Origin of the sequence: Desulfuromonas thiophila (assembly GCF_900101955.1) — a bacterium.
GTDB classification, from domain to species: Bacteria; Desulfobacterota; Desulfuromonadia; order Desulfuromonadales; family Desulfuromonadaceae; genus Pseudodesulfuromonas; species Pseudodesulfuromonas thiophila.
In genome coordinates, this window is the sequence record NZ_FNAQ01000014.1 from 1 (window position 1) to 57,368 (window position 57,368).

General features: G+C 62.3%; 47 protein-coding genes and 1 tRNA gene (1 of these 48 running past the window's edge). 35 read left to right on the forward strand and 13 right to left on the reverse strand.

Annotation, left to right across the window (positions count from 1 at the left end):
- Positions 1-205 precede the first annotated feature (205 nt).
- Positions 206-2,155: a sigma-54-dependent Fis family transcriptional regulator gene (locus BLR80_RS10075; RefSeq protein WP_092079523.1), complete on the forward strand. Its 1,950-nt coding sequence runs from the start codon at positions 206-208 to the stop codon at positions 2,153-2,155.
- A 705-nt stretch (positions 2,156-2,860) separates the two neighbouring features.
- On the opposite strand, the gene BLR80_RS10080 is transcribed toward BLR80_RS10075, so the two are convergent.
- Positions 2,861-2,946: transfer RNA gene (locus tag BLR80_RS10080), tRNA-Leu, on the reverse strand.
- 160 nt (positions 2,947-3,106) lie between these two features.
- Here BLR80_RS10080 and amrS point away from each other — a divergent pair.
- A complete protein-coding gene (gene amrS / locus BLR80_RS10085) occupies positions 3,107-4,129 on the forward strand; it encodes an AmmeMemoRadiSam system radical SAM enzyme (RefSeq protein WP_092079526.1) in 1,023 nt (340 codons plus the stop codon).
- Complete coding sequence (locus BLR80_RS10090; RefSeq protein ID WP_092079529.1) at positions 4,126-4,533, forward strand: hypothetical protein; 408 nt, start codon at positions 4,126-4,128, stop codon at positions 4,531-4,533. Before amrS ends, BLR80_RS10090 begins: the two co-directional genes overlap by 4 nt.
- Here the strand turns inward: BLR80_RS10090 and yidD are convergent.
- Entirely contained in the window at positions 4,430-4,945 is a 516-nt protein-coding gene (gene yidD / locus BLR80_RS10095) for a membrane protein insertion efficiency factor YidD (protein ID WP_092079532.1), read from the reverse strand. The two genes, BLR80_RS10090 and yidD, sit on opposite strands and share 104 nt — an antisense overlap.
- A complete protein-coding gene (locus BLR80_RS10100) occupies positions 4,942-6,261 on the reverse strand; it encodes a replication-associated recombination protein A (RefSeq protein ID WP_092079535.1) in 1,320 nt (439 codons plus the stop codon). Before BLR80_RS10100 ends, yidD begins: the two co-directional genes overlap by 4 nt.
- A 224-nt stretch (positions 6,262-6,485) precedes the next feature.
- Between BLR80_RS10100 and BLR80_RS10105 the strand changes: the two genes are divergently transcribed.
- Genes BLR80_RS10105 through BLR80_RS10115 form a run of 3 tightly spaced genes read left to right on the forward strand, consistent with a single transcriptional unit; the run spans position 6,486 to position 9,490 of the window.
- Positions 6,486-7,358, forward strand: a complete 873-nt coding sequence (locus tag BLR80_RS10105; protein ID WP_092079650.1) for an NAD(+)/NADH kinase — start codon at positions 6,486-6,488, stop codon at positions 7,356-7,358.
- A 6-nt stretch (positions 7,359-7,364) separates the two neighbouring features.
- Positions 7,365-9,044 (forward strand): DNA repair protein RecN, encoded by a 1,680-nt coding sequence (gene recN, locus BLR80_RS10110; RefSeq protein WP_092079538.1) that lies wholly within the window; start codon positions 7,365-7,367, stop codon positions 9,042-9,044.
- A complete protein-coding gene (locus BLR80_RS10115; RefSeq protein WP_092079541.1) occupies positions 9,041-9,490 on the forward strand; it encodes an N-acetyltransferase in 450 nt (149 codons plus the stop codon). Before recN ends, BLR80_RS10115 begins: the two co-directional genes overlap by 4 nt.
- A 131-nt stretch (positions 9,491-9,621) precedes the next feature.
- Here the strand turns inward: BLR80_RS10115 and BLR80_RS10120 are convergent, their stop codons facing one another.
- Positions 9,622-12,555, reverse strand: coding sequence for an insulinase family protein (locus BLR80_RS10120; protein ID WP_092079544.1), 2,934 nt, complete (start codon positions 12,553-12,555; stop codon positions 9,622-9,624).
- Between the two features lie 178 nt (positions 12,556-12,733).
- On the opposite strand from BLR80_RS10120, the gene BLR80_RS10125 reads away from it, so the two are divergent.
- The 7 genes from BLR80_RS10125 to BLR80_RS10155 all read left to right on the forward strand — a co-directional run bounded on the left by BLR80_RS10125 (position 12,734) and on the right by BLR80_RS10155 (position 20,832).
- On the forward strand, positions 12,734-13,504 hold the full coding sequence (locus tag BLR80_RS10125; protein ID WP_092079547.1) for a thioredoxin fold domain-containing protein: 771 nt from the start codon (positions 12,734-12,736) through the stop codon (positions 13,502-13,504).
- A 187-nt stretch (positions 13,505-13,691) separates the two neighbouring features.
- Positions 13,692-14,462, forward strand: coding sequence for an enoyl-ACP reductase FabI (locus BLR80_RS10130; protein ID WP_092079550.1), 771 nt, complete (start codon positions 13,692-13,694; stop codon positions 14,460-14,462).
- Between the two features lie 15 nt (positions 14,463-14,477).
- Positions 14,478-16,109, forward strand: a complete 1,632-nt coding sequence (gene hflX, locus BLR80_RS10135) for a GTPase HflX (protein ID WP_092079553.1) — start codon at positions 14,478-14,480, stop codon at positions 16,107-16,109.
- Between the two features lie 175 nt (positions 16,110-16,284).
- A complete protein-coding gene (locus BLR80_RS10140) occupies positions 16,285-17,973 on the forward strand; it encodes a LysM peptidoglycan-binding domain-containing protein (protein ID WP_245691477.1) in 1,689 nt (562 codons plus the stop codon).
- Between the two features lie 119 nt (positions 17,974-18,092).
- Positions 18,093-18,818 (forward strand): tetratricopeptide repeat protein, encoded by a 726-nt coding sequence (locus BLR80_RS10145; protein ID WP_092079555.1) that lies wholly within the window; start codon positions 18,093-18,095, stop codon positions 18,816-18,818.
- A gap of 6 nt (positions 18,819-18,824) precedes the next feature.
- Positions 18,825-19,577: a Smr/MutS family protein gene (locus BLR80_RS10150; RefSeq protein ID WP_092079558.1), complete on the forward strand. Its 753-nt coding sequence runs from the start codon at positions 18,825-18,827 to the stop codon at positions 19,575-19,577.
- A 76-nt stretch (positions 19,578-19,653) separates the two neighbouring features.
- Positions 19,654-20,832, forward strand: a complete 1,179-nt coding sequence (locus tag BLR80_RS10155; protein WP_245691479.1) for a multidrug effflux MFS transporter — start codon at positions 19,654-19,656, stop codon at positions 20,830-20,832.
- Positions 20,833-20,995: 163 nt separating this feature from the next.
- Here the strand turns inward: BLR80_RS10155 and BLR80_RS10160 are convergent, their stop codons facing one another.
- The 3 genes from BLR80_RS10160 to BLR80_RS10170 form a co-directional block, all read right to left on the reverse strand.
- On the reverse strand, positions 20,996-22,318 hold the full coding sequence (locus BLR80_RS10160) for an OmpP1/FadL family transporter (protein ID WP_171906413.1): 1,323 nt from the start codon (positions 22,316-22,318) through the stop codon (positions 20,996-20,998).
- A 401-nt stretch (positions 22,319-22,719) separates the two neighbouring features.
- Entirely contained in the window at positions 22,720-23,106 is a 387-nt protein-coding gene (locus tag BLR80_RS10165) for a DUF559 domain-containing protein (RefSeq protein ID WP_092079659.1), read from the reverse strand.
- A gap of 188 nt (positions 23,107-23,294) precedes the next feature.
- Positions 23,295-23,876: an acyl carrier protein phosphodiesterase gene (locus BLR80_RS10170; protein WP_092079564.1), complete on the reverse strand. Its 582-nt coding sequence runs from the start codon at positions 23,874-23,876 to the stop codon at positions 23,295-23,297.
- A 189-nt stretch (positions 23,877-24,065) separates the two neighbouring features.
- Here BLR80_RS10170 and BLR80_RS10175 point away from each other — a divergent pair, with 189 nt between their 5' ends.
- The 6 genes from BLR80_RS10175 (at position 24,066) to BLR80_RS10200 (ending at position 30,631) form a co-directional block, all read left to right on the forward strand.
- The gene (locus tag BLR80_RS10175) at positions 24,066-25,223 is read left to right on the forward strand and encodes a M20/M25/M40 family metallo-hydrolase (RefSeq protein ID WP_092079567.1); all 1,158 of its coding nucleotides are present in this window, start codon (positions 24,066-24,068) and stop codon (positions 25,221-25,223) included.
- Positions 25,213-26,379 (forward strand): aminotransferase, encoded by a 1,167-nt coding sequence (locus tag BLR80_RS10180; RefSeq protein ID WP_092079570.1) that lies wholly within the window; start codon positions 25,213-25,215, stop codon positions 26,377-26,379. The genes BLR80_RS10175 and BLR80_RS10180 overlap by 11 nt, the downstream gene beginning before the upstream one ends.
- 202 nt (positions 26,380-26,581) lie before the next feature.
- Positions 26,582-26,803, forward strand: a complete 222-nt coding sequence (locus BLR80_RS10185) for a DUF4492 domain-containing protein (protein ID WP_245691480.1) — start codon at positions 26,582-26,584, stop codon at positions 26,801-26,803.
- 21 nt (positions 26,804-26,824) lie between these two features.
- Positions 26,825-28,360, forward strand: coding sequence for a cytochrome ubiquinol oxidase subunit I (locus BLR80_RS10190; protein ID WP_092079576.1), 1,536 nt, complete (start codon positions 26,825-26,827; stop codon positions 28,358-28,360).
- A gap of 2 nt (positions 28,361-28,362) precedes the next feature.
- Positions 28,363-29,493: a cytochrome d ubiquinol oxidase subunit II gene (gene cydB / locus BLR80_RS10195; RefSeq protein ID WP_092079578.1), complete on the forward strand. Its 1,131-nt coding sequence runs from the start codon at positions 28,363-28,365 to the stop codon at positions 29,491-29,493.
- 337 nt (positions 29,494-29,830) lie between these two features.
- On the forward strand, positions 29,831-30,631 hold the full coding sequence (locus tag BLR80_RS10200) for an FRG domain-containing protein (RefSeq protein ID WP_245691482.1): 801 nt from the start codon (positions 29,831-29,833) through the stop codon (positions 30,629-30,631).
- A gap of 75 nt (positions 30,632-30,706) precedes the next feature.
- Here BLR80_RS10200 and BLR80_RS10205 read toward each other — a convergent pair whose 3' ends face one another.
- Both BLR80_RS10205 and BLR80_RS10210 read right to left on the reverse strand, forming a co-directional pair.
- Positions 30,707-31,546: a mechanosensitive ion channel family protein gene (locus BLR80_RS10205; RefSeq protein WP_092079662.1), complete on the reverse strand. Its 840-nt coding sequence runs from the start codon at positions 31,544-31,546 to the stop codon at positions 30,707-30,709.
- A 157-nt stretch (positions 31,547-31,703) separates the two neighbouring features.
- On the reverse strand, positions 31,704-32,108 hold the full coding sequence (locus tag BLR80_RS10210) for a hypothetical protein (RefSeq protein WP_092079584.1): 405 nt from the start codon (positions 32,106-32,108) through the stop codon (positions 31,704-31,706).
- Positions 32,109-32,580: 472 nt separating this feature from the next.
- On the opposite strand from BLR80_RS10210, the gene BLR80_RS10215 reads away from it, so the two are divergent.
- Complete coding sequence (locus BLR80_RS10215) at positions 32,581-34,524, forward strand: ABC-F family ATP-binding cassette domain-containing protein (RefSeq protein WP_092079587.1); 1,944 nt, start codon at positions 32,581-32,583, stop codon at positions 34,522-34,524.
- Entirely contained in the window at positions 34,521-35,174 is a 654-nt protein-coding gene (locus BLR80_RS10220) for a DUF4388 domain-containing protein (RefSeq protein ID WP_092079590.1), read from the forward strand. The genes BLR80_RS10215 and BLR80_RS10220 overlap by 4 nt, the downstream gene beginning before the upstream one ends.
- On the opposite strand, the gene BLR80_RS10225 is transcribed toward BLR80_RS10220, so the two are convergent.
- On the reverse strand, positions 35,164-36,060 hold the full coding sequence (locus BLR80_RS10225; RefSeq protein ID WP_092079593.1) for an OmpA/MotB family protein: 897 nt from the start codon (positions 36,058-36,060) through the stop codon (positions 35,164-35,166). The genes BLR80_RS10220 and BLR80_RS10225 overlap by 11 nt on opposite strands.
- A gap of 165 nt (positions 36,061-36,225) precedes the next feature.
- On the opposite strand from BLR80_RS10225, the gene nadC reads away from it, so the two are divergent.
- The 10 genes from nadC to BLR80_RS10275 all read left to right on the forward strand — a co-directional run bounded on the left by nadC (position 36,226) and on the right by BLR80_RS10275 (position 49,944).
- Positions 36,226-37,050, forward strand: a complete 825-nt coding sequence (gene nadC, locus BLR80_RS10230; protein WP_092079665.1) for a carboxylating nicotinate-nucleotide diphosphorylase — start codon at positions 36,226-36,228, stop codon at positions 37,048-37,050.
- A 9-nt stretch (positions 37,051-37,059) separates the two neighbouring features.
- Positions 37,060-38,064, forward strand: coding sequence for a biotin--[acetyl-CoA-carboxylase] ligase (locus tag BLR80_RS10235; RefSeq protein WP_092079596.1), 1,005 nt, complete (start codon positions 37,060-37,062; stop codon positions 38,062-38,064).
- Positions 38,065-38,118: 54 nt separating this feature from the next.
- On the forward strand, positions 38,119-38,883 hold the full coding sequence (locus tag BLR80_RS10240) for a type III pantothenate kinase (RefSeq protein WP_092079599.1): 765 nt from the start codon (positions 38,119-38,121) through the stop codon (positions 38,881-38,883).
- 90 nt (positions 38,884-38,973) lie between these two features.
- Complete coding sequence (gene fusA / locus BLR80_RS10245; protein WP_092079602.1) at positions 38,974-41,052, forward strand: elongation factor G; 2,079 nt, start codon at positions 38,974-38,976, stop codon at positions 41,050-41,052.
- On the forward strand, positions 41,053-42,099 hold the full coding sequence (locus tag BLR80_RS10250) for a hypothetical protein (RefSeq protein WP_092079605.1): 1,047 nt from the start codon (positions 41,053-41,055) through the stop codon (positions 42,097-42,099).
- A gap of 131 nt (positions 42,100-42,230) precedes the next feature.
- Positions 42,231-43,895 carry an AMP-binding protein gene (locus BLR80_RS10255; RefSeq protein WP_092079608.1) on the forward strand — a complete coding sequence of 555 codons (1,665 nt, stop codon included), beginning with the start codon at positions 42,231-42,233 and terminating at the stop codon, positions 43,893-43,895.
- A 205-nt stretch (positions 43,896-44,100) separates the two neighbouring features.
- Positions 44,101-46,800 carry a preprotein translocase subunit SecA gene (secA, locus tag BLR80_RS10260; RefSeq protein ID WP_092079611.1) on the forward strand — a complete coding sequence of 900 codons (2,700 nt, stop codon included), beginning with the start codon at positions 44,101-44,103 and terminating at the stop codon, positions 46,798-46,800.
- 40 nt (positions 46,801-46,840) lie between these two features.
- Positions 46,841-48,040, forward strand: coding sequence for a bifunctional glutamate N-acetyltransferase/amino-acid acetyltransferase ArgJ (argJ, locus tag BLR80_RS10265; RefSeq protein ID WP_092079614.1), 1,200 nt, complete (start codon positions 46,841-46,843; stop codon positions 48,038-48,040).
- Positions 48,021-48,746, forward strand: a complete 726-nt coding sequence (deoC, locus tag BLR80_RS10270; RefSeq protein ID WP_092079617.1) for a deoxyribose-phosphate aldolase — start codon at positions 48,021-48,023, stop codon at positions 48,744-48,746. The genes argJ and deoC overlap by 20 nt, the downstream gene beginning before the upstream one ends.
- Positions 48,739-49,944, forward strand: a complete 1,206-nt coding sequence (locus BLR80_RS10275; RefSeq protein ID WP_092079620.1) for a phosphopentomutase — start codon at positions 48,739-48,741, stop codon at positions 49,942-49,944. Before deoC ends, BLR80_RS10275 begins: the two co-directional genes overlap by 8 nt.
- A 125-nt stretch (positions 49,945-50,069) precedes the next feature.
- On the opposite strand, the gene BLR80_RS10280 is transcribed toward BLR80_RS10275, so the two are convergent.
- A complete protein-coding gene (locus BLR80_RS10280) occupies positions 50,070-50,507 on the reverse strand; it encodes a Ros/MucR family transcriptional regulator (protein ID WP_092079623.1) in 438 nt (145 codons plus the stop codon).
- Between the two features lie 334 nt (positions 50,508-50,841).
- Between BLR80_RS10280 and BLR80_RS10285 the strand changes: the two genes are divergently transcribed.
- The 4 genes from BLR80_RS10285 to BLR80_RS10300 all read left to right on the forward strand — a co-directional run bounded on the left by BLR80_RS10285 (position 50,842) and on the right by BLR80_RS10300 (position 55,491).
- Entirely contained in the window at positions 50,842-52,008 is a 1,167-nt protein-coding gene (locus BLR80_RS10285; protein WP_092079626.1) for a response regulator, read from the forward strand.
- A gap of 143 nt (positions 52,009-52,151) precedes the next feature.
- Complete coding sequence (locus tag BLR80_RS10290; protein ID WP_092079629.1) at positions 52,152-54,812, forward strand: valine--tRNA ligase; 2,661 nt, start codon at positions 52,152-52,154, stop codon at positions 54,810-54,812.
- Positions 54,813-55,220, forward strand: a complete 408-nt coding sequence (locus BLR80_RS10295) for a (deoxy)nucleoside triphosphate pyrophosphohydrolase (RefSeq protein ID WP_092079632.1) — start codon at positions 54,813-54,815, stop codon at positions 55,218-55,220.
- A 94-nt stretch (positions 55,221-55,314) separates the two neighbouring features.
- Positions 55,315-55,491 (forward strand): MarR family transcriptional regulator, encoded by a 177-nt coding sequence (locus BLR80_RS10300; protein ID WP_092079635.1) that lies wholly within the window; start codon positions 55,315-55,317, stop codon positions 55,489-55,491.
- An 86-nt stretch (positions 55,492-55,577) separates the two neighbouring features.
- Here the strand turns inward: BLR80_RS10300 and BLR80_RS10305 are convergent, their stop codons facing one another.
- Positions 55,578-56,330 (reverse strand): class I SAM-dependent methyltransferase, encoded by a 753-nt coding sequence (locus BLR80_RS10305; protein WP_092079638.1) that lies wholly within the window; start codon positions 56,328-56,330, stop codon positions 55,578-55,580.
- 35 nt (positions 56,331-56,365) lie between these two features.
- Positions 56,366-57,368: the 3' portion of a DUF3089 domain-containing protein gene (locus BLR80_RS10310; protein WP_171906414.1), read on the reverse strand. The gene runs 32 nt beyond the window's last position; 1,003 of the gene's 1,035 nt are visible here — the last part of the coding sequence; its start codon lies beyond the right edge, outside the window; the stop codon is at positions 56,366-56,368.

A 57,368-nucleotide genomic window follows, 5' to 3' on the forward strand; every position in this document is an offset into this window, starting at 1 on the left:
CAGCATGACGCAGATGGCGCCGTAAACGAACGACTTGTATCGCTCGACCTTGTTCAGTAGAGTCTTGATCAGCATTGTCTTCTTTCGGTTTGGATTGGTTAGTTTCTGCAAAAACCATCCTATCCACCCGGGGGAGACAATGCTCTAATTTTTACCGCCCTCTACCCACAGATTCTGCGGAGGAGGCAAAATTCAGGAGAGAGCAATGACTCGGTTAAGGCGGGACAGGAAAGAGATACTAGAAATCAAGAGCCGCTTTCTTGCTGGCCAACCCCTTCCTAAGGGTATTCTTCCCGACCCCATTCGGCGTTCATGGCAGAGGTGCCGGGAAAAGAATCTGGATATCGCACGCCATCCGAATGAGATATCCAGAGTGTCCCAGGGGGCGGTTGACAGATTCCTGGAACGCAGCAAGGAGCTTTTCATTTATGCCGAGCCTGTCATGTCAGAGCTTCAGGAACAGATTTCGGCAACGCACAGCGCTGTGGTTCTTTGTGATGCCAACGGGGTGGTTCTGCATGCCAGCGGAGATCCTGCCTTTATCGACAAAACCCACCATTTAAACCTGCAACCCGGGGGCATCTGGACCGAGGAAGCCATCGGCACCAACGCCATCGGGACGGCTCTGGTAGAGCGGGTTCCGGTCTCGGTTCACAGTAGTGAGCATTTTCTTATTGCCAACCAGCAGATTAGCTGTTCAGCGGCACCGATCTTCGATGCTTACGAAAAAATTGTCGGCGTGCTGGATGTTTCCAGCGACTGTGGAGTCGACCATCGCCATACCCTGGCCCTGGTCTGTATGTCGGCACAGATCATCGAGAACCAGATTTTTGCTAGCAGCTGTAAGGGCTCAATTCTCCTTCATTTCCATCTGAGACCTGAATTTATCGGTACTCTTTATGGGGGAATTGTTGCCATCTCACCAAGCGGAAAACTGCTGGCCTGTAACCGCTTTGCACGTGCAATTCTGGGTTTGGAAAGCTCTTCCTTGATTGGCCAGGATATCCATGCGCTGTTCACTTTTTCTCCGGCGCAGTTCGCTTCACACCTGAATGATCTCACGGCGCAAGCAATTAGAATTCAGCTACATAATGGCTCAACGCTTTTCGGCCGTTTCCAGTTTGCTGCGGAATCTGCGTGGTCCACCATCTCGTCGGCAGACAAGCAGCAGAAGGTCAAGTCTGTGTCTGACGCCAGCCGTGAAACGAAGCATCTTGATGCCCTCAACCACGGTGATCCGGTGCTTGAAATGGCTATAAAAAAGGCCAAGAAAATCATCAATTATGATATCCCGTTGATTATTCAAGGCGAATCTGGTAGCGGCAAGGAGATGTTTGCCAAAGCGTTCCACGAGGAAAGCCTGCGCCGTAACAAGCCTTTTGTTGCACTCAATTGTGCCGCCATTCCGGAGAATCTGATTGAATCAGAGTTGTTCGGCTATTGTGACGGTGCTTTCACCGGAGCGCGTAAAACGGGCTATGCCGGCAAAATCAAACAAGCTGACGGCGGTACCCTGTTTTTGGATGAAATCGGCGACATGCCCTTGAATCTGCAGGTTCGGCTGCTGCGCGTGCTGCAGGAACGCAGCGTTACGCCCCTTGGTGGGACAAAATCTTTAGTCGTCGATTTGAGAATTGTCTGCGCCACAAATAAGCGCCTTTTTGACGAAGTGAAGGCAGGTCGCTTTAGAGAAGATCTTTATTACCGCCTCAATGGTTTGGTCATTGAGTTACCTCCACTCAGAAAACGGCAGGACAAACTAAGGCTAGCCCAAAAAATTCTGGAACAGGACAGAAAGCATGTGCCGGTTGAATTCTCGAATCAAGTCCTGAATCTGTTTGTTCAGCACAACTGGCCAGGAAACATCCGTCAAATGGTAAATGTTATTAGAACGGCACTTGCTCTCAGTGATGGGAATAACCAAATCCGACTGGAACATCTGCCCGATGACTTTCTGCAGCAGTCAGAGAATAAAACTGAGCTCGCCAATTCTGAAAAAAGTGCGACTTGCTGTCTGAAAACTCAGGGGGACTTCCTCATCCATCAGACACTTCGCCAGGAAAATGGCAACATGTCGGCAGCCGCCAGCAAACTGGGGATCTCCCGTTCGACTCTCTATCGTAAAATGAAGGCACTGGGGAATGTCATCAATTGACGGGCTGGGTGGTACGCTGGCATAGCAGTGTGGAGATATTCGTCATGAGCACCACAAGCTGTAGCGGCGAGCCACATTTCGGCAGAACGAAATTGCAGAAGAATGATTCTTTTTATTGAATAACCAGTATGTTAAGCGGGAAAAAGGGACTGTTTGAGGATTGGCACTGGTAATGCAAAAGAAGGATGACATAGAGCGTCACTGAGACGTTTTAAGAAGTACCCTGAAGATGTGGAAGGCGTGGATAACTGTCCCCGCAACAGTTCCCACAATAACCCCGAAACATTTTCAACCTCCACCTTGCCGGGTGCGCATTTTTATACCTCCTTGGCGCACCCGGTTTTTTTATCCATCCCGGCCGATAGCTGCACGGGATCTTCCCGGCCGGCCGGCTCTGGCTTATGCTCCGTGGCATCGTCGCAGACGACCACAAGGAGAAGGGGCGGACTTCCCAGTTGTGTCTCTGTGATCATCTGCATTCAATATCTTGCCCTGGCTGCTGTTACATGCCGTGTGTTCGCTGTGGCGGTGCATTAACGGATGACCTCCACCTGAAAAATAAACGCAGAAAGGCCGGAACCCTCAGTCTTGCTTGGGGTTCCGGCCTCTTTTTGTGCATCCGGTCGTTATTGCTTGTGCTCTATTCTGCGATGTATCTAATGACACATCGCGGGGCCTGCAGCTAACTTGCCAGATTTATTCAGTTGGTGCCGAAGGCCGGGATCGAACCGGCACGCCCGGAAGGCATCGGTTTTTGAGACCGACGTGTCTACCAATTCCACCACTTCGGCGTAGGTAAGGCGGGATTATAGAGACTTGGCCGGCAGGGGTCAAGTTTTTATCTGTGGTCACAGATGCTGCCGGGGCAGATTTTATAGCGTCACTTCCTGTTGCCGGGTGGATTTTTTGCTAGACTTCCTGTCTGCGGGAAATTACGGGGGGGAGGCGATTATGGACGTGGCGCTGTATTGGCAGGCGCAAGCCGACGGGCGGGTACGTTGTCTTTTGTGCCCGCACCGGTGTCTGATCGGGCCGGGCCAGCGGGGGTTGTGTCAGGTGCGGCAGAACCGGGATGGCATGCTGCTGAGTTTGAATTGCCAGCGGATTGTGGCTCTGCATGTCGATCCGGTGGAAAAAAAGCCCCTGTTTCACTATGCCCCCGGCAGCCGTACCCTGTCGCTGGCGGCAGCCGGCTGTAACCTGCGTTGCCGTCATTGCCAGAATGCGGCCATTTCCCAGGTGCGCGGGCCCGTGCCGGGTGAGCGGCTGGAACCGGCCCAACTGGTGGCGCAGGCACGGGCCAGTGGCTGTCGCAGTCTGGCCTATACCTATACCGAACCGACGGTTTTCTTTGAAACGGTGTTGAAGACGGCGCGGGCCGCCCGCGATGCCGGGTTGGACAACCTGCTGGTCAGCAACGGCTATATCGCACCGGAACCCTTGCTCCAATTGGCACCGTTGCTGGCTGCGGCCAACATCGACCTGAAGGCGTTTTCAGACCCGGTTTATCGTCAGCTGTGCGGTGCCCGGCTGGAACCGGTGTTGGCCAGTTTGCGGCTGCTGCGCAGGCTGGGGGTCTGGCTGGAGGTGACGACCCTGGTGATTCCTGGCTACAACGACGATACGCAACAGTTGCGCCAGATCGCCGGTTTTATTGCCACGGAACTGGGAGAGCAAACGCCCTGGCATCTCAGTGCTTTTTTCCCGGCTTACCAGCTGCTGGATGTGCCACCAACGCCGGCCGCAACCCTGGAACAGGCCTGGCAGATTGGCCGTGACCAGGGCCTGCGCCATGTCTACACCGGCAATCTGGCGGCGGGGCAGGAAGAAACCTTCTGCAGCGGTTGCGGTCGGCTGTTGATCAGCCGACGGGGCTATCGTCTGATCCAGGTTGAGCTGCAGCAGGGATGTTGCCGTTTTTGCCGAACGCCTCTGGCTGGGGTGGCGCTCGCGGATTGCGGGGCGGTTGCATGAGTCAGCTGCCGGATCGCCGACGTCTTGATGATGGCCGTTATGCCAATGATCGTCGTATGGGCCGAGAACGCCGCCAGGGACCGGATCTGGCGCAGCAGCTGTTGCGTATGCTGGCCGCGCTGAGCTGGCTGCTGGTGTTGGCCGCCTTTTTTCTGATCAGTCTGGCCAAGCCGCAGACGGAAACCTTTTTCGAGCGCTATAACAATTTGCCGGTGCAGACGCAATGGAACGCCGAACTGCTGGTTTATGTGTTCTGGCTGCTGCTGGCGGCTATCCTCTGTGGCGGGCTGGGGCTGGGGTTTAATCTGCTGCGTTTGCGTCGGCGCGATGATTCCGTGCGGTTGTCGCTGGTGCTGGCCGGTCTGCTGTCGCTGCTGGGCTTGTTGTGGTTTCTGCGCCTGTGAGGGGGGCGGGCTGGCGACAGGCCAGCCAGAAGTCGTTGTTCTCCAGCGGATCGGCATAGCGCACCGGATTGAAGCTGGGCAGGGGGTGGGTTTTTTCCGCCGGACTGGTTTCATGCAGCAGCCGGTCAACGGTGAGACAGGTGCCGAGCACGGGGCCATGGCGTTGCAGGGCCTGCAGGGCATAGGCGCTGCAACTGGGATACATGGGGCAGCGCGGGCTGTCCACCGGGCTGATGTAGCGTTGGAAGAAGCGGATGCCCTGTATCAGCGGGTTCAGGCTCTCATCCGGGTGTGGCGCGGCCGTGGTGGGTGTTGATGGCGGTTGCCAGCAATCGGCCGAAGCCTGGGCGAGGGGCATAACCCGGCTGACACACAGCAGAATCACTGCCACCGACAGGGCCTGCTTCATCATGGCTGAGGCGGATTTTGCTGCCGCAACTGCTGCAGATAGCGCAACCGTTCGGCCATGGTTTTTTCGTAGCCGCGGTCAACGGGTTGATAGAACTGCTGTCCGACCAGAGCTTCGGGCAGGTAGTCCTGCGCCAGATAGCCTTCGGCGCTGTCGTGGGCGTAGCGGTAACCGGCGCCGTAGCCCTGCGCCTTCATCAGGCGGGTCGGAGCATTGCGCAGATGCAGCGGCACGGGCAGGCTGCCGCTGCGACGCACCTCGGCCTGGGCGGCATTGATGGCGGCATAGGCGGCGTTGCTTTTGGGTGCGCAGGCCAGATAGCTGGTGGCCTGGGCCAGCACAATGCGGCCCTCCGGCATGCCGATGAACTGCAGGGCTTGCTGGGCCGCCACGGCCAGCTGTAAGCCGCGTGGATCAGCATTGCCGATATCCTCGGCGGCCAGAATTACCAGCCGGCGGACGATAAACAGCGGATCTTCTCCCGCTTCGATCAGGCGTGCCAGCCAGTAGAGGGCACCATCGGGATCGCTGCCGCGTACACTTTTGATCAGGGCGGAGATGACATTGTAGTGCTCCTCGGCGCCCTTGTCGTAACGCAGGCTGCGTTGTTGCAGCAGTTCGGCCAATTCCGGGGCGCGCACAGGACGGCCTTGAGCCATGCTGGCGACCAGCTCCAGATTGCCCAAGGCGATGCGGGCATCGCCGTCGGCCTGTGCGGCCAGCCAGTCGAGGCTTTCGTCGTCGATGGCCAGAGTCTGATCGGCCAGCCCTGCCGGGCTGGTCAGGGCACGCTGGAGCAGCTGGCGGATGTCGGCCACCTCCAGCGGATGAAGCACGAACACGCGGGTGCGCGACAGAAGTGCGGCATTGACCTCGAAGGACGGATTCTCCGTGGTGGCACCGATCAGCACGATGTCGCCCTGTTCCACGGCGGGCAGAAAGGCGTCCTGCTGTGCCTTGTTCAGGCGGTGGATTTCGTCGACAAACAGCAGGGTGCGGCGGCTGTAGAGCTGGCGCTGCTGCCGCGCCTCGGCGATAAGTGCCCGGAAATCCTTGACACCGTGGGCAATGGCGGAATAGGAGACGAAACGACAACGGGTGGTGCGGGCGATCACCTGGGCCAGGCTGGTTTTGCCGCAACCGGGCGGCCCCCAGAAAATGGCCGAACTGAGCCGGTCCTGCTCGATCAACTGGCGCAGAGGACGGCCGGGGGCCAGCAGATGGGCCTGGCCGGCTACGTCGTCGAGCTGTTGCGGCCGCAGCCGCTCGGCTAGCGGTGTCTGTCCATCCAGGCGGGTTTCAGAAAAAAGGTCTGTCATTTCGATTGGTTTTCCTCGTGTTCGGGCAGTCGGCGATGGCGCTACTGTAGCATGGCCGGCCGCCGTGCTCAACGGCCGTGACCCTGCCCTGGCGGTCGTGGACATTGAAAAAACCCTGTGCTAGAGTGCCGCATCTTTGCCTGCCGGCGGGATGACGCTGCTGGTGGCGTTCCCGCTCAGGTGGCATCCTCGTGGAGGTTCGCGGGCGAAACATGAAGACTGCGATACGCGTAATCGGAATCTATGCCAAGCGGACCAATCCCGATGCCATCACCGTGGCCGGGCAGCTGTGCCGCTATCTGACCGGACGCGGTGTGGCTGTGCTGGTCGAGACGCGTCTGGCCGAGGATTTGCGGGGCCGGGATGCCGCGGAGAACCTTCCTGCCGCCGATGCCGCCAGCCTGCCAGGCCAGGTTGATGCCATTGTGGTGCTTGGCGGCGATGGCACCCTGATTTCGGTGGCGCGCGATGTCGGTGCGCTGGCGGTTCCCATTCTGGGGGTGAACCTCGGCAGCCTGGGTTTTCTCACTGAAATCACTCTGGAGGAGCTTTATCCCCAGCTGGAACGGGTGCTGGCCGGTGATTTCACCGTTTCCGAGCGCATCATGCTGCAGGCCCAGATCGTGCGCGACCGCTTGCCTCTGGCCCAGTACCATGTGCTCAATGATGTGGTTATCAACAAAGGGGCCCTGGCCCGCATCATCGACATGGAGGTCTGGGTCAACGACGACTATCTGACCACCTTCAAGGCCGATGGCCTGATCGTGTCCTCGCCCACCGGCTCGACGGCCTACAATCTGGCGGCCGGCGGCCCGATTGTCTATCCCGGTCTGCACTGTCTGCTCATCACTCCCATCTGTCCCCATACCCTCACCAATCGCCCCATCATTGTATCGGACAACGCCGTTATCCAGATTCGCATGGCCTTCGACAGTGAGCGGGTGTTCTGCACCGCCGATGGCCAGGTGGGCATGGCGTTGCAGGGGCGTGACGTGGTGGAAATCCGCAAGGCCGAGATGTGCACCCATCTGATCAAGAGCGCCAGCAAGAATTATTTTGAGGTGCTGCGGGCCAAACTGCGCTGGGGGGAGCGCTAGCCTCCCATGTTGTGTGAGCTGATGATCCGCAATCTGGCGGTAATCGAACAGGTGCGCTTGCGCTTCGCGCCGGGGTTCAGTGTGTTGAGCGGTGAAACCGGTGCCGGCAAATCCATCATCATTGATGCCGTCGGTCTGCTGCTGGGCCAGCGTATGCGTGCTGACATGGTGCGCGCCGGCGCTGAACAGGGGCAGGTCGAGGCCCTGTTCGATCTTCAGCAGCAGCCACAGCTGGGCCAATGGCTGCACGACAACGGCCTGGCCGATCCCGATGACGGCGCCAGTCTGCTGCTTAAACGGGTGCTGCTGCCCCAGGGCAAAAGCCGGGTGTACATCAATGGCACCCTGGCCACGGTGGGACAGCTGCAGCAGGTGACGGCCCCCCTGCTGGCGATTTTCGGTCAGCACGAACAGCAGCAGCTGCAGCAGGTGGACAGTCATCTGGCCCTGCTTGAAGCCTATGGTGACTGTGTCGCCGCACGGCAGGGGTATGCCGAATGCTATGCCCGGCTGCGCACGCTGGATGGCGCGATTGCTGAGCTGCAGCAGCAGTGCCAGCAGCGTCAGCAGCGCCAGGAATTGCTGGACTTTCAGTGTCGCGAGCTGGAACAGGCGCGGCTGCAGCACGGCGAATATGCCGCCCTGCAGCAGGAACGGCTGCGGCTGCAGCATGGCGAACGGCTGAGTGCCTTGTGCCTGGGCGGCTTTGCCCGCCTTTATGGCGATCCGGGAGCGCTGTGCGAAACCCTTGGCACCCTCGCCGGCCAGCTCGAGGCCTTGCAGACGATCGAGCCCGGACTGGTCAGCCCCCTACAGGCTGTGCGCGATGCCCTTTATGGCTTGGAGGACGCGGCCGCCCAGCTGCGTCAACTGGGTGAGCAGATCAGCTTCGATGCCGAGCAGCAGGAGCGGGTCGAGGAACGGGTGGCGCTGCTGCAACAGCTGCAGCGCAAGTATCAGTGTGACGAGGACGGTCTGCTGGCCCGCCAGCAGCAGCTGCAGCAGGAACACCAGCAGCTGCACGACAGCGACAGCCGGCTGGAGCAGCTGCGTCAGCAACGCCAGCAGGCTGCGGCCGAACTGGGTCGCAGCGGTGAGGAACTGTCGCAGCGGCGCCGTCAGGCGGCCCGGCGCTTGTGTCAGGCGGTTGAAACTGAGCTGGCAGCCCTGGCCATGCCCCAGGCCCGGTTTGACGTCTGTTTTGAAACGCTGACCGAACCTCAGGCCAGCGGACTGGAGCGGGCGGAATTTTATTTCAGCGCCAATCCGGGGCAGCCTCTCAAGCCGCTGGCGGCAACCGCCTCGGGTGGCGAACTGTCGCGCGTGATGCTGGCGTTGCGCAAGGCGGCACCTGGGGTCGACCAGCTGCCGACGCTGATCTTTGACGAGGTCGATGCCGGCATCGGCGGCCGGGCCGCCACGGCGGTGGGGCGCTGTCTGAAGGCTGTGGCCCGTGATCGTCAGGTGCTCTGTGTCACTCATCTGCCGCAGGTGGCGGCCTTTGCCGACCAGCAGTACCGTATTGAGAAACAGGTGGAGCAGGGCCAGACCCGCACGGCTGTCGACCAGCTTGATCGCCAGGGCCGGATCGCCGAACTCTCCCGCATGCTTGGCGGCGCCCAGCAGGACCGTCACAGCAGCGAACATGCCCGCACCCTGCTGGATCGCAGTCAGGAGGAGTCATGATCCGCAAGGCCCGAATCGCCGATGCCGCCGCCATTCACCGGTTGCTGAGCAACTATGCCGGCGAGGGCAAGATGCTCTCGCGTTCGCTGGCGGAAATCTACCAAGTGATCCGCTCGTTTTATGTCTACGAAGAGCTGGGCGAGGTGGTGGGGATTGTCAGCCTGCAGATCTGGTGGGAGGATTTGGCCGAGGTGCGCTCGCTGGCCGTCGATGCCAGCCAGGCGGGCAAGGGCTGTGGTCGTCAGCTGGTGCAGGCCTGTCTCGATGAGGCGCGCGAACTCGGCATCGGCCGCGTTTTCGCGCTCACCTATCAGCAGGACTTTTTCGCCCGCCTCGGTTTTGGCGTTATCGATAAAAGCGCCCTGCCACAGAAGATCTGGGGCGACTGTGTCAAATGCCCGAAATTTCCCAATTGCGATGAGATTGCCATGTTGCGTACCCCTTAGCCGGCAGCAGGTAGACCAAAAAACGACCTGTCTTTGGCGTAACGCCATGCGCAGCATCAAACGACCTACCAGGGGCGGGAGGCCAGCGGCTTCCCGCCCCTGATGCGTGAAGGCCTGCAGGGGTGAACGGGTTACAACCGTTCGAGTTGCAGCTCGGTCAGCTGGGGCAGAACCTGCTGAAGTTGCTGCTCCCCGGCGAGAATGCCAATGGCGCTGGAGCCGTTGGCGAGATAACGCTGGGCAGCCTGCTGCAGGGCGTTGCGGTCAACCTGCCGCAGCTGATCGCGGAACAGCTGGCGCTGGGCCCAACTCAGCCCCTGCAGTTGGCAGGCAAACTCGGTGGCGGCGCGGCCGGCGGGGGACTGGGGCCGGTCGTGGGCACTGAAAACCGACAGGATCGCTTCCTTGATGTCCTGTTCGCCGAAGCGGCCTTGGCAGGCCCAGGCGATTGCGTCGTCGTAGACCTGCAGGGTGCGCTGAATGTGCGGGTCGCGGTAGGACAGCAGCGCAAACAGGCCGGCTTCGCTGTTGCTGCTGGCCATGCCGCCATAGGCGCCGCCTTTTTCACGGATTTCGCGGTGCAGGAAACCGGCTCGCAGCAGCGCCGCCAGCACCTTGAGGGCGGCGGCGTCCGGATGACAGAAGGGCACGGTGCGGAAGTTGCGGGTGACATAGGCCACTGGCACCGAGGTGGCAAAGGCCAGGGGCACCGTGTGGCTGCTGAAAGGTGCGGGTGTTTGCGGCGTGACCGGCCCGGCCGGCAGGGTCTGAAACAGATCGGCCAGGGCCTGCCTGCCGGCTGCCATACGGTCGGCACCGCAGCACAGCGCGGCCTTAAGGGTGCCGCGCTGCAGCAGACCGCGGGCCATGCGACCGAGTTTGTCGGCCAGATCGGTCAGATCGTCGGGTTTTCTGGCGGCCAGCAGGCGGACAAAACGCAGCTGGTGCAGGCCGCTCCAGTGCTCGCGTTGCCAGCCTGCCGGGGTCAGACCGGCTGCGGCGGCCCGTGCGGCAAAGCTGTGGCCGGCTCCCGGAATGGCATTTTCCCAGCTGCTTTTGATCTGGCCAATGACCGTCGCAAGGCGTTTGAGATCGCTGAAATCGGCGCTGGTGGCCAAGTCGCCGAGCAGTTGGCACAGGGGTACGATGTTGCGGTCAAGAGCCTTGCCGCGCAGGCGAATCCAGCTGTCAAAGCGGTCGAGATTGGCGATGTCGTCCAGAATCTCGGCACTGCAGCGAATGCCGCCGGTAACGGCTTCCATGCGCTCGGCCAGGGTGATATAGCTCTGGCCGGCGGCACCCACCTGGGTCAGCAGGCTGCAGAACAACGGCACATAGGGGCGCAGTTCCGCGTCCAGGGCGGCGGCGTTGAAGTAAAGGCTGACATAGCTCAGGCCGTTGGTGGGCTGTTCAAAACAGGTCAGGGCAACGGCGCTATTCTGGACGGGCTGCCCTTCGGTGCGCGGTTCCTCGGCGGCGATATCGCTCAGTTCCAGGTCGGGCAGGCAGCTGACATCCTCCTGCTGTTCCTGTTGCTGTTGCAGCTGGCGGGCCTGATCGATCAGCTGCTGCCGGCCGCTGCTGTCGAGCCTGGCGGCCAGTTCGGCCAGCCGTGCCTGCTCCAGCTGATTCTGCTGGTTTTGCAACGCGGTGTCCGGCGCCAGGCACAGGGTCAGGCGATGGGGATTGTCGAGCAGCCAGCGGCGAATGCGCGCGCCGAAGACATCTCCCTCGGCCAGCTCGTGCCGCAGGCGCTTCAGCTGGCTGTCGAATTGCAGGGGCGAGAGCGGATCGTCGCAGTGCAGCCAGGGGCCCAGAAGGCGCATCAGCAGGCTGATGGGGTAGGGGTAACCGTCGCCGCTGACTTCGCGGTTGGCCAGTTCCAGCCGGTGGATGGCGGCCTCGATACGTTCGGTGCTGAAGCCCTCATGGGCCAGCTGTGCCAGGCAGTTGAGCACGCAGTCCTCAATGGCTTGCTGGTGCTGGGGTTCGCTGCCCTGCAGGCCAACGGCGAAGCAGGTGGTGCGGTAATCGTCGTGGTAGCCGCTGCCGGGGGTCAGGTGGCTGCCCAGCCCCGTATCCAGCAGGGCCTTGTAGAGCGGTGCCGCCGGGTTGCCAAGCAGCAACTGGCCCAGCAGGGTCAGCAACAGACGCTCGTAGCTGTCATCGATGGGGCAGGCTAGCCAGGCCAGATGGATCAGGCTTTTGCCGGCCGGATCGTCGCCGGTATCAAGGGGATAGGTTTCCCGCACCCGCAGGGGTGCCGACAGTGGTGGCTGCGGCGCCACGCTGAAATCGGCCGCGTTGCGTTCGAAATGACAAAGCACCTGGGCGTCGATCTGACGCAGATGATCGGCCAGCGGGAAGGTACCGTAGGTAAAGAAGCAGGCGTTGGACGGATGGTAACAGCGGGTGTGAAAATCCTTCAGCTGCTGGTGGGTCAGATCGGGAATGGCAGAGGGTTCACCGCCGCTGTTGTGGCGGTAGCAGCTGTCGGGATACAGATGCCGGGTGGTGCGGCGCGCCAGCAGGGAGGCCGGATCGGCCATGGCCCCTTTCATTTCGTTGTAGACCACGCCTTTAAAGCACAGCGGGCTGGCAGGATTGTCGCTTTCGCTGAACTCCAGCCGGTGGCCCTCCTGGGCAAAATCAAGGGGCCGCAGCAGCGGGAAAAAGGCGGCGTCCAGATAGACGTTGAGCAGATTGTCGAAATCCTTGCGGTTCTGGCTGGAGAAGGGATAACAGGTCCAGTCGCTGGCGGTAAAGGCGTTCATGAAGCTGTTGAGGCTGCGCTTGAGCATGGTAAAAAAAGGATCGCGCACCGGGAACCGCTGCGAACCGCATAACACCGTATGCTCCAGAATGTGGGCGACACCGGTGGAATCCTCCGGCGGGGTACGGAAGGCGACAGCAAACAGGTTGTTGCTGTCGTTGCAGGCGATATGCACAAAGCGGGCGCCGGTGCGCTCGTGGCGCAGTTGCAGCAGGCAGGCATTCAGCTCCGTCAGCTCAGAGGAGTGTTGCAGGGAAAAACCGGCGGGCAGGTCGGCGGGCAGTGCGGTCATGAAGGCTCCGAATCAGAACAGGGGTGAAGTCTGGCAGGAAATGCAGGATATGTTAAGGTAGCGGCCGAGTTGACCGGCAAGATGCGACAGCCTACACCAAAAGTGTCGCAGGGGAAAGGCCGAGTCGGCCGTTACCACGGTCGTCTTTTATTCACGAACACCACGAGGAGGGTTTCAAATGCCCATTGCGAAGCGAAACTGTTGGCGTTTAGCACTGATTGCCGCCCTGCTGACCCTGGCCACCCCGGCCGTTCTGCTGGGCTTTGGTGATCAGGGTTGTGGCGCCGGTGCCTGTACCGATTGCCACAGTCTCACACCCCAGCAGGCCAAGGCACTGTTGCCGTCCGGGGTGGACCAGATTCACCGGGTGGTGCCGGCCGAGGTTGGCGGGTTGTGGCAAGTTGAAGGCGAAAGCCAGGGCCAGCGTTTTACCGTCTGGGTCGATTTTTCCGGCCGCTACCTGATAGCCGGCAACATCATCCGCCTGAAGGATGGTGCCGATATCAGCAAGCGGGTGGAACTGGCGGAACTGCAGGCCCTGCCTGCCGTGCGGCTGGGGGCGGCCGAGGCACCGGTGGTGGTCGAGGTGCTCACCGATGTGCACTGCCAGCATTGCCGGACGCTGCACCAGCAGATGCAGCAGGTGGTGCAGCAGCGTCCCGAGGTGGCGTTCCGTATCCATCTGCTGCCGCTGATGATGACCAGCGCCGAAGCGGCCGCGTTGCAGCAGGCCAATTCGCTGGAGGCGCTGGAGCGGGCCTATCGGCAGGAGGAAATGGAGCTGCCGTCGGCCGATACCGCCGCGGTTGAGGCCCTGAAGGATTACGCCCGGCGCTGGCAGTTGCGCGGCACGCCGGTGCTGGTGCTGCCCGACGGACTGGTGCTGAGCGGCGCACGGCCGGCCGCGCGGCTTATCGAAGCGCTGCAGCCGTTTCTGCCGGCACCCTGAGCGGCTTCAGTGGCAGGGGCGGGACAACAGCCCGGTTGCTTTTGTCGTGCCGATCTGCTAGAACAGCCCGTCACGGTCAGGTTCGCCTGATCGGCGCGGATGGATGGAAACGCAGAAATCAGCGGGCGGCCAGCGCCGCCCGCTTGTGTGTTGTGCGCTGCATAACCGAACGAGGAGAACAGAATCTATGGGGCTGATGACAGGAAAGCGGGGAATCATTTTCGGTGTTGCCAACGAGATGAGCATTGCCTGGGGGATCGCCCAGCAGTTGCGGGCCCAGGGTGCGACCCTGGCCTTCACCTATCTTAACGAGGCGCTGGAAAAACGCGTGCGGCCGCTGGCCGAAAGCCTCGATGCCGAACTGATCCTGCCCTGTGATGTGGCCAACGATGCCGATATCGAAGCGGTGTTCAATACCCTGGCCGAAGAGTGGGATGGCCTTGATTTCGTTGTCCATGCCGTTGCTTTCGCCAACCGTGAGGATCTGCACAAGCCCTTCAGCCAGACCAGCCGTGAAGGTTTTGCCCTGGCTATGGACATCAGCGCCTATTCCCTGGTGGCCGTCACGCGCTGCGCTGCGCCCCTGATGAACGAGGGCGGCAGTATCCTGACACTGACGTATCTGGGATCGACCCGCGCCGTGCCCAACTATAATGTGATGGGCGTGGCCAAGGCGGCGCTGGAGGCTTCGGTACGTTATCTGGCGGCGGAACTGGGCGAGAAGGGCATCCGGGTCAACGCCATTTCCGCCGGCCCGATCCGCACCCTGGCGGCGTCGGGCATCGCCAATTTTCGCGCCAAGATCAAGCTGATGGACGATTTCGCGCCGTTGCGGCGCACCGTCACCCAGGAAGAGGTGGGCAAGAGCGCGGTCTATTTCCTGTCCGATCTGGCCAGCGGCGTGACCGGCGAGGTCCATCTGGTCGATGGCGGCTTCAACATCGTTGTCAGTGCCTAAACGGGTGACACGGCCATGATCCATGGCCAGACCGGTGGACTGAAGTCGAGCCAGATCAAGGCACTGGAGCGACTTTACCAGCGTCGGTGCAGTCCGCAGCAGCTGCTGTCATCGGATTTGGCCCACAGTCTGTGTGGCCTGTCGCGTGAACTGAATCGCCAGCTGGGCCTGATCATCGATCGCGGCGGTGCGGTGCGTCATGTCATCGTTGGCGACGATCGCCAGATTCTCATCCCGGATCTGAGCGGCTTTGCCACGGGGCGCAGTGGCCTGCGCGGCCTACGCTGCATCCATACCCACCTGCGCGATGAACCCCTCTCCGATGACGATCTGACCGACCTGGCGTTGCTGCGGCTCGACCTGATGGTTGCCATTGGCGTGGCCGCAGATGGCGCGCCGGCCGGCTGTCATTATGCGCATCTGTTGCCGCCCAACCCTCAGGGTCGCCAGGTGGAGCAGCAGCAGGTGCGGCATTTCTTTCAGCTGCAGCTTGATCTGCGAGCCTTTTTGCAGGCCCTCGAAGATGAACTTGAACGCACCCTGCAGCAGAGCATCGACCTGTCCGATCCGCGCGAGCGTGCCATCCTGTTGTCGGTTGGCAAGGGCTCACTCAAGGCGCTGGAGGACTCCCTCAGCGAACTGCGAGAACTGGCCCGCAGTGCCGACGTGCTGGTACTTGATCAGGTGATCCAGCGGCCGCAACGGCTCAATCCGCGCTTTCTGATGGGTGAGGGCAAGCTCAAGGAGGTGGTGATCCGCGCCCTGCAGCAGCGCGCCACCCTGCTGATCTTCGACCAGGATCTCAGCCCCAATCAGGTGCGCAGCATAACCGCCCTGACCGATCTGAAGGTGCTCGACCGCAGCCAGCTGATCCTCGACATCTTTGCCCGGCGCGCCCATACCCTCGATGGCAAGGTGCAGGTTGAGCTGGCGCAGCTCAAATACATACTGCCGCGCCTGACCGGCAAGGGCACGGCTTTTTCCCGGCTGATGGGTGGCATTGGTGGCCGCGGGCCGGGTGAAACCAAGCTGGAAATCGACCGCCGGCGCATTCGTGAGCGGATTGCCCGGCTGGAGCAGCGGCTGCAGCAACTGGCCCGCCAGCGACTGCAGCGGCGGCAGAAACGTCAGCGCGCTGATCTGCCCATCGTGTCCATTGTCGGTTATACCAACGCCGGCAAATCGACACTGCTCAATGCCCTGACCCGCAGTGCCGTGCGGGCCGAGGATCTGCTGTTCGCCACACTGGATACCGCCACCCGGCGGCTGCGCTTTCCCAGCGAACGTGAACTGATTGTCACCGACACCGTCGGCTTCATCCGCCAACTGCCCGAGGGCCTGATGGGCGCCTTCCGCGCCACGCTGGAGGAGATGGAGGATGCCGATCTGCTGCTGCATGTGGTTGACCTGGCCAACCCCTGTTTTGAGGAGCAGATTCTGGCGGTGGAACAGATCCTGGCTGAACTGGACCTGGCACGCATTCCACGGCTGCTGGTGTTCAACAAGATTGATCTGGTGGCGCCGGTCGAGGTAGCCGCCTGTTGCCGTCGCTATGGCGCCGTGCCGGTCAGTGCCTGCGAGCCGGACAGTTTCGCGCCTTTGCTGCAGCAGCTACAACAGCGTTTCTGGCCGACGGCGGCCAGTTGACAGTTTCGTCGATTTTCTATAGCTTCGGCGGAATCTCCGTGTTCCTCAACTGGCGACAGTCGTCGCCAAATCTGTGGCACCGTGGCGACCGGCGTTAAATTCTCTGTCGATTGGCCACTGCCCCCTGCTCGTGTCGGTGCCTGTGCCGGGCCGATACGCGGGAGATCCCAGACTCGTGAAAAATCGCTATTTTGTTCTGTTGCTGGTGCTGCTGCTGTGTGGCTGCGCCGGCCCGGCGTCGCTGTCCTGGCGTCCGGCAGAGCGGCCCGCGTCCGGCCTGGACGAAGAAATGGACGCGAGCGGCTTTCTGGCCTTTGATGGGTCAGCCGAAGTGCTGCTGCAGCGGGAGGTGGCGCTGGCTGACAGTGCCGCTGACATCGTGGCGGATGACGCCGAAACTCAAGAGGATAACGTTGTTCTGACGGTACAGCTGCCCGATGCGCCGGAACCGGAAGCGCCGGAAACGTTGGCGGCTGTTGCCGAGCCCGTTGTCGCCGCGCCGGTGGCGCCGCGGTATGATTTTCCGGTGGTTGAGAATGCCCGGGTGCAGGCCTTCATCGATTACTACACCGGTCCGGGCCGACGGACCTTCAGCCGCTGGCTGGAGCGTTCCGGCCGTTATCTGCCGTTGATGAGCGAGATCTTTGCCGAGGAGGGCCTGCCGCGCGACCTGGCCCTGCTGGCCATGATCGAATCCGGTTTCAACAGCAATGCGCGTAGTTGGGCCAACGCTGTCGGCTATTGGCAGTTTCTTGATTCCACGGGTCGACTGTACGGTCTGCGCAACGACTGGTGGCGCGATGAACGGCGCGATCTGGAGAAGTCAACCCGCGCCGCCGGTCGTTACCTGAAGGATCTGTACAGCAAGTTCGATGACTGGTATCTGGCGGTGGCGGCCTACAACGCCGGGCCGGGAACCATCGGCCGGGCTATTCGCCGCAGTGACAGCCGCGACTTCTGGCAGCTGGCGCGCGGCAAGGATCTGCAGTTGGAAACGCGCAATTACCTGCCCAAGCTGCTGGCGGCGCTGATTATCAGCAAGCAGCCGGAGGAGTACGGTTTCGACGCGATCCGCTATGAGCAGCCCTTCCGTTTCGAGCGGGTGGAGCTGCCCCAGGCGACGGATCTGGAGCTGGTCGCCCGCCTGCTCGACAGCGATTATGAAACCCTCAAGGAGCTTAATCCCGAACTCAAGCGCTGGTGTACGCCGCCGGGCGAGCGGGGTTATCGTCTGCGTGTACCGCCGGGCAGTGCCTCTGATTTCGCTGAAAAATATGCCGCCATCCCGCCGCAGGAGCGGGCCCGCTACCACCGTTACCAGGTTCGCCCCGGCGATACCCTTGGACGACTGGCCCAGCGTCACGGCGTGGCGGTCAACGACCTGATCGCCCTCAACCGTATCCGCAACCCGCGGGCGCTCAAGGTTGGTCAGGATCTGATCCTGCCACTGCAGGCTGGCGTGGCCACTCCGCTTTTGGCTGAACAGTCAAGCGAAGGGGATCGCGGCAGCCGGCAAAGTTATCGTGTGCAAAGTGGCGACAGCCTGTGGAAGATTGCCCGTGCCCATCAGGTGAGCGAAAAGGACCTGCGCCTGTGGAACCGCCTGGGCTGGAGCAGCCTGCTGCAGCCGGGCCAGACCCTGCTGGTCTCGGCGCCGCCGCAACGTGCGCAACTGGCCCAGGTCGCGACGCCGGCGCAGCAGCGGGTGGCCTACCGGGTCAAGACTGGCGACACCCTTTGGGGTATCAGCCGGCGCTTTGGTGTGGCGGCCGGTTCCATCCGCCAGTGGAACAATCTGGCGGAAAACCATGTGTTGCAGCCGGGCGAGACCCTGACTCTGCTGGTAACCGGCGGCCGTTCCTGATCGGCGGCGTTCATCCGGCAGCCACTGGCCTGTTGCCCGATTTGTTCTGTTCATGTGCCGGCGGGCATCAGCCCGCCGGAGCTTCGTTCTGCGGTGTTTTTGGAAAGGTCTGACCGACAATGTTCAACTTTCTTCTTGCCTTTGTCGTTTCCACTCTGGCCGTGGTGCCACTGCATCTGGCCTATGGTCTGCAACTGCTCTACTGCGGCCTGATCTCCATGGTGCTGTTTGCCTTGCTGTATTTCTGGCTGTCGCGTCGGACCATGAAGCAGGTGGTGGCCCTGATGGAGAGCGCCCAGCGCGATCTGCAGGCCAACCGGCCGGAAAAGGCCGTTGCCACCCTGCACCAGGCGTTCCGTTACGCCCCCTGGCAGTTTTATGTCAAGGGCCAGGTCAATGCCCAGATTGGTACCGTCTACTACCTGCGGCGCGAATTCGCCAAGGCCATGCCCTATCTCGAAAAGGCTTTTGTGCGCCACTGGGTGGCCATGTGCATGCTGGCGGTGAGCTACATGAAACGCAACAAACCGGCCAAAATGCGCGAGACCTTTGACAAGGCTGCTGCCGCGAATCGTAAGGAGCCTTTTATCTGGAACCTGTATGCCTACTGTCTGCAGCAGGTGGGCGACAAGGCCAAGGCGCGCGAGGTTCTGGAAAAGGGGATCAAAAAGGTCGGTGGCGATGAACGGCTGGACGATTCCATCAAGGCGCTGGAACAGGATCGTCGCATGAAGATGCAGGAGTACGGCGATATCTGGTACCAGTTCCACCTGGAGAAACCGGGCGCCCTGATCAAGAAGCAGACCAAGGCCCTGCAGGGGCGGCGCAAGATGCCGCGAGTCTGAAAAGCCATGGCCCGCAAGCGCAAAAACCGGCCGGTAGCGGCGGCCAGTAGCGACAAGACATTTCACAGCAGCCCCTTCAGGCAGATGGAGGGGCTGCATCATTTGGTCCCCGCCCAGGCGCCATCCGTGGTTGAGTCCTTCAGCGATAATACCTCCGTCCGCCCGGCCCCTGGAGCGGTCGCGCCGGTGGCGGATGATTTTGCCGGCGCCATGGCCCAACTGGGCGTGACGCCGCTGGCCACTGCTGACGATGGAGATAGCGTGGTGGAGGCGGCAGCTTGCCCGGAGGGCGCAGAAGCGCCGGCCGTTGACGAGCCGCGCAGCGAGCGGGAGCAGTTTCTTGCGGCCATCGGTGGTCTGGAGCCTTGCTTTCGCGATGCCTTTGCTGAGGAGGAGGACGAGGAGGCGGAGCCGGCTGCCGCGCCGCGCCGCATGAAGCTGCTGCGGCAGGGTCGTCTGCGGCCGCAGCAACAGCTCGACCTGCATGGCTGCAGCAGTGAACAGGCACTGGAGCGGGTGCGTCATTTCTTCAATCGCTGCCACCATGAAGGCCTGCAGACGGTGCTGCTGATTACCGGCCGCGGCCAGAGTTCACCTGGCGGCCAGCCGGTGGTACGCGAGGCCGTTGAACGCTTCCTGCGCCAGCGCGCTCAGGCCTGGGTGGCGGAATGGGCCCGCGCGCCGCGCCAGTACGGCGGTGAAGGCGCGCTGGTGGTGTTTCTGCGCCAGAGTGGCAAGTCACCGAACGGGGCGTCCTGATGCCATCAGCCTGTTGCGCCGGTAGCGGCTGCGAAGCCGTGGCTGCGGCGGGGACTCCTGCCGGCCGGCTTGCCTCATGAAAACATCTTCGGCTTCGTTGCTCTGGTCACCTACCTTCTTCCTGCTGGTTCTGCTGGCGGCCTTTCCGCCGCTGGCCACCGATATGTATCTGCCGGCCATCCCCCTGCTGCAGCAACAGTGGCAGCAGCCGTTGCAGGTAGTCAACCTGACGCTGGTGGCCTTTTTTGTCAGTTACTGCCTGTTTCTGCTCATCTATGGTCCTCTCTCGGACCGTTTCGGCCGCCGTCGGCCCCTGCTCGGCGGTATTGCCCTGTTTATTCTGGCATCCATCGGCTGTGCCCTGAGCAACAGTGTCGGTCAGCTGATTGTTGCCCGTATTGTGCAGGCGGCGGGCGCGGCGGCCGCTGCCGCTCTGTCTCTGGCCATCACCAAGGATATCTATCGCGACAGCGAACGTATTCGTATGCTGGCCTGGATGGGGGTGCTGATGGCCCTGGCGCCAGCGGTATCGCCCTTTATCGGCAGCCTGGTGCTGCTTTATGCCAGCTGGCGCTGGATCTTTCTGGTGCAGGCGGCGATCGCCCTGTTGGCCTGGCTGGGGGTGTTGCGCATGGGCGAAACCCTGCAGCAGCCCATCCAGACCGGCGCCCTGCAAACCGCCCGAATCTACCTGCATCTGCTGCGCAACCGGCGCTATCTGGTCTATGCCCTGATGGTGTCGACCGTGGTGCTGCCCCATTTTGCCTACATTGCTGGCAGCGCCGATATCTACATCAATCGTCTGGGGCTCGGCGAGCAGGCCTTCAGTGCCTATTTCGCCATCAACGCCCTGGCGTTTATGAGTGGCTCGCTGCTCTGTACCTGGCTGTTGCCGCGCCACGGTGCCCAACGCCTGCTGACCCTGGGATTCAGCGGTCTGTTGCTTGGCGGCCTGGTGCTGTGGCTGCAGCCCTTTGGTGGGCCGGCCGGTGTGGCCGCTTCCATGGCTATCGTCACCCTGTCGATGGGGCTGAGCCGGCCTCCCAGCAACAATCTGGTGCTCAAACAGGTCGACCGTTATGCCGGCGCCGCTTCGTCATTGCTGATTTTCATTTTTTTCATCTTCGGTGCCTTTGCCATGTGGCTGATTTCCCTCGATTGGCCCGACAAGGTTGCTGTGATCGGCCAGTTGGCGACTGCCGCCGGCAGCCTGACCCTGGGATTGTGGTTATGGCTCAAGCGGCGGGACGACTGACAGGCGGTGAAAAACCGCCAGCAGAGCCCACATGACCGGGCGGCTAAAATCAATCATTGATCCGTCATGGAATGATTTTGTGGGCCAGACCGAAATCGCATAGTTGGCCGGCGTTGTTGAAAAAACCCCCGGCCGGGACTTTTTCAACGCCGCTTGTTGCCTGTCACGGGCGGTAGTGCAGCAGCAGGTGGGTGGTGAACTGCGACATCTCTTCTTTGAAGCCATGGTGGCAGTAGAGGGAATTGTGGCTTGCCTGCGCGTGCGGCAGGGCCCATTCGCAGGCCAGATCAAGACGCCAGCGCCCGGCGGCATAGCCCAGGCCGGCGGTCAGGTGCTGTTCGGCGATGGCGGGGAAATAGGGCAGCAGGTATCTGGAGGGCACCGGGCTTTTGCCGTAGTTGTAGCCGCCACGCAACCGCCAACGGGATGACAGGCGGTATTCCAGGCCCAGCGCGATGACCCACTGGTCGTTCCAGTGCATCGGATAGTTCATGCGGATGCGCTGCGGCACCTCGTCCGCCTGATTGCGGTGCAGGCTGAAGCGGATACGGTCGATTGCCTGTGACCAGTTGATCCAGTCCACATCCAGCGCCAGCCGCAGTGCCGGACTGACCTGGTAGCTGCAGCCCAGGCCGATTTGTTGCGGCCAGTTGAAGCCATCCAGTTCGGCTTCGTAGCCACGCAGGCCGGCGCCGATAGCGTTGTAGTTGACCTGGGCGCGCCCGCCACGAAAGTGCTGATCCGTGGCGCTGAGATAGGCCCCAGCCAGCGTGAAATCCCCCCACCGGTACTGAAATCCCAGCCGCAGGGCCGCCGAATAGGCCCGCGCATCCTTCATTTTCACCCCAAAAAATCCCACTTCGGTGCAAGCAGCGCTGGCGGGCAGATAGAGGCTGGTTGCCGGGAACAGGCGCATGTCCGCTTCGGCGTAACCGAGATTGAGGCTGATACCCAGCCTCAGGCGATCATCGCTGCGGCGCCAGGCCAGCGTTGGCGTGATCTTCATATAACTCAGATTGCTGGAAAGGCTGTCATGTTCCCTGGGCAGGGGCGCCCGGTCGGCAAAGGGCGTGCGGAAATGGTGGTATTCCAGCCCCATGCCGCCTTGGGCGAAAATGCCGCAGCCGACAATGAAGGCAGAATCCGGCAGTGGGCTGGCCCAGGCCAGCAAGGGAAGGGGGAATTGCTGTTCACGTGCCAGCAGGTCGTTGCCATGGCTGTCCGCATGGTGGTTGCGCGACTGCATCAGGCTCAGACCCGCACTGATTTCGGGTTGGCAACAGCCGCTCAGCCCCGCCGGGTTGATGTTCATGGCCGTGGCGTTATCCACCAGGGCCAGATCCGCCCCGCCCATGCCGCAGGACACCGCGCCATAACCGATCAGATTCATGCCGTTGGTCGCACCTGCCCGCAACGGTGCCAGCACGACCAGTCCCACCATCAACCAGCCCAGCCACCAGCAGGCGGCGCGCGGCCGTGTTGGCATGCGCAAAAGCGTCATTTCACACCGTCTGTTAGAAAATGCCGGCCAGCCGTGGCCTGTCGACACATACAGAACCGCACAACGGGCCACAACCCATTATGGTCAGGCCTACCATACAATGTGTCGCCAGCGCATCCTTTTTATTGTGAAATTTAAGCGCGCTTATTGGAAGGCAAGGAAGGGATGATGATCGGGATCTCGTTCGTTTACCACCCCGTCAGGCTGCGCCTGCCACCCCTCCAGAGGAGGGGAATAAGGCAGAAAGAAGATTCCTCTTCCGTGGTGGGTTGACCAGCGTCTTCGTGGACGGGCACATGCCACCCTACAATGGACGGGAATTTTTCTTTGATGCGGCTGTGGCTCTCCACAGGAGGGGAATTTGCTTCCTTGGTCTGCCTCATGCTTTATTGCTCGATCCTATTCCCCTCCTGTGGAGGGGTGGCGCGTAGCGCCGGGGTGGTCAAGCGGCGTAACATGCCTTCCATGTTCTGCAATACGTCAACAGCTCGGATATGGATAACATGCAATCCGAGTGACGCTAAATACGCATCGCGTTGCTTGTCGTATTCTGCTTTGTCGTTATGACTGCTGCCGTCAACTTCGATTACCAGGGACTGGCTGGCGCAGAAAAAATCCACGATATAATTGCCGATAATTTTTTGCCGGTCGAAATCCAGACCCTGCAACTGCCTGTTTTTCAGGTGTTGCCACAGCAGCACCTCGTGCAGCATGCCGGCTTTGCGCAGTTCGCGGGCACGCGCGCGCAATGCGGGGTTGTAGGGCAGGGCCATGTAGGCTCTGGTGCTGCGTTTTACCACCCCGTCAGGCTGCGCCTGCCACCCTTCCACAGGAGGGGAATTGCCTTTCTTGCTGCGGCTGCGGTCCTCTAGCGGCGACTTTTCTTTCTCAAACCGGCTCATGTTCTCTTTTTCGATCCTATCCCCCTCCTGTGGAGGGGGCGCGTTCGGTTTCGGCGGGTTCAAGCGGGCTCCTGTGCCAGCAGGGTTTGCATCTGGGGGATGAAGGCCAGGCAGTCGTGTTCCAGAGCGCTATGGTGGCGGTGCAGTTGGTCGAAGCCGTCGGCCAGGGGATTGGGCTGGCGGGCGCGGCGGGCGATGGCCTGCAAGGCGCGCTGGATGCCGACAGGTTCGCGGTAGGCCAGCAGCCAGTTGGCCGCCAGGCGGCGTGGTAACTGGGCGGCGAAAGCCGGTGGCAACGGGCGGGGCTGCTGCAGCAGCCGGTTGATGGTGGTGGCGAACTGGTCGAGCGGCTGGGGGTGCAGGGCGGGCCAGTGGTGGGCGGCGATGTGGTCGTAGAACAGATCGACCAGAATGCCGCGGTAGCGGCCGTAGCGGGCATCGAGCTGCTGGCAGCTGTGGCGGAACAGGGGATGGTTTTCAGCCAGGCTGTCGACGCGGCGATGACGGCGCATGCCGGCGAGAACGCCGGGCGGGTAGGGCAGTTGTGGCGACAGGGGCCCTTTGACGAAATCGGCAACCAGGCTGCCGATGTAGTGGTCGGGTTCGGGGTGGGAAAACAGCAGGTGCAGCAGATCGTTCATGGGGGGTACTCCGGGGTGCCGGCGCTTCTTGGGTGAGGGATCGGGCTTGCCAGGGCGCGGCTGGCCGGCGTATGCTGCCGACGTCGCCGGGGCGGGTTGCCCGCCCGCCGGGGGCACTGTAACAGCGGGCTGTCGGCCCTGTCCAGCGGGGCGGGCGGTGGTTTTTTCTCTTCAGGATGAGGATGGCAAATGATCAACCCTGAACGTCTGTGTCAGACCTTTGAGCAGCTGGCTGCCGTCGCCAGCCCGTCGTTTCATGAAGGGGCCATTGCCCGCTTACTGACGGGTTGGTTCGAGGCGCTGGGAGCGACGGTGGAGCAGGATGATGCCAGCCAGGCAACCGGAGGCGATGCCGGCAATCTGATCATCCGCCTGCCGGCCAATCGTCATGGCGGTGCGGCGCTGCTGCTGTCAGCTCACATGGATACGGTAAATCCGGCGCAGGGGGTGCGACCGATTTTGCGTGATGGCGTGTTCACCAGTGCCGGCGATACGGTGCTGGGGGCGGACGACAAGTCGGGCATTGCCCAGATTGTCGAGGTGGTGCGCTGTCTGCGTGAGGGTGATCTGGCTCATCCGCCGCTGGAGATTGTGCTGAGCGTGTGCGAGGAGGTTGGCTTGCTGGGCGCCAAGCATCTGGATTGCAGCCGGCTGCAGGCGCGCGAAGGGCTGGTGCTGGACACCTCGGGCGTGGGCTCGGTGGCGCGTCAGGCGCCCTGCGCCAACAAGCTGCGTTTTGTGGTCGAGGGGATTGCGGCCCATGCCGGGCTGGCGCCGGAGCAGGGGCTGTCGGCCATCCAGATTGCGGCGCGCGGGCTGGCGACCATGCCACTGGGGCGGATTGATGCCGATACCACGGCCAACATCGGTCTGATCCAGGGTGGCACGGCCACCAATATCGTGCCTGAGCGGGTGCAACTGCTGGGCGAGGCGCGCAGTTTTAACCGTGCGGCGCTGGAGCGCCAGACGCGCCAGATGTGCGCCTGTCTGGAACAGGCGGTGGCGCAGGCCCGGCTGGTGGTGCAGGGCCAGGTGCGCCAGGCGAGTTTGCAGTGCGAGGTGCTGCCGGAATATCCGCTGATGGATGTGGCCGAGGATGCGCCGTTGTTGCGGCGGCTGCTGCAGGCGGCCGATCAGCTGGGCCAGCCGCTGCGGGTTGGCCGGTCGGGCGGCGGCAGTGACGCCAACATCTTCAATGCGCGGGGCATCGTCACGCTGAATCTGGCCAGTGGCATGGAAAAGGTTCACACGGTGGAGGAGTTTGTGCGCGTGACCGATCTGGTGCAGGTGGCTGAGTTGCTGCTGGCCTTTGTCTGCCAGCCGGCGGAGGTGGGCCGTGCAGACTAACCCGGCTCTTGCCCAGGTGGCTTTTCCGCCCATCACCGAGGTGAAGGGCTATCTGGCCGGGCAGAGCTTCAGTGCTGAACGGCCGCTGGTCGATCTGTGTCAGGCGATTCCCGACTATCCGCCTGCGCTGGAACTGCGCCAGCAGTTGCAGCAGTGGGCGGCCCTGCCGCAGACGGCGGTCTATTCACCGGATGAGGGACTGCCCGAGGTGCGCCACAGCCTGGCGGCCTGGTATGCCCGGCGTTACGGCCAGGGACCGGCGGCGGCGGAGATCTGCCTGACTATTGGTGCCAGTCAGGCCTTCTGGTTGGCCATGCTGCTGTTGTGCCGGCCGGGCGATGAGGTGATCGTGGCGCTGCCGGCCTATTTCGATCACCCCATGGGGCTGCAGGCCCTTGGCATCCGGCCGGTCTTTGTTGCCGCAGGTTGCGGCAGCGAACTCGATCTGGCGGCACTGGCCGGGCACATCGGCCCGCGCACGCGGGCCCTGCTGCTGGTGTCGCCCAGCAATCCTACCGGCGCGGTGCTGGCGCCGGCGCAGATCGATGCCCTGTTTGAGCTGGCCCGCTGCCACGATATTGCCCTGGTGCTGGACGAAACCTACAACGCCTTTCTGCCACCGGGTCAGCCGCCTCACCAGCTGTTTGCCCGGCCCGATTGGGGCCGCCATTTCATTCAGCTGGCTTCCTTCGGTAAAACCTTTGCCCTCACCGGTTACCGCGCCGGGGCACTGGTGGCCTCGGCCGAGTTGATCCGGCAGGCTCTCAAGCTGCAGGACAGCATGGTGGTGTGCCAGCCGCGCATTACCCAGCTGGCGGTAGCCTGGGGCTGCGATGCGCTGGATGACTGGGTGGCGGCCAACGCCCGCGCCATGCAGCAGCGCCACGATCTGTTCGTGCAGCTGTTCGATCAGCCCGGTAACGCCTTCGAGCGTCTGGCCAGCGGCGCCTTTTTTGCCTGGGTGCGCCATCCCTGGCCTGATCAGTCCGGCAGCGCCGTGACCCGGCGGTTGGCGCTGGAGCATCAGCTTATCTGCCTGCCAGGTGAAGCCTTCGGCCCCGGTTTGCAGGGCTGCCTGCGGCTGGCCTTTGGCAATGTTGCCATTGAGGCCATCCCTGCTGCCGTGGAGCGATTGCGCGCTGCTGGCGCGGCCTGACGCCACAGCTGTTCAGAAAAGATGACCGGCCCTGTCTTAAATACTTGACAGGGCTTTTTTGTTGCTTAAAATGCAACCAATTTTGTCATATTTACCGAATCCGTTCGCCAGGCTGCGGACAGCGCAAAAGACGCTATACTTCCGGGGCGAACAGCGCGACCGCTGCGGCGCATCCGTTCACCCCCCGTGACAGGAGGACATCTTGGGCTTGGCGACACAGGTGGTGCGATTCTATGTCGAGGGCTTTCGCTCCATGCGTCTGGGGCGGACGCTGTGGAAGATCATTCTGCTGAAACTGCTGGTATTCATGACGGTGTTGTATCTGTTTTTCCCCAATCATCTCAATCGCCGCTACGAGACCGATCAGCAACGGGCCGATCATGTCTTGCGGCAGCTGGCCTTGCTGCCCGACGGACAGCAGTAACCGAAGAAGGAGGCTCATGCCGTGCTTGAACAACTGGATGTGTCACAACTGAGCTGGGCGCGCGGGCAGTTTGCCCTTACCGCCATGTATCACTGGATTTTTGTGCCCCTGACCCTGGGCTTGTCGTTTCTGCTGGCCTTTTTCGAGACGCTCTATGTCAAGACCGGCAACGAGCAATGGAAGCGTATCACCAAATTCTGGATGACGCTGTTCGGCATCAACTTCGCCATTGGCGTGGCTACCGGCATCATCATGGAATTCGAGTTCGGCACCAACTGGTCGAACTATTCCTGGATGGTGGGTGACATCTTCGGCGCGCCGTTGGCGGCCGAGGGCATCTTCGCTTTTTTTCTTGAAACCACCTTCTTTGCTGTCATGTTCTTCGGCTGGAACCGTGTATCCAAGGGGTTTCATCTGTTGTCGACCTGGCTGGTGGCCATCGGCTCGAACCTGTCGGCCCTGTGGATTCTGGTGGCCAATGGCTGGATGCAGCATCCGGTGGGCATGCAGTTCAACCCGGACCGGGCCCGTTTCGAGATGGAAAGCTTCTGGCAGGTGCTGCTGTCGCCGGTGGCGGTGAGCCATTTCGTCCATACCACCAGTTCGGCCTTTTTGCTGTCGGCCCTGTTTGTCGTGACCGTGAGCTGTTGGTATCTGCTCAAGGGCCGCCATGTGGCGCTGGCCAAGAAGAGCCTGGCGGTGGCGGCCACCTTCGGCCTGATCTCGTCGGCTTTTGTCGCTTTCACCGGCGATGAGTCGGCCTACACCGCCGCACGGGTGCAGCCGATGAAACTGGCGGCCATGGAGGGCCTGTGGGACGGCGAGGTCAATGCCGATCTGGTGGCCGTCGGTATCGTCAATCCGGGCAAGAAGCCGGGCGATGACATGGACGCCTTCCAGTTCGAGATCAAGCTGCCCTATCTGCTGTCGTTGCTGGCCAACCGCGAGCTCGGCAGCTTTGTGCCGGGAATCAACGATCTGGTCTACGGCAATGCCGAGCAGGGCATCGACGGCGCCGGCGACAGGATCGCCCGCGGCAAGCAGGCCATCAGCTTGCTGGCAACCTACAAGCAGGCGCGGGACGAAGGCGATGCGGTTACGGCCGAGGCGGTGCTGCAGCAGTTCAATCAGGTGCGTGACGATATCGGTTACGGTTACCTGAGCCGGCCAGAGGATATCGTGCCGCCGGTGCCGCTGGTGTTCTACAGCTTCCATGTCATGGTGGCCCTGGGTACCCTGTTTCCGCTGCTGTTCGGCGCCATTCTGTTCTTCCTTTACAAGGACAACCTGAGCCAGCAGAAGTGGTTTTTGCGACTGGGTGTGTTGTCGGTGTTCCTCGGCTATCTGGCGTCTCAGGCCGGCTGGATCGTGGCTGAGGTCGGCCGTCAGCCCTGGGCTATTCAGGGCCTGCTCCCTGTCGGCGTGGCGCGCTCGAACCTGACCACCACCACGGTACAGATGACTTTTTTCATGTTTCTGATCATTTTCACCACCTTGCTGATTGCCGAGGTGCGCATCATGACCCGTCAGATCCAGAACGGGCCGGAGGGAGAATAACGATGGGAAATCTCGATCTTGCACAGTTGCAGCAGCTGTGGTGGCTGCTGGTGTCGGTGGTGGGCGCACTGTTCATTTTCCTGACGTTCGTTCAGGGCGGCCAGGGGTTGCTGCTGACCCTGACCCGCGATGAGGACGAAAAGACGCTGATCATCAATTCCCTCGGCAAGAAGTGGGAACTGACCTTTACCACCCTGGTCCTGTTCGGCGGGGCCTTCTTCGCCGCCTTCCCGCTGTTCTACGCCACCAGCTTCGGTGGCGCCTACTGGGTGTGGATGCTGATCCTGTTCACCTTTGTGCTGCAGGCGGTCAGCTACGAATACCGTCGCAAGCCGAGCAATCTGTTGGGCGCGCGGGTCTATGAATACTTTCTGTTCATCAACGGCACCGTCGGCATTTTGCTCATCGGCATCGCCGTGGGTACCTTCTTCACCGGCTCGAACTTCAGCCTCAATGCCTACAATTCGGTGACCTGGCATAATCCCGGCCGTGGCGTTGAAGCGGCCTTCAGTCTGTTCAACCTGTCCTTCGGCCTGTTTCTGGTGTTTCTCGCCCGGGTGCTTGGCGCCCTGTACCTGAACAACAACATCGACTACCCGCCGCTGGTGGCCAAAACCTCGGCAGCGGCCTTCAAAAACCTGCTCTATGCCCTGCCGTTTCTGCTTTATGTGCTGGTGCGGCTGCTGTTCATGAAGGGTTACGCCGTCGATCCGCAAAGCGGCACGGTGTTTCTGCAGCGCGGCAAATACCTGGCCAATCTGCTGGCGCTGCCGGTCAACGGTCTCGGCTTTCTGCTGATTGGGCTGGTACTGGTGGTGCTGGGTGTGGCGCTGACCTACTTCAAGGGCAGCCGCAAGGGCATCTGGCCGGCTGGCTTGGGGACGGTGCTGGTGGTGCTGGCGGTGTTCGCTATCGCCGGCTACAACAACACCGCCTTCTATCCGTCGCGGGTCGATCTGCAGAGTAGCCTGACGCTGGCAACGGCATCGAGCAGCCATTACACCCTGACGGCCATGAGCTATATCGCCCTGGCTATTCCGGTGGTGCTGGCCTATGTCGCCTATGTCTGGCGTCTGCTCGATGCCCGCAAGCTTGGCGCGGCGGATCTGACGACAGGCGATGAAAAGTATTAAACCTTTTGCCGAAGGAGTAAGACGATGATGACCTTCATCATGGTGGTTGGCTGGTTTGGCGTGGTGATCGGCTCCTATGTGGCGGCCGAGCTGGTGCTGAAAAAACTCAATCTGTACAACAGCTGAAATCGTAAAAAGTCCGGCCAGGGACGTTATGTGCCCCAACCCTGGGGGCGATGATGCCTTTTTGCAAAGTCATCACAACGGATCTGACCAGGATTTGCTATGCTGCGGCCGCACGGAACAAGGTTCCGTGCGGCTGTTGCCGTCTGCAGCGCCAGAGAGATCGCAACACGCGGCCGGGCGGCCTGGCAAGTCAAAGCGAAAGGAGTTGACTGTGACCAATGAAATCCGGCTGGAAAGCTGGGCGCAACTGCAGGAGGTACTGTTCGCCGATTCCTGGGATAGCCAGATCGGCCGTTTCCGTTCGCGGCTGGCCTTTCGCGGCCTGTCCGACAGTCGCTATCCGCTGGCCACCACGCTGATGCGGCTGGGCGGCGACTACGCCGAGCTGGAACGTCACCTGCTGCGCAATTTCAAGAAATACGCCCACCGCAGCATGGTCGAACGCGATTCGGTGTGGCACTGGCTGACGCTGGCGCAGCACCATGGCCTGCCGACCCGCCTGCTCGACTGGACCTATTCGCCTTATGTGGCGCTGCATTTCGCCACCGCCAATATCGAGCAGTTTGACTGTGACGGCGTGATCTGGGCGGTGAACTACCTGCTGGCGCATCAGCACCTGCCTGAACGGTTGCGCGCCAAGCTTGACGCTGAGGGCGCCAACGTATTCACCACCGAGATGTTCAGTGACAGCGTCGCCACCCTGGCCGAACTGGCGGCGTTGAGCGACCGCAACTATGTGGTCTTTGTCGAACCCTCGTCGATTGACGACCGTATCGTCAATCAGTTCGGCATGTTTTCACTGATGCCCGATGTGCGCGGCCGGCTTGATGCTTGGCTGGCCGATCAGCCGCAGCTGTGGCAACGGCTGATCATTCCGCGCCAGCTCAAGTGGGAGGTGCGTGACAAGCTCGACCAGGCCAATATTACCGAGCGGGTGTTGTTCCCCGGCCTTGACGGCCTGAGCAGCTGGCTGCGGCGCCATTACAGCCCGCGCCATGCTGATCCGCAGTGACGAAAATGTAACAACGCCCCGCCGGCAACGAACCGGTGGGGCGTTGTGGTTGCGGCGGGGCGGATGCAAACGCGATCAGCTGGCGGCGGTGTTGTGCAGATGGACGTCCTGCTGGGGGAAGGGAATGCTGATGCCTGCGGCATCAAAGCGGGTCTTGATGGTTTCGGTCAGATCATAGTACACCGCCCAGTAGTCCTTGGTGGCAACCCAGGGCCGCACCACCAGGTTGACGCTGCTGTCGGCCAGTTCACTGACCGCCACCAGGGGTTTGGGCTCAGGCAGGATGCGGCTGTCGGCTGCCAGTATCTGCTCCAGCACCTGTTTGACATGCGCCAGATCGTCGGTGTAGCTGACGCCGACGGTCAGGTCGATGCGGCGGGTGTTGTTGGCCGAGTAGTTGACGATGTTGCCGCTCATCAGGTTGGCGTTGGGGACGATGACCAGTTTGTTGTCGGGCGTCAGCAGATGAGTGGTGAAAATCTGGGTTTCCTGCACCTGACCGGCCACGCCGCCGCCTTCGATGTAGTCGCCAGTCTGGAACGGCCGGAAGATGATCATCAGCACGCCGGCGGCGAAGTTCGACAGCGAGCCCTGCAGTGCCAGACCGACAGCCAGACCGGCGGCACCGAGAATGGCGATGAACGAGGTGGTCTGGATGCCGATCTGATTGAGGGCGGCGATGACGACGAAGGCCAATAGGGCCATGTAGGTGAGGCTGCAGACAAAGGAAACCAGTAGGTCATCCACCTTGCTGCGGGTCAGCACCCGGCGTACGGCGAGCCGCAGCAGACGGGCGATCCAGCGGCCGACGAACAGGATGAAAATGGCAGCGATCAGTTTGGGGCCATAGATAAAGATCAGATCCAGAATGCGGGGAATCAGCTTTTCCGGGTCGAGCAGCTGAGAGAAATCCATTGCAGCCTCCAAAAAAGTCAGAAGAAAAAAGAACATTCATGTTTTCAGCCTTCTTTCTTTATAGGCAGGGCAGGTCAAATTTGTCAACGCAGGGGCAAAAAAGGCCCCGCCGGGCGACGGGCGCGGCGGCGGGGCGGTTCAGCGGCGGGTGACGGGCTTACCAGGGCCAGAAGATGACGACGCGTGGCGCGTTGTGGCGTGGCTGGTGGCGCTGAACCGGCAGCGTGGCGCAGCCACGGCGAGACCGCTGCGCCAGCCGCCGCACGTCGGCCTTGCGCGGCTTGGGCGGCGGTTGTACAACGACCCGTACCGGTGGTGGACAGGCGGTCCGGCCGATGGTCGGCCGCTCGTGCGGGCCGAAACCCGCTCGCTCGTTGTCATGCCGGCTGCCAGGGTGGCCATCGTGGCGGCCGTCGCGGGCCAGTGCCGGACTGGCAGAAATGGCCGCGAGCAGCAGGACTAACAGCAGCGGTCGGATGGCCCTGGCGCAGTTGGTGCGACGGGGGGAGCCCTTGGCCGAACCCTGGGCAAAATCTTCGGACGGATTGTGTTCTGTGCGCATGACATCCTCCTGTGATGGGGGGGGGGACAAACCGGTCGACCGTTTGTGGTCTGTGGTCCGGCTTTGTCCACAGGCTGCCACGGGAGCCTTTCCCCTGCATTCGACAGCGATCCATATTGGCCCCGATGTCGGGTTGTTTTTGCCGGATTCCGGCAGGTTGTCGGGGGCATTCCGGAGGTATTGGCCCCGTCGACGGTGGTCAGGATATGCGCGAGGGCTTGGTCGGGCGCCTCTTTTGGTATACAGTGCCGGCGGTGCGGAAACTCGCTGACCACTGTAGTGCCGCAAGCTTCTCGCGGGTTTGACGTACAAGCCGTCCGTCTCTTGGCGCGACCCGGGCGCCCTGGGCCTCGGGCGCCTTTTGCCTGGCCAGCCAGCCCGATGCTTCATGCGATGGCATCGGGCTGCGACCCCTGCCTGTTCCCCTGGGTGCGGTCCGCCGGTGGGCCGATAATGAAACAAGAAGGAAGCAATGCTGCAGCTCAGTCATATTGAAGTCAATTTTTCCGGTCGGCGGATCTTTGCCGATATCAGCTGGCATCTCAAGCCGGGCCAGCGTGTCGGTCTGTGCGGCGAGAACGGTGCTGGCAAGTCGACCCTGCTCAAACTGCTGTGTGGCCAGGTGGAAGCCGATCGGGGCGATCTGGTACTGGCCCGCGGCACCAGCATCGGTTATCTGCCGCAGGATGGTCTGACCTACCGTGGGCGCAGCCTGTATGCCGAGGTGGAGAGTGCCTGCGCCGAGGTGCTGGCCCTGGGGCGGGAGATGGCCGAACTGGAACAGCGCATCGCCGGTGACGCCGACGAAACGGCCTTGGCGCGCTATGCCGAGGTGCAGGAGCGCCATCGCCAACTGGGCGGTTTTAGCCTCGAAGCCGATATCGCGCGCGTGTTGCATGGTCTGGGTTTTTCCCGGAGCGATTGGGATAAACCCTGCGAGCAGTTTTCCGGTGGCTGGCAGATGCGCATCGCCCTGGCCCGCTTGCTGTTGCAACGGCCCAACCTGCTGCTGCTTGACGAGCCGACCAACCATCTGGACCTGCCGGCGCGTGATTGGCTGGAAAGCTACCTGATCGGTTATCCCGGCAGTGTGGTGCTGGTGTCACATGATCGTTTCTTTATGGACCAGGTGGTGCAGCGCATTGTCGAGCTGTGGAACGGTGGCCTGACCGAATATCCCGGCAATTATTCACTCTATCTGCAGGAGCGCGATCGGCGGGTGGATGCCCTGCGGGCGGCCAAGCAGCAGCAGGACGAGGAGATCGAGCGCCTCGAAGCCTTCATTAACCGCTTTCGTTATCAGGCCAACAAGGCTGCTCAGGTGCAGAGCCGTGTGCGCCAGCTGGACAAGATCGAGCGCATTCAGATTCCCCCCCAACGCAAGAAAATCGCCTTTCGTTTTCCATCAGCGCCACGCAGCGGCAAGGAACTGATCGTGCTGGAGCAGGTGGCCCAGCGCTATGCCGATCTGCAGGTGTTCAGCGGTGTCGATCTGACCATCAGCCGGGGCGAGCGGGTGGCGCTGGTGGGTGCCAACGGTGCCGGCAAGTCGACCCTGATGCGGCTGTTGTGTGGCGTGGAAGCGCCGGCGCAGGGCTGCTGCCGGCTGGGCCATCAGGTCGAGCTGGCCTATTTCGCCCAGGATCAGGCGCAGGTGCTCAATCCGGCCAATACGGTGCTGCAGGAAATTACCGCGGCCGCGCCGGTGGCCATGGTGCCACGTCTGCGCGATGTGCTGGGCAGCTTTCTGTTCAGTGGCGACGATGTGCATAAATCCGTCGCCGTGCTGTCCGGCGGTGAGCGTAACCGGCTGGCGCTGGCCATTTTGCTGTTGCGGCCGGCCAATCTGCTGCTGCTCGACGAGCCGACCAACCATCTCGATCTGGCGTCGAAGGAGGTGCTGCTCGATGCTCTGCGGCACTACAGCGGCACGCTGGTGTTCGTGTCGCACGACCGCTATTTTGTTGACAGTCTGGCGACGCGGGTGTTGGAGGTGGCCGATGGCCGGGTGACCTCCTGGCCGGGCAACTACGAGGATTTTTTGCGCGCCAAGCAGGCGCTGGGGCAGGGCGGCCATGCGCAGCTGCGGGTGGAAAGCTGCGCTGTTGCGGCTAACGGCCGACCTGGCGAGGACAAGCAGGCCCGCATGGAGGAACACGCCCGCCGGCGCGAGCAGGTCAAGCAACAGCGGCGGCTGCAGAAGGAACTGGAGCAGATTGAAGGACGGATCGGTGAGCTGGAGACGCGGCGTGATGGCCTGGAACGGGAACTGGCCGATCCGGCGCTCTATGCCGAGCCGGCGGCCTTCAATGCCCGCAGTGCCGACTATGCCGCTGTTGACGCCGAGTTGACGGCGGCCTATGCCGAGTGGGAAGAGCTGCAGCACCAGGTCGAGGGCCTGGAGGAGGCATCATGAGACTGTTGCCACGGGGGCGCAGCGTCAAGTCAGGTCTTGATGCGGCCCGTTTGAAGATGCCGGAAACCCTGGTCAAGCTGGCCAGCAGCGGTCTGACCGGCACCATCGGTTTTGATGGCGACGATCAGTGCGGCGTACTCTGCTGCGAGGAGGGCCAGATCGTGGCGGCCCTGTGGCAGCAGGACGATCAGCGCCACAGCGGTGTGGCGGCCCTGCAGGCCATCTTTCGCCTGCTGCAGAGCCGCTCCTGCCCGCTGCAGCTTTACCGGTTTGATGCGGACGTGCTGCCGCTGCTGCAGCAGGTCTGCCACGGTGAACACCTCGCCTGTGGTCAGGTGCTGGACTGGCTGGATGTCGATCGTCTGCTGGCGGAATTGCGTCGCACCGCCTTCACTGGCGCCTTGCGGCTCTACAGCGCCCGCCAGCTGTGCCTGATCTTCTACCGCGACGGCCGGCCGAGCGGTTTCTGTCCTGACGATGCCGGCGGATTGACCCGGCGCCTGGAGCTGCACAACTCCGTGGCGCTGGAACCCGATGGCCGTTTTGATCTGATCCGTTCTGTCGCCCGGCCTGACCGGCTGGCCGGCAGCACGACCGGCGCCGGACTGGAAAAACTCTGGCTGGGGGTCTGGCGCCAGCTTAATCCGTAGCCGGTCCGTCCGCCGTGCCGGCGCTGGTGTCGTCGTCGCCCACCAGCACGATTTCGATACGGCGGTTCTGGGCGCGGCCTTCGGCGGTGTCGTTGTCGGCCACCGGTCGGTACGGACCGAAGGCGGCGATTTCAAGCTTTTCTCCACCAATGCCCGATTGTTGCTGCAGAAAACGCACGACATGGCTGGCGCGGGCGGCGGCCAGCTCCCAGTTGCTGGGAAAGCGCTGCTGCAGGCTGGCCTTGATGGGCCGATTGTCGGTGTGTCCCTCCACCCGGATGCGCTTGCCCGCGACCTTTTTCAGGGCGCCACCCACCTGCCGCAGCACCCGGTACCCCTCCTCGGTCAGTTCCGCCGTGCCCGAGGCAAACAGCACCTTTTCCACCAGATTGACGGTCAGCTGACCCTTGAGCTGGCGAATGGTCAGTTCGCCGCGCTCAAGCTCCTTTTCCAGGGTGCCGACCAGCTCGTTGTAGGTGCTCGACATCTGGGCCAGGCGCGCCTCGCGGGCGATACGCTCGCGTTCCAGGTTACGCTGCAGTTCGGCGCTGAGCTGCTGCAGATGCTGTCGCTGCTCCTCCAGCTGCCGCTGTTTTTGCTGCTGTGCGCTGATTTCTTGCTGCAGCGTCTCGACTCTGGCATGATAAATCCCGGACAGACGCTCACGCTCGGCCTGCTGTTCCACCAGCGCCTGTTCCAGAGAAGCCTGGGCGTCAGCCAGAGATGTCTTGATCTGGCCGCGATCCTCTTCACACCGATCCAGCTGCAGGCGCAGCTGTTCGGCCGAACTGACCTGCTGATCGTAACGGGTTTTGCTGACACAGCCTGTCAGGAGCAGGGCCGCGCATAACAACAGAATCGGGAGCCTGGGCAACAACGACGACATCGGCAACCTCCTTGGGAAAGACGTGATGGCGGTGGGAGCGCAAGGCTGGACCACCGTCTGGCTGTTCACGGCTAGTTGTAACACAGGCCGCCCAAGGGCGGAAGGGGCGGGGCGCCGGGCGCCGCCGTGGCACAAACCTCAGAAAAAGGCAGGAACAGGCGCATGTTGTTTGAAGTAGATGAAATTATTACCCGCGCCCTGCGCGAGGATATTGGTACCGGCGATGTTACGACAAGGGCGACGGTGCCGCCCGGCCGGCAGGCGCGGGCCCAGCTGGTGGCCAAGGACGATTTTGTGCTCTGTGGTATCGAGGTGGCGCGGCAGGTGTTCAGCCGGCTCGATCCGGACATCTGTTTCGAAGCCCTCAAAAGCGATGGCAGCCGGGTTGGCCGGGGCGAGGTGCTGGCCTGGCTCAAGGGCGATGCCGCCCAGCTGTTGCAGGGCGAACGGGTCGCTCTCAATTTGCTGCAGCGCATGAGCGGCATCGCCACCACCACGGCGGCTTATGTCGCCGCCGTGGCCGGCAGTAACGCCACCATTGTCGATACCCGCAAGACCATGCCCGGTTTGCGTGTACTCGACAAGTACGCTGTCCGTATTGGCGGTGGCCAGAATCATCGTACCTCGCTGTACGATGGCGTGCTGATCAAGGAAAACCACATCGCCGCTGCCGGCGGCATTGTGCCGGCGGTGCAGCGTGCCCGTACCCAGGTGCCGCACACCTTGAAGATCGAGGTCGAAACGCGCGATCTGGATGAGGTGCGTCAGGCGTTGGAGGTGGGGGCCGACATCATCATGCTGGACAACATGAATCTTGAGCAGATGGGTGAGGCCGTGACCCTGATTGGCGACCGGGCTCTGACCGAGGCTTCCGGCGGCGTCAATCTCGACCGTGTTGCCGCCATTGCCGCCACTGGTGTGCGGCTGATTTCCGTTGGGGCTCTGACCCATTCCGTGCGGGCTGCTGATATCTCGCTGCTGTTCACCTAGGGGCTGGCGATGGCTGATCCGGGGATGCGCCACGCCATTGTACAGCTGCTGCTTGAAGCCGGAGAGGCTTGTCTGTCGGGCCAGCAGATCAGCAGCCGGCTGGGGATCAGCCGGGCGGCGGTGTGGAAGCACATTGAGGCGTTGCGTCATGACGGTTTCGATATCTGTGCCCAGACCGCCCGTGGCTACCGCCTGCGCCATTGCCCCGACCGGCTGTTGCCGGCGGCCATCGATGCCGGCCTGACCACCGCCTTTGTCGGCCGCCAGATCGACTACCATGCCTGTATCGATTCGACCAATGAACGGGCCAGCCAGCTGGCGCGAGCGGGCGCCGAGGAGGGTCTGGTGGTGCTGGCCGAGGAACAGAGCGCCGGCCGTGGCCGGCTGGGGCGCAGCTGGCGTTCGCCGGCCGGCGTGAACCTGTATGCCTCGCTGGTACTGCGGCCCCAGGTGCCGCTCAACCAGGCGGCGCAGCTGACCTTTCTTTCCGCTGTGGCGGTGGCCCGTGCCGTCGAGCAGATCAGCGGTCTGCAGGTTCAGCTCAAATGGCCCAACGATGTGCTGCTGCAGGGGCACAAACTGGCTGGCCTGCTCAACGAACTCAGCGCCGAAACCGAGGGTATTCACCATTTGATTGTCGGCATTGGCGTCAACCTCAACATGACCGCCGACCAGTTCTCCGCTGATCTGCGGTATCCGGCCACCTCGCTGCTGCTGGCGACGGGCCGGCCTGTTGACCGGGTTCACTTTGCCCAGCTGTTGTTTCAGGAGCTTGAACAGCTCTATCTGCTGCTGCAGCGCAGTGGTTTCACGCCTCTGCGATTGGCCTGGGAGGCCCTGTGCGATCTGACCGGCCGGTCGGTACAGGTTGATTGCGGCAGCGAAATCCTCTATGGCACGGTGGCCGGACTGGCCGAGGATGGCGCGCTGCTGCTGCGCACGGCGGCCGGAGATATTCACCCCGTTTATGCCGGCGATGTGCGGCCCTGGCCGCCTGTTGCCTCAAATCACTGAAATCAAGGAGCTGTTCATGTCTGCTGTTGTCCGCTGTGGTCTTGCGAGGTGCACATGCTGCTGGTGATCGATGTCGGCAATACCAACACGGTTCTGGGGCTGTACGCCGCCGGAGCCCTCAAGCACAGCTGGCGGATTCGCAGTGACAAGGCGCGTACCGCCGACGAGTACGCCGTCTTGTTCGGCAACCTGTTTGCCCTGCAGGGCTTGCGGCTGGAGCAGGTTCGGGCGGTGATGATTTCCTGTGTGGTGCCGCCGCTGCTCGATACCCTCCAGCGCCTATGTCGCAGCTATTTCGCGTTGGAGCCTGGCCTGGTCGGGCCGCAGATGAAAACCGGCATGACCCTGTGCTACGACAATCCGCAGGAGGTGGGCGCCGACCGCATCGTCAACGCCGTGGCGGCCTACCATAAGCACCGCTGCAGCCTTATCGTGGTCGATTTTGGCACCGCTACCACCTTCGACTACATCTGCCCGGCCGGCAGCTACCAGGGCGGCGCCATCGCGCCCGGGCTGGCCATTTCCGCCAATGCCCTGCACGATCATGCCAGCAAGCTGCCACGCGTGGCCCTGCAACCGCCGCCGCAGGTGGTGGCGAAAAACACGGTGCACAGCATTCAGGCCGGTCTGCTGTTCGGCTATGCCGGGCTGGTGGATGGCATTGTCCGCCGAATGGCCCGCGAGGTGGCGACCACGCCCAAGGTGGTGGCCACCGGCGGCCTGGCGCGCCAGATTGCCGGCGTTTCCGAGACCATCGAGGAGGTGGACGATCTGCTGACCCTCGATGGTCTGTTTTTGTTGCATCAGCTCAATCCCTGAGGTTTACAACGGCCAACGGCCGAAAAAAGTCCGATTTCGTGCGATCTGTGGCAAGACCTTCTTCAACCGACAGGAACGAAAGGAGCGACCATGGCACAACAGGAGACGACATCGATTCGCAATGTAGGGATTGTCGCCCATGGCGGCGCCGGCAAAACCTCCCTGGTGGAGGCCATGCTGTTTAATACCGGCATGACCGACCGGCTCGGCAAGGTGGATGACGGCACCTCGAACATGGATTTCGAGCCGGAGGAAATCAAGCGCCGAATCACCATCAGCTCCAGTCTGCACCATTGCCCGTGGAAGGATCACAGCCTGCATCTGGTCGACACGCCGGGCTATTCCAACTTTCTCCACGATACCCGCAACTGCCTGCGGGTGCTGGGTGGCGGGGTGCTGATCGTTTCGGCCATCAGCGGTGTCAAGGCCCAGACCCAGAAGATCTGGCAGTGGGCCAGGGAATACGAGGTGCCGCTGATCGCCTTTGTCAACAAGCTTGATCGCGAACGGGCCGATTGCCTGCGCGCCGTCGACGACATGGAGAAGATGCTTGGCTGCCGTGGGGTGCTGGTCAACATGCCGCTGGGACAGGACGGCGATTTCCGGGGCATCATCGATCTGGTCAACATGCGGGCGCGGCTGTTTCAGTTCGATGAAAAAGGCACCTACCGCGAGGAAGACATTCCCGCCGAATACCTGGCCGAAGCCCAGCGCCTGCGTGCCCTGCTGCTTGAAGCGGTGGCCGATGCCGATGACAGCCTGATGGAGAAATACCTGGAAAACGAGGATCTCTCGCGTGAGGATATTCTCCAGGGGTTGCGCGAGGGCACCCTCACCGGTGTGTTCACGCCGGTCCTCTGTGGCAGCGCCACCGCCAATATCGGGGTGCGCCAGCTGCTCGATTACATCGTTCACTGCCTGCCATCGCCGGTGGACAAGGGCGTGCAGATCGGTACCCGCCCTGCCAGCGACGAAATGGTGGAGCGGCAGCCCGACCCGCAGGCGCCGTTCTCCGCAATGGTGTTCAAAACCATCAACGATCCCTTCTCCGGCAAGCTGACCCTGTTCCGCATCTATTCCGGCACCCTCAAGTCCGATTCGAGTGTCTACAACGCCACCCGCGAACAGGACGAACGCGTCGGCCAACTCTATGTGCTTGAAGGCAAGAAACAGGTGCCCATCGCCGAGGCCAAGGCGGGCGATATTGTTGCCGTGGCCAAGATGAAGCATACCGCTACCGGCGACACCCTGTGCAGTTCCACCGATCCGGTGCGGTTCGACAGCATTCTGCAGCTTAAGCCGGTGATCTCTTTTGCCCTCAAGGCTTGCAGCAAGGCCGACGAGGACAAGATTCATACCGGTCTGCAGCGACTGATGGAGGAAGATCCGACCCTGCAGATCAGCCGCGACGAGCAGACCCACGAAATGATTCTCTCCGGTATGGGGCAGGTGCATATCGAGGTGGCGGTGGAACGGCTCAAACGCAAGTATGGCGTGGAGGTCGAATTGCAGGCGCCCAAGGTGCCGTATCGTGAAACCATTCGTGGCAAGGCGCGGCTGCAGAACAAATACAAGAAGCAGTCGGGCGGGCGCGGCCAATATGGCGATGTCTGGATCGAACTGGAGCCTTTGGCGGCCGGTGGCGGCTACGAGTTTGTCGACAACATTGTCGGCGGCGTGATTCCGCGCCAGTACATCCCGGCGGTGAGCAAGGGCATCCAGGAGGCCATGGCCAAGGGTACCCTGGGCGGCTATCCGGTGGTCGATGTCAAGGTGACACTGTTCGACGGCTCGCACCATTCCGTCGATTCATCGGAAATGGCCTTTAAGATTGCCGGTTCCATGGCGTTCAAGAAGGGTATGGAGCAGGCCCGGCCGGTGCTGCTTGAACCCATCATGCAGATGGAGGTGATCGTGCCGGACGACTGCATCGGCGATGTCATCGGCGATATCAATTCGCGCCGTGGTCGGGTGCTGGGGGTCGAACCCCAGGCCGGCAGCCAGGCTGTGATTGTTCAGGTGCCCATGGCCGAGGTGTTGCGCTATGCCCCTGAATTGCGCTCGATGACCTCGGACCGGGGTCTGTTCACCATGGAGTTTTCCCACTACGAGGAGGTGCCGTCGCACCTGACCGCCAAAGTCCTGGCGGAACGCAATGCCGGAGACTGATTGTTGACTTCGCCGGATTCCTCCCTGGACGGGCAACTGCAGCTATCCGCCGCCGTTGCCCGTCTGCTCGACCCCGCCACCAGCACCAGCCAGCGCCAGCAGGCCGTTCGCGGTCAGCTGGCGCTGGACATGCGCGATCAGCTGCTGCTGTGGTTCTGCATCTGCCGGCAGGATGATGTCGCGCTGTGCGGCCAGGCCGAAGCCGCCCTGCGCGCCAGCACGGCCATGGCCCTTAAGCCGCTGTTGCAGGACAGCCACCTGCCGCCCGAGCTGTTCGATTTTGTGCTGCGGGTGCGGGCCGACGATCTGGGTACCGTCATCCTGCTGCGCAGCAATCCGGTCGTGCCTGTTTCAAGTTGGCAACGCCTGTTCGGTCACTGCAGCTACGAGGTGCTGAGCTTCTTCTTCGACAGTATCTGCCCGTTTAAATTGCGGCCGCAGGAGTTGCAGGCGGTGCTGCACAACACGCAGGCCACCGAGGCCATGCGGCAGCAGGCCCGCGAGCGGCTGTCGGCCAGCGGTGTTCAGCCGCAGGAAACGGGCGGTACGGCTGCTGCAGGGACTGCGTCAGCCGCGCTGCTGGAGGATGAGGCGGTTTTTACTGCCGAAGAGGCTGAGGACGAGGCCCTGGCCATCAGCAGCAAACAGCAGCTGGCGCAGGAACTGGGCATTGGCGAAAAGATCAAGATGGCCATGACCGGAGACAAGGAGTGGCGCACCATCCTGCTGCGGGACAGCAACAAGCAGGTCAGCACCGCCGTTTTGCAGAATCCGCGGATTACCGAAGGCGAGATTCTGCTGCTGACGCAGAACCGCAGCGCCAGCGACGAGCTGATCCGGCCGATTCTCCTCAATCGTGAATGGCTGAAAAACTACGCCATCCGTCACGCCCTGGTGCAGCATCCGCGCACCCCCCTGCCGCAGGCCCTGCGTTTTCTGGCCACGCTCAACGACAAGGATATCCGCGTGCTGGCCAAAAGCCGGGGCATTTCCTCGGTGCTGGTCAATGCCTGCCGGCGCATGCTGGCGGCCAAGACCCAGCGCTAGACGCGGGCCGTTTTTTCGTTTGACCCTGCCGCTCGCCCTGTGTTAGTGAAAAAGCGTTTTAAAATCAGTATTTTATCCTGATCAAATCTTTAGTTTGGGCCGATGAAACATGGCCCGGGAGGAATCTGTCCATGTCCAGTATTCTCGATGTCACGGTCGGGGGCATGCTCGAAGAGATGGCCCGCCGTTTTCCTGCCAACGATGCCCTGGTCTACCCGGATCGCGGCCTGCGCTACAGCTATGCCGAATTCGATGCCCTTTGCGATCGCATCGCCCGTGGTCTGCTGGCGCTGGGGGTGAAAAAGGGCGACCATGTCGCCATCTGGGCCACCAATGTGCCGGAGTGGGTGGTGCTGCAGTTCGCCACGGCCAAGATGGGGGCGGTGCTGGTGACGGTCAACACCAACTACAAGTCGAGCGAACTGGAATACATCCTGCAACAGTCGGATGCCACCTGCCTGTTTCTGGTGCAGGGCTTCAAGGATACCGACTATGTGGCCACCCTCAACGAGGTGGTGCCCGAACTGGCCGGATCACGGCCGGGCCAACTGGCCTGCGCCCGGCTGCCGTACCTGAAGCAGGTGGTGTTCATCGGCGGCGGCGCGCCGGCCGGCATGCTGGCGTTTGCCGAACTTGAGGCCCTGGCCGATCAGGTCAGCCCGGCGCAACTGGCCCAGGTCAAGGCGACGCTTGATCCGCAGGACGTCATCAACATGCAGTACACCTCGGGAACCACCGGCTTTCCCAAGGGGGTGATGCTGACCCACCACAACATCGTCAACAACGGCTACAACATCGGCGAGTGCATGCGCTTCAGCGAGCAGGACCGTCTGTGCATTCCGGTTCCGTTCTTTCACTGCTTCGGCTGCGTGCTGGCGGTGCTGGCCTGCGTTACCCATGGTTCGACCATGGTGCCGGTGGAAACCTTCAGTGCCGAGGCCGTGCTGAAAACCGTGGCGGCGGAACGCTGCACCGCTCTGCACGGCGTGCCGACCATGTTCATTGCCGAGCTGGAGCACCCGGCCTTTGACAAGTACGATCTGACCAGTCTGCGCAGTGGTATCATGGCCGGTTCGCCTTGCCCCATCGAGGTGATGAAGCGGGTGATCCGCGACATGCACGCCACCGAGATCACCATCGCCTACGGTCAGACCGAATCCTCGCCGGTCATCACCCAAACCCGCACCGATGATCCGATTGAGCTGCGGGTGGCCACCGTTGGCCGGGCACTGCCCCATGTCGAGGTCAAGATTGTCGATATTGAAACCGGCGCCACCCTGCCGCCCGGCAAGCAGGGGGAACTCTGTACCCGTGGCTATCATGTGATGAAGGGTTATTACAAGATGCCCGAAGCCACCGCCGCCGCCATCGATGGCGATGGCTGGCTGCATACCGGCGATCTGGCGGTGATGGACGAAAACGGCTACTGCAAGATCACCGGCCGCATCAAAAACATGATCATCCGCGGTGGCGAGAATATCTACCCGCGCGAGATCGAGGAATTTCTCTACACCCATCCGGCGATTTCCGATGTGCAGGTCTATGGCGTGCCCGACCGCAAGTTCGGTGAGGAGGTCATGGCTGCGATCAAGATCAAGGAGGGTGTGCAGCTGACGGAAGACGAGGTCAAGGCGTTCTGCAAGGGGCGCATTGCCAATTACAAGATTCCGCGCTACGTCCGCTTTGTCGATGAATATCCGATGACCGCCAGCGGCAAGATCCAGAAATTCAAGCTGCGTGAGATGGCGATTCGCGAACTGCAACTGGAGGAGGCCGCCGCCATCGAAACGGCCTGATCCCCGCCCGTCGTTATCCATCGCAAAAGAGCGCCACGCCGCCGCATCCCGCCAGGGAAGCGGCGGTGTTTTTTTTGCCGGACTGGCCCTTGTTCCCCCTTGGGCGGTTGTGTTACGTTGCACTGTTTTTTTCGAGCCGTCCCACAGCCACCTCCCGCCAGCGGCCGATGTTCGCCGGGGTGGGAGTCCAGTCCTGGAGAGCCGCATGATCCGCAGTCTGTCGCGAAAACTGTTCGGCACCAAGAACGACCGTGAAATCAAAAAGATGCGAGCCACCGTGGCCCGCATCAACGCCCTTGAAGAGGAAACCGCCGCCCTGGATGATGCGGCGTTGCAGCACAGGACCGTCGAATTCCGCCAGCGCCTGGCGCAGGGCGAATCCCTCAACGATCTGCTGGTGGAAGCCTTTGCCGTGGTGCGCGAGGCCGCCCGCCGGGTGCTGGGCATGCGCCACTTCGATGTTCAGCTCATTGGTGGCATGGTGCTGCACGCCGGCAAGATCGCCGAGATGAAAACCGGCGAGGGCAAGACCCTGGTGGCGACCCTGGCGTCCTACCTGAACGCCCTGCCGGCCAGGGGCGTGCATGTGGTGACGGTCAACGATTATCTGGCCCGTCGCGACAGTGAATGGATGGGGCGGGTTCACCGTTTTCTCGGCCTTACCGTCGGCTGCGTGGTGCATGGCATCAGCGATGCCGAGCGCAAGGCGGCCTATCGCTGCGATATCACCTATGGCACCAACAACGAGTTCGGTTTCGATTATCTGCGCGACAACATGAAGTTCGACCTGGCCGACTATGTGCAGCGGCCGCTGGCCTACGCCATTGTCGATGAGGTCGACTCCATCCTGATTGACGAGGCGCGCACGCCGCTGATCATCTCCGGTCCCAGCGAGGCCTCCAGCGATCTGTATTACCGGGTCAACACCGTTATTCCCCGCCTGACCCGTGGCCAGGTGATCGAACACCGCGATGCCGGCAAGCTGGGCCAGACCCTGCGCGAATTCACCGGCGATTACACCATCGACGAGAAGGCCAAAAGCGCCACCCTTACCGAGGCCGGCGTGGCCCGGGTGGAGCAGATTCTTGGCATTGAAAACCTCTACGACCCCCGCCACATTGAACTGCTGCACCACGTCAATCAGGCCCTCAAGGCCCACACCCTGTTCCGCAACGAGGTCGACTATGTGGTCAAGGACGGCGAGGTCATCATCGTCGACGAGTTCACCGGCCGGCTGATGCCGGGCCGGCGCTGGAGCGATGGCCTGCATCAGGCGGTGGAAGCCAAGGAAGGGGTGAAGATCGAAAGCGAGAACCAGACGCTGGCGACCATTACCTTCCAGAACTATTTCCGCATGTACGACAAACTCGCCGGCATGACCGGCACCGCCGATACCGAAGCGCAGGAATTCGCCGAGATCTACAAGCTCGACGTGGTGGTGATACCGACCAACCGGCCCAACCAGCGCCACGACCTGGCCGATGTGATCTACAAGAGCGAAAAAGAGAAGTTCAACGCCGTCATCGAGGATATCGTCGCCTGCCACCACAAGGGGCAGCCAGTGCTGGTGGGGACCATCTCCATCGAAAATTCCGAGCGGCTGGCGGAACTGCTCAAGAAGCGTGGCGTGCGTCACAACGTGCTCAACGCCAAGCACCATGAAAAGGAAGCCGAGATCGTCGCCCAGGCCGGTCGGCTCGGCGCCGTGACCATTGCTACCAACATGGCCGGGCGCGGCACCGATATCGTGCTGGGCGGCAACCCGGAGATGATGGCGCGGGCGGCGGCCGGCGCCGATGCCGAACCCGAGCAACTGGCCGCGCTGCAGGCGCGTTTCACCAGCGAATGTGCCGCTGAAAAGGAGCAGGTTCTGGCCGCCGGCGGTCTGTATATCCTCGGTACCGAGCGGCACGAGTCGCGCCGTATCGACAACCAGCTGCGTGGCCGGGCCGGCCGCCAGGGTGATCCGGGCTGCAGCCGTTTCTATCTGAGTCTGGAAGATAACCTGCTGCGCATCTTCGGCAGTCACCGTGTCGCCTTTGTGATGGACAAGCTCAAGATTCCCGAAAACGAGCCCATCGAGCACGGCATCATCTCGCGCGCCATCGAGAACGCCCAGAAAAAGGTCGAGGCCCACAACTTCGATATCCGCAAGCACCTGATCGAATACGATGACGTGATGAACCGTCAGCGCGAGGTGATCTACGGTCAGCGGCGTGAAATCCTCGCCGGCGAGGACATTCGTGGCACCTATCGCGCCATCATCGAGGAAATGGTCGAGGATATTGTGGCGACCTTCTGCCCCGAAAAGATGGCTCCGGCCGACTGGAACATCGGCGGGCTGTCGGATGATTTTCTCAACCAGTTCGCCTTCCGCCCCGAATTGCCGGATTTTTCGCAGCAGCGGGTGATTCCGGCGGAACTGGCCGGTCAGCTCAAGGAGCAGGTGTTTGCCCGCCTGCGCCAGCGCGAGGATGAGTTCGGCGGCGAGGTGCTGGAACATCTGATGAAGGTGCTGCTGCTGCAGGTACTCGACAACCAGTGGAAAGACCATCTGCTCAGCATCGACCATCTCAAGGAGGGTATCGGGCTGCGCGGCTATGCCCAGAAGAATCCGAAGGAGGAGTACAAGCGCGAGGCCTATAATCTGTTCATGCAGATGATGGGCCGCATCCGCCAGGAGGTGCTGCAGAAGCTGTTCCTGATCCGCCTGGTGCAGCAGCGCGATGTCGAACAGATGGAGGCGCAGCAACAACGCCAGCAGCAACAGCAGCGCCTGATGACCAATCGCAGCGATGTGCCGGCCCAGGCGCAGCCCACGGTGCGCGAGGAAGAGAAGATTGGCCGCAACGATCCCTGCCCTTGCGGCAGCGGCCTGAAATACAAGAAGTGCTGCGGCCGCTGACGGCGGTCGCAGCCCCGTTTCGCAGAAAGGTGAACCGGCCATGTCCGAGATTCTGCCCGTTCCCCAGGGGTTCCGCTTTGCCAGCGCCCTGGCGCGGATCAAGCCGACGGCCCAGCGGCCCGATGTCGGTCTGATCGTTTCCGAGGTGCCGGCGGCCTGCGCCGGTGTCTTTACCCGCAACAAGGTGATCGCCGCGCCGCTACAGCTGACGCGGCCGCGTATCGCCACCGGCCGCTGTCAGGCGGTGCTGGTCAACAGTGGCAACGCCAATGCCTGCACCGGTGCCGCCGGCCTGGAGGTGGCGCGCCACAGTGCCGCCGCGCTGGCGGCCGAACTGGGTCTGGCCGAGGAGTTGGTGGCGGTTGCTTCCACCGGCGTCATCGGGGTGCCGTTGCCGCTGGAGCGGTTGACGGCCGTGCTGGCGCCGCTCTGTGCCGACCTGGCGCCGGATCAGGCGGCGGCCGTGGCGCAAGCCATCATGACCACCGATTCCTTCAGCAAGATGGCGGCCCGGCGGCTGGACGCGGCCGGTCAGCAGGCCGTGGTACTGGGGCTGGCCAAGGGCGCCGGCATGATTCATCCCAACATGGCGACCATGCTCGGTTTTGTGCTGACCGACGCGCGGCTGGCACCACAGCTGCTTGATGCGATGCTGCGGCGCGCTGTCGATGGCTCGTTCAACAGCATCAGTGTCGATGGCGATACCTCCACCAATGATCTGGTGCTGGTGCTGGCCAACGGCGCCGCCGGCGAGGCCGAGATTCTGCCCGGCACAGCGGCGGCCGCGGCCTTCCAGGACGCCCTTGATGCCGTGCTGCTCGATCTGGCCAAAATGATCGTGCGCGACGGCGAGGGTGCCACCAAGCTGGTGCGGATTCAGCTGCGTGGTGCCCGCGATGCGGCCGAGGCGCGCCAGGCGGCCCAGGCGGTGGCGACCTCGAACCTGGTGAAGACCGCCTTCTTTGGCGAAGATGCCAACTGGGGCCGCATCATTGCCGCCGTTGGCTACAGTGGCGCCGAGGTCGATCCCGATCGGGTCGATATCTTTTTCGACGCCGTGCAGGTGGTGCGTCAGGGCCTGACCACCGGCGCCGAGCAGGAAGCTCTGGCCACAGCGGTTCTTAAGCAGCCGGAATTCAGCGTCCGCATCGAGCTGCATCAGGGCGATGGCGTCTGTGACTACTATTGCTCCGATCTGACCTACGACTACGTCAAGATCAATGCCGACTACCGGACCTGATTCATTGCTGGGGCAGCCCGGCGCTTCTCCGGCGGTCTGTATTGACCACAGTCTGCTGGCGCCGACCACCACGGCGGCGCAGATTGATCAGCTGTGCGAGGAAGCCGTCGAGTTCGGTTGTGCGGCGGTTTGTGTGCCGCCGGTGCGGGTGGCCCAGGCGGCGCAGCTGCTGTACGGTTCCGGCGTGGCGGTGGCGACGGTGATCGGTTTTCCGCTGGGCTACGACAGCCCGGCGACCAAACAGGCGGCGGCGGCCGAAGCCCTGCGCCAGGGCGCGCGCGAAATCGATCTGGTGCTGCAGCTGGGCTGGGCGGCCCAGGGCGATTTTGCCGCTGTAACGGAAGAAATCCGTGCCATTAAGCAGCTGCTGGGCCAGGTCTGTCTGAAGGTCATTGTCGAATGCGCCCTGTTCGAGGCCGCCACCAGACAGCGTTTGGCCGTCTGCGCCCTGGAGGCGGGCGCCGATTTTGTCAAAACCTCGACCGGCTTTGGTCCGGCCGGGGCGACGCCGGCTGATGTGCGCCTGCTGCGTGACGCTACCGCCGGCCGCTTGCCGGTCAAGGCGGCCGGCGGTATCCGCAGCCTGGCGCAGTTCGACGCCCTGCGGGCGGCCGGGGCCAGCCGCATTGGCACCAGTGCCACGGCCGCCATTGTCGGGCAGTGGCTGGAGCGGCGCGAACAGGCGGAGATGAGGGGTCATGTTTAGGCGGGTGGTGTTGATTGTGCTCGATGGTGTCGGCTGTGGTGCCCTGCCCGATGCCGCTGCTTATGGCGATGCCGCTGACGGGGGCGCCGCCAACACCCTGGGTCATGTGGCCGATGCCGTCGGCGGGCTGGCGCTGCCCTGTCTGCAACGGCTGGGGCTGGGCAATATCCTGCCATTGCGCGGGGTGGCGCCGGTGGCGCGGCCGCAGGCCAGTTGGGGGCGCATGGCCGAACGGTCAGCCGGCAAGGACAGTACCACCGGTCATTGGGAGATGGCCGGCGTGATTCAGACCCAGCCCTTCGTGACCTATCCGCAGGGGTTCCCGCCGGAGATTCTGGCCTTGTTCGAGCGCGAAGCCGGCTGTCCGGCCCTGGGCAATGTCGCTGCCAGCGGTACCAGTATCCTGGGCCGGTTGGGGGCGGAACACCTGCGCAGCGGCCGTCCCATTGTCTATACCAGCACCGATTCGGTGTTCCAGATAGCCGCTCACGAGCAGATCTGGCCGTTGGAGCGGCTTTACGCTCTGTGCCGCCGGTTGCGGCCGCAACTGGATCGCTACCGTATTGGCCGCATCATCGCGCGGCCCTTTGTCGGCTCGGTCGCTGAGGGTTTCCGCCGTACGGAGGGCCGTCACGACTATTCCATGGCGCCACCGCCCATGCTGCTTGATGCCCTGCAGCAGGCTGATGTGCCGGTGCTGGCGGTGGGCAAGATCTTCGATCTTTTCTGTGGCCGTGGCATCAGCGCTCATTGGCCGACGGCCGGCAATGCCGACGGCATGGCGCGCACCGCAGCTGTTTTTGCCACCATGGAGCGCGGGCTGCTGTTCACCAACCTGATCGATTTCGACATGCTGTACGGGCATCGCAACGATGTGGCGGGCTTTGCCGCTGCCTTGCAGGCTTTTGATCAGTTTCTCGAAGGCTTCCTGCCGAGCCTGACAGCGGACGACCTGCTGCTGGTGACCGCCGATCACGGTTGCGATCCCACCTGGCCGGGTACCGATCACTGCCGCGAGTATGTGCCGTTGCTGGTCTGTGGTGGCGCCGGCCAACCCGCTGTGGCGCTGGGCGATCGCGCCAGTTTTGCCGATATCGGCGCGACCCTGGCCGCCAATTTCGGCGTGACCGCCCTGGCTGGCGACAGCTTTCTCGCCGCGCTGGCATCGCCGGGACCGCAAATGCGGCAGCGGGCCTAGCCGGCATTCCAGCGGGTCGCCCATCGCCAGGGACTTCCAACGACGACAGGCCGGCATCTCGCCTGAAAAGGGGCGGAATGCCGGCCTGTCATGTTACCGGAGGCAGTGCGCCTGCGGGGGCGCGCTTATTTCTCCGCCGTTTTTCTGGCGGCGCGGGCGGCGGCCAGTTTATCGCCCAGACCGCGCTCGATGGCCATCTGCTTGCGCTGCTCGGAATAGTTTTTCGCCGCCAGTGACTGGCTGCGCGGAATGCCGAATTTTTTGCGGTATTCCACCGGGGTCATGCCATGCACCATGCGCAGATGACGACCAAGGGTCGTCATGCCCTTGCCGCAGATCATGCAATAGACCTTGTCCTTGCCGAAGGCCTTTTTCAGCGGCACGGCCGGTTCATTGGAGGCTACGGATTCTTCCGTGGTCTCAGCCGTTTGTTCGCCATCGTCGAGTTGTTTCAGGGCGGAATGAATTTCCGACAGTTCGGCAAGAAGTTCTTCTTTGCTCATGCGGGAGGTCGATGCATGGGCCGATACAATTTCAACGGCCATCTCCAGTAATTTCGACATTGCCATGCTCCTTGCAACAGGGGTGAACGTGCTATCCGGTTGTCGGAAACCGGCCGTAACAACGGCCGGCCGATGTTGTGCACGTGGTTGATTGTTGAGATAGTAAACAGGATGTGGCTTTTTTCAACGAAAATATCCTTCATGTTCAAGTCTGTTGTTGAGTTTGGGGAGATGTTTCTTCCGTACTGCCCATATAACCGTCTGATCCGGACAGGGTACGCCTGCGACCGGAAAAAACCGGCAGGAGCAGGTTCTTTGCCTTGTCGGAAAAAAACAATGCGTTTATGATTGCGCCACGTCGCACTATTTTTACCGAGCCTGCAAGGAGGAAGTCATGAATAAAAGGCTGTTGCTGGCCGATGACAGCGTGACCATACAAAAAGTGGTGGAAATCACCCTGACCGGGAAGCCCTATGATCTGGTTGCCGTCGGCAATGGTGATGAGGCCCTGCGGCTGGCCCGCCAGCAGCGTCCCGATCTGATTCTGGCCGATGTGTTCATGCCGGGTAAAAACGGTTATGAACTCTGTGAGCTGGTGCGGCAAGATCCCGCTCTGGCCGCTGTGCCGGTGTTGCTGCTGGCCGGCAGTTTCGAGCCCTTTGACGAAAAGCGGGCCAGTGCCGCCGGCGCCGACGGCTGGATCGCCAAGCCTTTCAGTTCGCAGGATCTGATCGACCGCGTGGCCGAGCTGCTGGCACGCGCTCCCGCCGCCGACTGGCAGGCCTCGCCCAGCCGTACCCCCGACGAGGGCGTGCGGCAGGCCTTCAGCCAGGCGGCGGCCGAAATGGCCACGCCCGTAGCGCCAGCGCCGCCGGCCAGTGCCCCCGTGGTCGAGCCGTCGTTTGAGCAGCCCTTCGAACAGTTGTTTGAACCGGCCCAGCCGGCGGCGACGGAAGCGGCCGCTGACGAGGAGCTGTTTGGCGGCGGCGCGCCGCAGGATTTCAGTTTCGAATCCCTTGATGAGAGCACACCCGTGCCGGCGCCCGCCGGGGATTTCGCCTTTGATCCGACGGCTTTCGACCTTCCGGTCGACAGCGCCGCGGATCTGGCACCGGCAGCCGAGGCCGCAGCACCGTCACCCGCCGCGCCGGCCGCGGAGACCCCTGTCGTGAAGGTGGCGGCAGCTGCGCCGGTTGTGGCAGTGACTGCGCCGGTTGAACCGCCGGCTCTGGCCGACGAGTTGCCCTCGCTGGACGCTTTTGCCGCCGACCTGCCGCAGCCGCCGGCCGCTGTGGCAGAGGAGGGCGTGATGGCCCTGAAGGAAGAGCAGATTGTTGCCGAGGGAGCCTATGGCGCGGTGCCCGAGCGGGTCGAAAAGCGCGTTGCCTTCCTCAGCGACGAACAGCTGATGGAGATTGTCGAGCGGGTTGCCGGTGCGGTCATCGAACGGCTGGCGGCGCCGCAGGTGGAAAAGGTGGTGTGGGAGGTGGTGCCCGACCTGGCGGAACGCATGATCCGCGACGAGATGGACCGTCTGCGGCGCCAGTCCGGCGACGCCTGAACGACAGGTAGCGCCACGCCCGCTGCCGGCGGGCATTGACGCCACGAAAGGGGATTGCTAAAATCCCCTTTTTTGTGCGCTAAGAGCGCGGATTTTTTGGATTCCGGGGCCATGCCCCGTTCTTCGACGAAACGAGATTGACCATGGCAGAACAATTGGCAAAGGGCTACGAGCCGCAGACGTTTGAAACCCGCTGGTACCAGCAATGGGAGCGGCAGGGCTGTTTTCATGCCGATGAAAATTCCCCCAGGCCCCATTATTCCATTGTCATACCGCCGCCCAATGTCACCGGCGTGCTGCACATGGGCCACGCCCTCAACAATACCCTGCAGGATATTCTGGCGCGCTGGAAGCGCATGACCGGCCATGAGGTGCTGTGGATGCCCGGCACCGACCATGCCGGTATCGCCACCCAGAACGTGGTCGAAAAGCAGCTGGCCGCCGAGGGCTGTGATCGCCACGATCTGGGGCGTGACGCCTTTGTCGAGCGGGTATGGCGCTGGCGCGAGGAATCCGGCGGTCAGATCATCAATCAGCTCAAGCGTCTCGGCGCCTCCTGCGACTGGCAGCGCGAACGTTTCACCATGGACGATGGCCTGAGCAAGGCGGTGCGCGAGGTGTTCGTCAGTCTGTATGAAGAAGGGTTGATCTACCGCGACAACCGCCTGATCAACTGGTGCCCGCGCTGCCATACCGCCCTGTCCGATCTGGAGGTCGAGCACGACGACAAGAAGGGCAGCCTGTGGCACCTGCGTTATCCCATCAAGGGCACCAATCGCTATCTGGTGGTCGCCACCACCCGGCCGGAAACCATGCTCGGCGATACCGCCGTGGCGGTGCATCCCGAGGACGAACGCTATGCCGATCTGGTCGGCAAGATGATCGAACTGCCGCTGACCGGCCGCGAGATCCCCATCATCGCCGATGACTACGTCGACAAGGAGTTCGGCAGTGGCGCGGTCAAGATCACCCCGGCCCACGATTTCAATGACTTCGAAATGGGCAAGCGCCACAACCTGGACAATATCAACATTCTTGATCCGTCCGGCATCATCAACGAAAATGGCGGCGCCTATCAGGGCCTGGAGCGCTATGCCGCGCGCGACAAGGTGGTGGCCGATCTCGCCGCCCTCGGTCTGCTTGACAAGGTCGAGGAACACCTCAACGCCGTCGGCGAATGCTATCGCTGCAAGACCGTCATCGAGCCGTACCTGAGCCTGCAGTGGTACGTCAATGTCCAGCCGCTGGCCAAGGAAGCCATCAAGGCGGTGGAAAGCGGCGCCACCCGCATCGTGCCGCAGCACTGGGAAAAGACCTACTACGAATGGATGTACAACATCCAGGACTGGTGCATCAGCCGCCAGATCTGGTGGGGCCACCGCATTCCGGCCTGGTACTGTGACGACTGCGGCGAGATCACCGTATCGCGCGAGGATGCCAGCTGCTGCTACAAGTGCCACAGCCGCAATCTGCGCCAGGAAACCGACGTGCTCGACACCTGGTTTTCCTCGGCCCTGTGGCCGTTTTCGACCATGGGTTGGCCCGAGCAGAGCGAAACCCTCAACAAGTTCTATCCCACCTCCTGTCTGGTCACCGGCTTCGACATCCTGTTCTTCTGGGTGGCGCGCATGATGATGATGGGCCTGAAGTTCATGGGCCAGGTGCCGTTCACGGATGTCTATATTCATGCCCTGGTGCGCGATGCCCAGGGCCAGAAGATGAGCAAGAGCAAGGGCAATGTCATCGATCCGCTGACGGTGATCGAGGAATACGGCACCGATGCCTTCCGTTTCACCCTGGCAGCCTTCGCCGCCCAGGGGCGCGACATCAAGCTGTCGACCGAGCGCATCGGCGGCTACCGCAACTTCTGCAACAAGCTGTGGAACGCCAGCCGTTTCGCCCTGATGAATCTGGAAGACTTCACCCCGCCGGCCAAGCCCGACTGGGACGCACTGAGCCTGTCCCTGGCCGATCGCTGGATTCTCACCCGGCTGGCGACGGTGGAGCGCGAGGTCAACGCCGCGCTGGAGGGCTACCACTTCAACGAAGCCGCCAGTGTGCTGTACAGCTTCACCTGGCACGCCTTCTGCGACTGGTATATCGAGCTGATCAAGGGCGCCCTCTACGGCGACGATGCCGCCGCCAGACTCAGCGCCCAGACCGTGGTGGCGACCGTGCTGGAGCGGCTGCTGCGCCTGCTGCATCCGCTGATGCCGTTCATCACCGAGGAAATCTGGCACAGCCTGCCGGGCCAGCGGCCCTGCGCCTTCCTCATGGGCTGCGCCTACCCCCAGGGCGAGGGCTTGCCGCAGGATGCCGAGGCCAGCGCCCGCATGGAGCAGGTGATGGAGGTCATCCGCGCCATCCGCAACATTCGGGGCGAAATGGATGTGCCGCCGGCCAAAAAGATCAGCGCTCTGCTCGATTGCCGCGACAGCGCCAGCCTGACGCTGATGCAGGATGCCGCCGATTACATCCGCGCTCTGGCGCGGGTGGAGGAGCTGACCTGTGGCGTCAGCCTGGTCCAGCCGCCCCAAGCCGCCAAGCAGCTGGCCGGCTCGGTGGAAATTCTGTTGCCGCTGGCCGGCCTGATCAATCTGGAAGAGGAGGAAAAGCGCCTCACCAAGGAGATCGCCAAGGTGCAAAAGGACGTTGATCTGTTCAGTAAAAAACTGTCGAACGCGAAGTTTGTCGCCAATGCCCCGGCCGAGGTGCTGGAGAAGGACCGCGCCAAGCTGGCCGCCGCGCAGGAAAAACTGACGCTGCTGCAGGCCAGCCTGCAGCGCATTGTGGCGCTGAAGTAGGTGCCGACGCGCCCGCACCTGCAGGTCAGCTGCGCCCTGATCGAACAGGACGGCCGGGTTCTGGCCGCCCAGCGCGGCCCGACCATGAGCCTGCCGCTGAAATGGGAATTCCCCGGCGGCAAGATCCATGCTGGCGAAACACCGCAGGACTGCCTGCGGCGCGAACTGATGGAAGAATTGGGCGTCCAGATCGCCGTTGGCAAGGCATTGCCCAGCGTCTGGCATGACTACCCCGGCTTTCGTGTCACGCTGTACCCCTTTATCTGTCTGCTGACGGCCGGCACCCCGGTTCTGCACGAACATGCCGCCGTGCGCTGGCTGTGGCCGCACGAGCTGGCGCAGCTTGACTGGGCCGACGCCGACTGGCCGGTGCTGGACGCCTATCTGGCCGAACGCGGCAGTGGCTGAGGGCCAGCTGGGCACAGCAGGGCGGGGCAGGGCAGGGTCGTCCGTCATCAGCAACTGCCGGCCGTTTTCAACCTTTGTGACAAGGAGGATGACCATGGAGATCACCGACAAGGTTCTGGAGGTGCTGCGCGCCCAGGGCGAACCCCTCAATGCCGGCAAGATTGCCGAGCTTGGCGGCCTTGACCGCAAGGAGGTCGACAAGGCCATGACCCGGCTGAAAAAGGAAGGCCGGATCGTTTCGCCCAAACGCTGCTACTGGACTCCGGCCTGAGCGGTCGCCTGTCGGCCAGAAACACCACAGCCCCGCCCGGATCACCCCCGGCGGGGCTGTTCGCGTAACAGGGTTCGTTGTGCCTGTCAGGCGGTTTTTTGCGCGATATAGACCCCGTAGCTGATGTAGTCCCGGTAGCGTTCGTACAGGTCAATTTCGTCTTGTTCGGCCGCCACAATCGCGCGGGCTTCTTCACTGTGGCCATTGCGCTGAAGAAAGTCTGCAAAACGTGCCTGTAGGGGGCGGTAATACTGGTCCAGCCAGCAGTATTGCGGCAAAACAAAGTAGCCCAGCGGCACATAGCCGTGTTTTTCAAGAACCCGGATTTTGGCCGAGGCCACATCAATTTCGGGATATTCGTGCTGCCAATGCTGCTCAAGTTCCCGCGGCCGGCTATCGCTAAGCCAGGTGATCTCGGAAGCGACCAGCAGCCCGCCCGTTTTGAGAAAACGGCGCCAGTCGGCCACGCCTTTTTCAAAGCCGATGTTGTAGATGGCGCCCTCCGACCAGATCACGTCCAGCTCCTTGTCGGCAAAAGGCAAGTTGTCCATCGAACAGGCTAGAGGAGCTATTTTCTCCGCCAGCCCGGCACGTTCGGCCCTGTCCTTCAACACCTCAAGGAAGTCCTGCAGAAAATCCACCGCCGTGATCCGGGCGTTCAGAAGCCTGGCCAGTACCAGGGTGGAGGCGCCCGTGCCGCAGCCGATGTCGGCAATCCGCAGCGGCGCCGTCCGGTCGATCCGGGCCAGTTGCAGCGCCCGTTCCGTTTCGGCCTCTGCGCCCGGTCCCTGCCGCTGGCCCTGCTGGTGCAGGTCGATCAACAGCCTGAAATCATCCATGCTCATTGCCTTTCTCTCCCATTGTTCAAGCCATTCTACTGGGCGTCGAAATAGTGCTCTACCCGGTTGGCGGCGTTGGCGCGCAGGTTGAAGTAGTAAAAAGGGATGTCATAGGAGTGATAGACCCCGGCGCTGCTCAGCCGCAGTTCGTCATCGACGGCGGTGGCGCAGCGCACCACGCCATTCGATGTGTCAACGCGGGCATCGGCATACTGGGGCACCTGCTGAAAGACGCCATCAGCGTCCGGCAGGAACGAACCCAGCCCCTCCTCGACGGCGGCCGGAGTTTCATCCAATGTCCAGCTGATGGGATTGATGGCCAGGGCGCCCGGCAGCAGAAACGGGACGTTATCGCTGTCCACCGTGGGGGACAGGGTGTTGTAGGACACAATGACACCGGTGTCGTCCGGCCCCTGGGCAAAGTGGAGATGCGGGTTTGCCGCCAGGAAATCCGCTGTTACGGAATAGCCGATGACGTAGGCCACAACCATCCGTTCAAGGTATTCCGGATGGTTTTTAAAGTAATCCGCCAAGAGCAGAATCAGAACGTTGGACCCCTGCGAGTGGCCGACAAGCAAAAACGGTCGGCCGTTGTTGTAATGCTTGAAGTAGTAGTCCAAAGCGGCCTCGGCATCGGCCGCCGGAACGCTGGCCAGCAATTCGTCGCGCTCCTGTGCCGGCAACGCCAGGGAATAGGCCGCATCGACCTGACGATAGTAGGGGGCATAGACATTGCCGACCGGCTCAAACGCTGTCGCCTGACGGGCATAGGCGGCGGCGGAGCCCGCCAGCATCGAGGCATTGTCAATTTCAGCGATGTTGGCATCGGTGGGGGCCGTTTTTGCCCAGGCCGTCGGGTACAGGTAAAAAACGTCCACCTCCTTGTCGGTGGTCTCCGGCACCTTCAGCCAGTGGGTTTGCACGGAATAGTCCGTTGTCTGCCGATCGGCGCCGTCAGAAGAAGACGAGGAATCGCCGCAGCCCGCAACCAGCATGGCCAGAACAATCGTCAACAGCAGCATAGCTGACAATCGCCCA

Excerpts from the sequence above, each read along its gene's own strand:
- BLR80_RS10075 (WP_092079523.1), top strand. The coding sequence starts at position 206 with ATGACTCGGTTAAGGCGGGACAGGAAAGAGATACTAGAAATCAAGAGC.
- amrS (WP_092079526.1), top strand. The coding sequence starts at position 3,107 with ATGGACGTGGCGCTGTATTGGCAGGCGCAAGCCGACGGGCGGGTACGT.
- BLR80_RS10090 (WP_092079529.1), top strand. The coding sequence starts at position 4,126 with ATGAGTCAGCTGCCGGATCGCCGACGTCTTGATGATGGCCGTTATGCC.
- yidD (WP_092079532.1), bottom strand. The coding sequence starts at position 4,945 with ATGATGAAGCAGGCCCTGTCGGTGGCAGTGATTCTGCTGTGTGTCAGC.
- BLR80_RS10100 (WP_092079535.1), bottom strand. The coding sequence starts at position 6,261 with ATGACAGACCTTTTTTCTGAAACCCGCCTGGATGGACAGACACCGCTA.
- recN (WP_092079538.1), top strand. The coding sequence starts at position 7,365 with ATGTTGTGTGAGCTGATGATCCGCAATCTGGCGGTAATCGAACAGGTG.
- BLR80_RS10115 (WP_092079541.1), top strand. The coding sequence starts at position 9,041 with ATGATCCGCAAGGCCCGAATCGCCGATGCCGCCGCCATTCACCGGTTG.
- BLR80_RS10120 (WP_092079544.1), bottom strand. The coding sequence starts at position 12,555 with ATGACCGCACTGCCCGCCGACCTGCCCGCCGGTTTTTCCCTGCAACAC.
- BLR80_RS10125 (WP_092079547.1), top strand. The coding sequence starts at position 12,734 with ATGCCCATTGCGAAGCGAAACTGTTGGCGTTTAGCACTGATTGCCGCC.
- BLR80_RS10130 (WP_092079550.1), top strand. The coding sequence starts at position 13,692 with ATGGGGCTGATGACAGGAAAGCGGGGAATCATTTTCGGTGTTGCCAAC.
- hflX (WP_092079553.1), top strand. The coding sequence starts at position 14,478 with ATGATCCATGGCCAGACCGGTGGACTGAAGTCGAGCCAGATCAAGGCA.
- BLR80_RS10145 (WP_092079555.1), top strand. The coding sequence starts at position 18,093 with ATGTTCAACTTTCTTCTTGCCTTTGTCGTTTCCACTCTGGCCGTGGTG.
- BLR80_RS10150 (WP_092079558.1), top strand. The coding sequence starts at position 18,825 with ATGGCCCGCAAGCGCAAAAACCGGCCGGTAGCGGCGGCCAGTAGCGAC.
- BLR80_RS10155 (WP_245691479.1), top strand. The coding sequence starts at position 19,654 with ATGAAAACATCTTCGGCTTCGTTGCTCTGGTCACCTACCTTCTTCCTG.
- BLR80_RS10160 (WP_171906413.1), bottom strand. The coding sequence starts at position 22,318 with ATGCCAACACGGCCGCGCGCCGCCTGCTGGTGGCTGGGCTGGTTGATG.
- BLR80_RS10165 (WP_092079659.1), bottom strand. The coding sequence starts at position 23,106 with ATGGCCCTGCCCTACAACCCCGCATTGCGCGCGCGTGCCCGCGAACTG.
- BLR80_RS10170 (WP_092079564.1), bottom strand. The coding sequence starts at position 23,876 with ATGAACGATCTGCTGCACCTGCTGTTTTCCCACCCCGAACCCGACCAC.
- BLR80_RS10175 (WP_092079567.1), top strand. The coding sequence starts at position 24,066 with ATGATCAACCCTGAACGTCTGTGTCAGACCTTTGAGCAGCTGGCTGCC.
- cydB (WP_092079578.1), top strand. The coding sequence starts at position 28,363 with ATGGGAAATCTCGATCTTGCACAGTTGCAGCAGCTGTGGTGGCTGCTG.
- BLR80_RS10205 (WP_092079662.1), bottom strand. The coding sequence starts at position 31,546 with ATGGATTTCTCTCAGCTGCTCGACCCGGAAAAGCTGATTCCCCGCATT.
- BLR80_RS10210 (WP_092079584.1), bottom strand. The coding sequence starts at position 32,108 with ATGCGCACAGAACACAATCCGTCCGAAGATTTTGCCCAGGGTTCGGCC.
- BLR80_RS10215 (WP_092079587.1), top strand. The coding sequence starts at position 32,581 with ATGCTGCAGCTCAGTCATATTGAAGTCAATTTTTCCGGTCGGCGGATC.
- BLR80_RS10220 (WP_092079590.1), top strand. The coding sequence starts at position 34,521 with ATGAGACTGTTGCCACGGGGGCGCAGCGTCAAGTCAGGTCTTGATGCG.
- BLR80_RS10225 (WP_092079593.1), bottom strand. The coding sequence starts at position 36,060 with ATGTCGTCGTTGTTGCCCAGGCTCCCGATTCTGTTGTTATGCGCGGCC.
- BLR80_RS10235 (WP_092079596.1), top strand. The coding sequence starts at position 37,060 with ATGGCTGATCCGGGGATGCGCCACGCCATTGTACAGCTGCTGCTTGAA.
- BLR80_RS10240 (WP_092079599.1), top strand. The coding sequence starts at position 38,119 with ATGCTGCTGGTGATCGATGTCGGCAATACCAACACGGTTCTGGGGCTG.
- fusA (WP_092079602.1), top strand. The coding sequence starts at position 38,974 with ATGGCACAACAGGAGACGACATCGATTCGCAATGTAGGGATTGTCGCC.
- BLR80_RS10255 (WP_092079608.1), top strand. The coding sequence starts at position 42,231 with ATGTCCAGTATTCTCGATGTCACGGTCGGGGGCATGCTCGAAGAGATG.
- secA (WP_092079611.1), top strand. The coding sequence starts at position 44,101 with ATGATCCGCAGTCTGTCGCGAAAACTGTTCGGCACCAAGAACGACCGT.
- argJ (WP_092079614.1), top strand. The coding sequence starts at position 46,841 with ATGTCCGAGATTCTGCCCGTTCCCCAGGGGTTCCGCTTTGCCAGCGCC.
- deoC (WP_092079617.1), top strand. The coding sequence starts at position 48,021 with ATGCCGACTACCGGACCTGATTCATTGCTGGGGCAGCCCGGCGCTTCT.
- BLR80_RS10275 (WP_092079620.1), top strand. The coding sequence starts at position 48,739 with ATGTTTAGGCGGGTGGTGTTGATTGTGCTCGATGGTGTCGGCTGTGGT.
- BLR80_RS10280 (WP_092079623.1), bottom strand. The coding sequence starts at position 50,507 with ATGTCGAAATTACTGGAGATGGCCGTTGAAATTGTATCGGCCCATGCA.
- BLR80_RS10285 (WP_092079626.1), top strand. The coding sequence starts at position 50,842 with ATGAATAAAAGGCTGTTGCTGGCCGATGACAGCGTGACCATACAAAAA.
- BLR80_RS10290 (WP_092079629.1), top strand. The coding sequence starts at position 52,152 with ATGGCAGAACAATTGGCAAAGGGCTACGAGCCGCAGACGTTTGAAACC.
- BLR80_RS10300 (WP_092079635.1), top strand. The coding sequence starts at position 55,315 with ATGGAGATCACCGACAAGGTTCTGGAGGTGCTGCGCGCCCAGGGCGAA.
- BLR80_RS10305 (WP_092079638.1), bottom strand. The coding sequence starts at position 56,330 with ATGGATGATTTCAGGCTGTTGATCGACCTGCACCAGCAGGGCCAGCGG.